This window comes from Luteimonas sp. A277 (assembly GCF_054052045.1).
The window spans coordinates 1-56,929 of record NZ_JBSVRG010000014.1; the positions used below are offsets into that span (position 1 = coordinate 1).

Consider the following 56,929-nt stretch of genomic DNA (forward strand, 5'->3'; position numbering starts at 1 on the left):
CGCTCCTACCGGGTGAAGAAGGGAGGTGGTGGTCCAGTCCCCCGAATCGGACGTCTCGCGTCGGCCACGTAGGGCCGACCTACGGCATTGGGTCGCGTGGGTCGATGTCGCGATCCAGGGTCCAGACGGGATCGCTGGCAGCCGCGTCGCGGCTGAGGTGGAAACGGGCGGCTGAACCGACAGCGATGGTGGCGCTGGTCTTCGCGTCGCTGTCGTCTGCCATCGGCACGATGTACAGCCCGCTGGCGTCCACGGTGTGGCGGGCCCCGGTTTCGGCCAGGTCTCCGATGTCGGTGATGCGTCCGCCGCGCCCGGCCAGCGGGTGCTGGAAGTTGACCAGCACGTCGGCCCGCAGCGGCGGCAGGCCGGGGACGGCGATGGTGGCGCCCTGGATCAGCAGGTCGGGGTAGACGCGGCCGTTTTCCGGCAGATCGGTGTAAAGCGCGTGCGGCGCATCGGCGTAGCTGCCGGAGGCGATCGAATCCAGGGCCGCGGCCAGGGCGATGAAGTTCAGCCGGCGCACGGCCTGCTTTTCAGGGTCGCCTTCGATGCCTCCCGATTCCACCAGCACCGTGCTGGTCCCCCAGGCGGTCATGAGATCGCCGAAGGCGCGTGGATTGAAGGTGTCATCCCAGCGCCCCATATGGCCGGCGATGTGCGGCTCCAGCGCAATGCGCATCGCCGCGGCCACGTGCATGGCGCGGCTGCGGACGTCGTTCACGCCGCGGGCTTCATCGAACGGCGGTGCGAGCAGGGCGATGGCCACGCCGCGGTCGCTGTCGCCGGCGCGGTAGCCCGGTCGCTGGTCGTGCAGGTTGAAGCCGAACTCGGGTTCGATCCGGTCACGCAATGCCTTCAGCGCCCGTGCTTCCGGTGTGGCCAAGGCGCGGGCGTCGCGGTTGATGTCCACTCCCTGCGCGTTGCGGCGCTGGAAGCGGGCGGCGCCATCCGGGTTCACCAGCGGGAAGAAGTGCAGGCTGGTGTGCTCGCGCAGCTTCGCCACCAGCGGGTGGTCGGGGTGGGCGCCGAGGAAGTGGAACAGGTCGGCCAGCGCCATCGAGGCGGTGCTTTCATCGCCGTGCATCTGCGACCACAGCAGCACCCGGGTATCGCCTTCGCCCCACTGCGCGTGGCGCAGCGGACGGCCTTCGGCGCTGCTGCCGATCTCCTCGACGGCGAAGCCGCGGCCTTCGGCCAGCAGCGGCGTGGCCACCTGCCACCACTGCTCCGGCGAGAAACTGCGTGACTCAAGCCCGTCCACCCGCAGTGAACGGTCGTACAGCTGTTCCAGCTCACCGAGCCATCCGGGGGCTGCCGGAACGGCTGTTTCAGCGGTTGCGACCGGAGGTGTCCGCGCGGGCGCATCCGCGGCGCAGGCAGCGATGATGGCGAGCGCGCAAAGCAGCAGCGGCAGCGGCAGTCTGGCAAGCATGTGTTGTTTCCTTTGGATAGCGGAAGCGTGGCCGTCCCGTTCGGACCAGGCTGTGGTGATGGCTGTCCCAACATACCTCGCCGGGGCCGGATCAGGTGGCGGGCGGCTGCTACCCTGACGCGCGTGCGCCGGCGTCGGGAGCGGCGTCGGTTGAAGTATTCCGCCGCTGGCGTGTAAAAGCATTGGAGCGGCCCACTGGTTGGCCGGAGCAAGGGGAGATCAAGGGATGCGGGTAGTGAAAGCGTGGAGCATGGCGGGGACGGCGATGGCGGCATGCCTGCTTGCCGGCGGGGCGGGATTTCCGGCGGCAGCAATGGCCGGGGACGGTACGGACGCCGCAAGCGGTTACATGCAGCCGCCCGAGCCCCTGCTCGGGGTGATGCGCGCGCCGCTCAATCCTTCACCGTCGATCGACCCCACCGGCAGCCGCGCGCTGCTTGTGCAGCAGTCGCCGCATCCTTCGATCGGGCGCGTGGCCGAGCCGCACCTGCGGCTGGCCGGCGTGCGGATCACGCCGGCAAACCACAGCCGCCACGACCGCTCCAGCGGCTACGGCATCCGCACCTGCCTGGACGGCTTCAGCCTGTTCGACCTGGCCACGGGCGCCGAGACCCCGGTGACCCTGCCCGAGGGTGCGTGCCCCGGGTTCGCCTCGTGGTCACCCGACGGCCAGCGCTTCGCGTTCGACAACACCACCGCCAGCGGCGTCGAGCTGTGGGTGGGCGAGGCCGCCACCGGCCAGGTGCGGCGCATCGAGGGCGTGCAGCTCAATCCGATCCTGGACAGCAGCCTGCAGTGGCTGGGGGGCAGTGAACGCCTGCTGGTGAAGCTGGTGCCCGCGGACCTGGGGCCGGCACCGGAAAGGGCCGGAATCCCGCCCGGTCCCGAGATCACCGACGCCACCGACGGCGGTGGGGAAAGCAGCACCTACGAGGCGCGCGACACGCTGTCCAGCCCCGAGGACGAGAGGCTGTTCGATCACTACGCCACCGCGCGCCTGGCCACCGTGGACGTCGCCAGCGGCGGGGTCACGCCGGTGCACGGGCCTGCGGTCATCGGCCGGGTGAGCGCTGCGCCTGACGGGCGCCACGTGCTGATGCACGAGCTCAGGCGCCCGTATTCCTACGTCACCGCGTGGAACCGCTTTGCCCACGACGTGGTGGTGCTGGACCTGGAAAGCGGCCGCACCCACACGCTGGTGCAGCTGCCGGTGGCCGACCGGGTGCCGGTGCGCGGGGTGGCCACCGGCCCGCGCAGCCACTCCTGGCGGGCGAACCAGCCCGCGACCCTGGTCTGGGCCGAGGCGCTGGACGGCGGCGACTGGAAGAACGACGTGCCCGAGCGCGACCGGCTGTTGACGCTGGAGGCGCCGTTCACCGGCCAGCCGCGCGAAATCGCGCGGCTGGCGCAGCGCCATGCCGGCACCGCCTGGTTCGCCGACGGTGGCCGTGCGCTGGTCTACGAGCACGACGCCAACCGCAGCTGGCTGACCACCCACCTGCAGGACCTCGACGATCCGGCGGCGCCGGGTCGGGTGCTGTGGGACCGTTCAATCAACGAACGCTACGCCGACCCGGGCAACCCCAGGTACCGGCGCCTGGCCAACGGGGCCGCGGTCCTGCACAAGGAAGACGGCGCGCTGTTCCTTTCCGGCGCCGGCGCAACCCCGCAGGGCAACCGGCCGTTCATGGACCGCTACGACCTGGCCACCGGCGAGACCACGCGGCTGTTCCGCAGCGCACCGGACGCCTACGAAAGTTTCGTCGGCTTCATCGACGGCGACAGCTCGCGCCTGCTGACCTGGCACCAGTCGCCTGTGGACCCGCCCAACCTGTTCCTGCGCCAGTTCGGCGATGCCCTGCCGGATGCGGCCGAAGGCGAGGCGGCGTTCGCTTCCACCCCGCGCCAGCTGACCCGCTTCCCGGATCCGGCGCCGCTGGTGCGTGATGTGCGCAAGCGCCTGGTGACCTACGCCCGCGAGGACGGCGTGGAGCTGTCGTTCACCCTGTACACCCCGCCCGGCTACCAGGAAGGCACCCGGGTTCCGGCCATCCTCTACGCCTATCCGATGGACTATGCCGACCCGTCCACGGCCGGCCAGGTGAGCGGCTCGGAACAGACCTTCACCCGCCTGTCCGACTACCGCCTGCTGCTGCTGGCCGGCTACGCGATCATCGACAACGCCGCCTTCCCGATCGTCGGCGACCCGCGCAACGCCTACGACACCTACCTCGAACAGCTGGTGGCCAATGCCGAGGCCGCGGTGGGCAAAGCGGTGGAACTGGGCGTGGTGGATCCGGACCGGATCGGCGTCACCGGCCACAGCCACGGTGCGCTGATGGCGGCCAACCTGCTGGCGCACAGCGACCTGTTCCGGGCCGGAGTGGCCTCCAGCGGCGGCTACAACAAGACGCTGACGCCGTTCGGCTTCCAGAACGAGCGCCGTTCGTTCTGGGCCGCCCCGGAGGTCTACGACCAGGCTTCGACCTTCTTCCACGCCGACAAGATCGACGAGCCGCTGCTGATCGTGCACGGCGCCGACGATGCCAACCCCGGCACCGAGGCCCTGCAGTCGCCGCGCCTGTTCCAGGCTATCCGCGGCAACGGCGGGACCACGCGCTTGGTGATGCTGCCCTTCGAGCCGCACTGGTATACGGCCCAGGAATCAAACGAGCATTTCGTGGCCGAGATGCTGGCCTGGTTTGACCGCTACGTGCGCGATGCCGGGCCGCGCGGCGGGGACGCGGCGCGCGCGGAGGCGGACTGACCGCCCGGGCGAAGCAGACCTGCCGCGTGCGTCAGTCGACCGCCGCCGGGCCGTGGGCATCCGCCCCGGCCGGCGCGGCAGCCGGCTGGTCGCCAACATAGCGCGCCCGCGGGCGGATCAGGTGGCCGGAGGCCTGCTGCTCCAGCGCATGCGCCAGCCAGCCGGCCAGGCGGCCGGCGGCGAACATGACCAGGGCCGGCGCGGCGGGCAGGGCGTGGGCGTGGCACAGCGCGGCCAGCATGAAGTCGATGTTGGGGCGCTGGCCGCTGGCTTCTTCCGCGCCGGTGATGATCTGTTCCATGCGCTGCATCGCGTCGCAGTCGCCGCGGGCCTGGCGGAGCATGGCGAGCAGTTCGGTCGCCCTCGGGTCACCTTGCGGATACAGCGCGTGGCCGAAGCCCGGCAGGTCGTCGCCACGCTGCCAGCGCGAGGTGACGTGCGCGGCCGGGGAGGAGGCCGCCAGGGCCTCGCCGATCAGGGCGTGGGCGCGCTCGGTGGCGCCGCCGTGGCGCGGTCCGGACAGCGCGGCCAGCCCGGTACACACGGTGGCGTGCAGGTGCGCGCCGGTGGAAGCGACCACGCGCGCGGCGAACGCGGACACGTTGAGCTCGTGTTCTGCGCACAGCACCAGGGCCGCCCGCACCAGCTCTTCCAAGCGGGCATCGCCCGGCTTCCAGTGCTGCGCCAGCAGCCGATGCACCGGCATGCTGCCAGGTGGGGTTCCCACCAGCAGGGCGGCGTTCTGGCGGAGCAGGGTGGCGGCGATCGCCCTTCGCGCGGCGGCGGAGGAGCTGAACGAATGGCGCACGTCCTGGGCCAGCAGCGGGATCGCGGCCATGGCGCGATCGAGCGGCCGCAACCGGGTGTCTCCGGCAACGGCGTGCACCGTGTCCGGCCAGGCCAGGTCCTGCGGATGGGCGAACGGATCCTCGTCGCCGCAGTCCCAGAGCAGGCGCGCGGTTTCCTCCAGGCTGGCGCCGCAGCGGGCCAGTTCCACGGCGGAGCGTCCGCGGTACCAGGGGCCGTCCGTGCGGATCTGCGAGATCCGGGTTTCCATCACCGGCAGCCCCCGGTCCAGGCTCTGCGCCGCCCCGCGCGCTGCGCCGCGGCCCGCCCGCTTGCGCGCAAGCAGCTTGTCGATGTCGCTGCGGCGGTACGCACGGCTGCGGTGGTCGGCGCCGGGGCGCGACTGCACCAGCCCGCGGCTGACGTAGGCGTAGAGGGTGGCCGGGGTGATGCCCAGCAGCTCGCAGGCCCGGGCGGCGGGAACGAATTCGTCTTCCATGGCGACATATTGATTCAATTGGTCAAGATTGATCAACAGGTTGTTTGGTGCGAGCCTGTCACCAGTCGCAGACAGGGGCCGGCCCGGGCCGGTGCCGCGATCCCCATCCGCAGGAGTATCCGATGACCAATGCCTCCCCCGGGGCGCGCTTCCGCGCCGCCCTCGCCGAAGAATCCCCGCTGCAGGTGATCGGCGCCATCAACGCCAATCACGCCCTGCTGGCCAAGCGCGCCGGCTTCCGTGCCGTGTACCTGTCCGGCGGCGGCGTGGCGGCCGGTTCGCTGGGCATGCCGGACCTGGGCATCAACACCCTTGAAGACGTGCTGATCGACGTCCGCCGCATTACCGATGTGTGTGACCTGCCGCTGCTGGTGGATATCGACACCGGCTTCGGGCCCAGCGCCTTCAACATAGAGCGCACGATCAAGAGCCTGATCAAGGCCGGCGCCGCCGCGTGCCACATCGAGGACCAGGTGGGCGCCAAGCGCTGCGGCCACCGGCCGGGCAAGGAAATCGTGTCCCGGGGCGAGATGGTCGACCGGATCAAGGCCGCTGCCGATGCGAAGACCGACCCGGAGTTCTTCCTGATCGCCCGCACCGATGCGATCCAGGTGGAAGGCGTGGACGCCGCAATCGAGCGCGCGCTGGCCTGCGTGGAAGCCGGCGCCGACGGCATCTTTGCCGAGGCGGCGAATGACCTGGAGACCTACCGCAAGTTCGTGGACGCGGTGCAGGTGCCGGTGCTGGCCAACATCACCGAGTTCGGCGCCACCCCGCTGTTCTCGCGCGAGGAACTGGCATCGGCCGGCGTCGCCATCCAGCTGTTCCCGCTGTCCGCCTTCCGCGCCGCCAACAAGGCTGCCGAAACGGTCTACACCGCGGTGCGCCGCGACGGCCATCAGAAGTCCGTGGTCGATGCCATGCAGACCCGCGAGGAGCTGTACGAGCGCATCGGCTACCACGCCTTCGAGCAGCGCCTGGACGCCATCTTCAAGTAGGTCGGGGCACGCCCCGACGCACGCCCTGAGCCATCCGCGCCGGCCACCAATGGCCGTGATGCCACACCGCGAAACCCCGGAGACACCCATGACCGAATCAACCCCAGCCCCCGGCTTCAAGCCGAAGAAGTCCGTCGCCCTGTCCGGCACCGCCGCCGGCAATACCGCGCTGTGCACGGTCGGCCGTACCGGCAACGACCTGCACTACCGCGGCTACGACATCCTCGACCTGGCCCGGACCAGCGAGTTCGAAGAGATCGCCCACCTGCTGGTGCACGGCAAGCTGCCGAACGCCGCCGAGCTGCGTGCCTACAAGGCCAAGCTGAAGTCGCTGCGCGGCATCCCGGCCGCAGTGAAGGTCGTGCTGGAGGAACTGCCGGCTTCCGCCCATCCGATGGACGTCATGCGCACCGCCGTGTCCGCGCTGGGCTGCGTGCAGCCGGAGAAGGACGATCACAACCACCCGGGCGCGCGCGACATCGCCGACAAGCTGATGGCCAGCCTGGGATCGATGCTGCTGTACTGGTACCACTTCAGCCACAACGGCCGGGTCATCGACGTGGAAACCGACGATGACTCGATCGGCGGCCACTTCCTGCACCTGCTGCACGGCGAGTCGGCGCCGGAGTCCTGGGTCAAGGCGATGCACACTTCGCTGATCCTGTACGCCGAGCACGAGTTCAACGCCAGCACGTTCACTTCCCGGGTCATTGCAGGCACTGGCAGTGACATGCATTCGTGCATCGCCGGCGGCATCGGCGCGCTGCGCGGGCCCAAGCACGGCGGTGCCAACGAGGTCGCCTTCGAGGTGCAGAAGCGCTACGAAACCCCGGACGAGGCCGAGGCCGACATCCGCGAGCGGGTGGGGCGCAAGGAAGTGATCATCGGCTTCGGCCACCCGGTCTACACGGTCAGCGATCCGCGCAACGAGGTGATCAAGGCCGTTGCCCGCGAGCTGTCGGAAGAACAGGGCAGCATGAAGATGTATGCCATCGCCGAGCGCCTGGAATCGACCATGTGGGACGCCAAGAAGATGTTCCCGAACCTGGATTGGTTCAGCGCGGTCAGCTACCACATGATGGGCGTGCCCACGGCGATGTTCACCCCGCTGTTCGTGATTGCCCGCACCGCCGGCTGGAGCGCGCACGTGATCGAGCAGCGCATCGACGGCAAGATCATCCGCCCCAGCGCCAACTACACCGGGCCGGAAGACCTGCAGTTCGTGCCGATCGACCAGCGTTCCTGATCCCTGTGCAGTCCCCAGCCTTTGCTTTCAGCGAGACACGATGAATACCCGATACCGCAAGCCCCTTCCCGGAACCGAACTCGAGTGGTACGACGCCAGCGAGGCGGTTGAGGCCGTCCGCTCCGGCGCCTGGGCCACGCTGCCGTACACGGCCCGCGTGCACGCCGAGAACATCGTGCGGCGCGCCGATCCGGACATGCGCGATGCGTATCTGGAGCAGCTGATCGAACGCCGCCGTGACCTGGATTTCCCCTGGTTCCCGGCGCGCGTGGTCTGTCACGACATTCTCGGCCAGACCGCGCTGGTGGACCTGGCGGGGCTGCGCGATGCGATCGCCGAAGGCGGCGGAGACCCGGCGCAGGTCAACCCGGTGGTGCCGGTGCAGCTGATCGTCGACCACTCGCTGGCAGTTGAATGCGGCGGTTTTGACCCGAACGCGTTCACCACCAACCGTGAGATCGAAGACCGGCGCAACGCCGACCGCTTCCACTTCATCGACTGGACCAAGCTGGCGTTCAAGAACGTCGATGTGATCCCGCCGGGCAACGGGATCATGCACCAGATCAACCTGGAGAAGATGTCGCCGGTGATCTACGTGGAGCGTACTGATGACGGCGGGGGCGTCGCGTTCCCCGATACCTGCGTGGGCACCGACAGCCACACCCCGCATGTGGACGCGCTGGGCGTGGTGGCGATCGGCGTGGGCGGGCTGGAAGCCGAGAGCGTGATGCTGGGGCGTGCCTCGTGGATGCGTACGCCGGAGATGATTGCCGTCGAGCTGGGCGGCAAGCCGCAGCCTGGCATCACCGCCACCGACATCGTGCTGGCGCTGACCGAGTTCCTGCGCCAGCAGCGGGTGGTGGGCGCGTACCTGGAGTTCCGTGGTGAAGGCGCCGCGGCGCTGACCATTGGCGACCGCGCCACCATTTCCAACATGGCGCCCGAATACGGCGCCACCGCGGCGATGTTCTTCATCGACGACAACACGTTGGACTACCTGCGCCTGACCGGCCGCACCGAGGAACAGATCGCCCTGGTGGAGAACTACGCCAGGACCGCCGGCCTGTGGGCCCCGGACCTGGCAGATGCACAGTACGAGCGCACGCTGCACTTTGATCTGTCCAGCGTAGTGCGCAACATGGCCGGACCGTCCAATCCACACCGCCGCCTGCCGGTCAGTGACCTGGCCGAACGCGGCATCGCCGGAAACCTCGCCGGCGCACGCGCGCAGGAAGCCGAAGGCCTGCTGCCCGATGGCGCGGTGATCATCGCCGCCATCACCAGCTGCACCAACACTTCCAATCCGCGCAACGTGATTGCCGCCGCGCTGCTGGCGCGCAACGCCAACGCACGCGGGCTCACCCGCAAGCCCTGGGTGAAGACCTCGCTGGCGCCGGGCTCGCGCGCGGTGCAGCTGTACCTGGAAGAAGCCAAGCTGCTGCCGGAGCTGGAGCAACTCGGCTTCGGCATCGTCGGCTTCGCCTGCACCACCTGCAACGGCATGTCGGGTGCGCTGGATCCCGCCATCCAGCAGGAAGTCATCGACCGCGACCTGTATTCGGTGGCCGTGCTGTCTGGCAACCGCAACTTCGACGGCCGCATCCATCCCTACGCCAAGCAGGCATTCCTGGCCTCGCCGCCGCTGGTGATCGCCTATGCCATCGCCGGCACGGTGCGCTTTGACATCGAGAAGGACGTGCTGGGCGTGGACGCGGACGGCAACGAGGTGCGCCTGAAGGACCTCTGGCCGAGCGACGAGGAGATCGACGCGGTGGTCAAGGCAAGCGTGAAGCCGGAGCAGTTCCGCCGCGTGTACGAGCCCATGTTCCGCCTGGCGGTGGACGATGGCACCCGCGTGGAGCCGCTCTACGACTGGCGCCCGATGAGTACCTACATCCGCCGTCCGCCCTACTGGGAGGGCGCGCTGGCCGGCGAACGCACCATGAAGGGCATGCGCCCGCTGGCCGTGCTGGGTGACAACATCACCACCGACCACCTCTCGCCGTCCAACGCGATCATGGCCAGCAGCGCTGCCGGGGAATACCTGGCGAAGATGGGCCTGCCCGAGGAAGACTTCAATTCCTACGCGACCCACCGCGGCGACCACCTGACCGCGCAGCGGGCCACCTTCGCCAACCCCAAGCTGCTCAACGAGATGGTGCGCGATGAAAACGGCGCGGTCCGCCAGGGCTCGCTGGCCCGGATCGAGCCGGAAGGCGAGGTCACGCGCATGTGGGAGGCTATTGAAACCTACATGGAGCGCAAGCAGCCGCTGATCATCATTGCCGGCGCCGACTACGGCCAGGGTTCCAGCCGCGACTGGGCTGCCAAAGGCGTGCGCCTGGCCGGCGTAGAAGCGATCGCGGCGGAAGGCTTCGAGCGCATCCACCGCACCAACCTGGTGGGCATGGGCGTGCTGCCGCTGGAGTTCCAGCCGGGCACTACGCGGCTGACCCTGGGCATCGATGGTACGGAAACCTTTGACGTGCTCGGCGAGCCTGCCCCGGGCGCCACATTGACGCTGGTGATCAACCGCCGCAATGGCGAGCGGGTGGAAGTGCCGGTCACCTGCCGCCTGGATTCCGACGAGGACGCGCAGGTCTATTCGGCCGGCGGCGTGCTGCAGCGCTTCGCCCAGGACTTCCTGGCGTCGAACGCAGCCTGATGTTCGAACGGTTGCCAGGCGGGGCCGAAGCCCACGTTGCGATCCACGATGCCTGGTGGCCGGGGCGCGGCCCCCGGCTGCTGTTCCTGCTGAGGATGGCGCCGCGCGCGGCGACGGCTTTGGACAGCGCCATTGAATCTGCCGGGTTCAAGGTGGTGCTGGGTGCGGAACTGTTCCCAACCGCGCTGTGGCACCAGTCGGTCTCGGACCGCTATGCCGACCGGCCGGAGCTCAGGCAGCGGCTGCTGGCTGCAGGTGCGCAGGTGCGCGTGCCCGGTTTCACCATCGAGCTGGACCAGCTGAGGTCGGGCAGGAACCAGCGCGGCAGCTTCAATGTCGAGGCCCGCCAGCGTGGGGCCTGCACCGGGCTCGCCACGCTGGTGGATGCAATCAACGACGCCGCGGCGGCGCAGGGGCTGCCGAAAGGCGGCGGACATTCCCCGCATGTCACCTTGAGCTACACGTTCCAGGGCGAACTGCCCCGGACCCGATCGATGCCTTCCATCGAGTGGCCCGTGGACGCGTTTGAATTGGTCCTCGGCGGCGGACGGCCCTACGGCTACACCACGCTGGGCCGCTGGATGCTGGGCCCTCCCGCTGCCAGGGTGTCGCAGGCCAGCCTGTTCTGATCCTTCTTTCACATGGCCTGCCGGTTACCGGGCAGGCAAGTCTTCGCAGGACCGCGCCATGACCGATCGCAAGCCCCTTCATGCTCCCCAGCTGAGGATCCCAGCCACCTATCTGCGTGGCGGTACCTCCAAGGGCGTGTTCTTCCGCCTCGAAGACCTGCCCGAGGCGGCGCGCGTGCCGGGCCCGGTACGCGATGGCCTGCTGATGCGGGTGATCGGCTCGCCCGATCCCTATGGCAAGCACACCGATGGCATGGGCGGGGCGACATCCTCGACCAGCAAGTGCGTGATCATTTCGAAGTCCAACCGCCCGGATCACGACGTCAACTATCTATATGGTCAGGTGTCGATCGATACCGCCTTCGTCGACTGGTCGGGCAACTGCGGCAACCTCAGCACCGCCGTGGGTCCGTTCGCAATTGCCAACGGCTTCATCGACCCGGCGCGGCTGCCGGAGAGCGGCAGCTTCGCGGTGCGGGTGTGGCAGGCCAATATCGGCAGGACCATCATCTGCCACGTGCCCATCGTGAACGGGCAGGTGCAGGAAATCGGCGATTTCGAGCTGGACGGGGTGACCTTTCCGGCGGCGGAGATCGTGCTCGAGTTCATGGATCCATCCGATGATGACGGCGAGGGCGGCTCCATGTTCCCGACCGGCAGCCTGGTGGACACGCTGGACGTGCCGGGCGTGGGCCTGCTGCAGACCACCATGATCAGCGCCGGCATCCCCACGGTGTTCGTCAACGCCGCCGACATCGGCTACACCGGCACCGAGCTGCAGCCCGTCATCAACGAGGATCCGGCTGCATTGGCGAAGCTGGAGGCCATCCGCGTGGCCGGGGCACTGCGCATGGGGCTGATCAACGCGCCCGAAGAGGCCGCCACCCGCCAGCACACGCCGAAGGTGGCCTTCGTGGCGCCGCCGGCCGATTACCTGGCCAGCAGTGGCAAGGCCATCGCTGCCGCCGATATCGACCTCAACGTGCGGGCGATGTCGATGGGCAAACTGCACCACGCCATGATGGGTACCTGCGCGGTGGCCATTGCCACTGCGGCAGCGGTGCCGGGCACGCTGGTGAACCTGGCGGCGGGAGGCGGGGAGCGCACCGCGGTCCGGTTCGGACATCCCTCGGGCACGCTGGGGGTCGGTGCTGAAGTGAGCCGGCAGGGCGGCCAGTGGTCGGTGACCAAGGCGGTGATGAGCCGCAGCGCACGGGTGCTGATGGAAGGCGCGGTGCGGGTGCCGGCGGATACGTTGGACGCGGGGCGCTGAACGCAACGGCCCCGGTGGATACCGGGGCCGTGAATGCAGACGCGAGGTGCCAGCAGGGAGGAGCGACTGCCAGCGGCCGCGCTTCTCCCGTACCTGGATCAGGTGCGCGGAGTGAGGTTCTGCACCTTCAGGAAGGTGTGATCGTCGATCACCGCCACCTGCGGCGCATTGCGCCAGTTGGGTGAGGCGATGTCGTGGGCGAGGAAGTGGCTGGCGCCGGGCACCAGTTCTTCGCGCCTGCCCGGGGGCAGGGCCCAGTTGCGTTCGGATTCGATGGCCAGGTTCAGCGAGTGCGCCCACGCCTGGGAATTGGTCAGGCGCATACGCGGTGAAACGATGCCCGGCGCAAACTGTTTGCGCGCGGTGACCACTTCACACATGGAATCGCCCCACAGGCCGCTGTCCTGGCGGCGCAGCGCCACCTCGGCGACGGCCTGCTGGCCGAGCACGGACTGGTTGCGGGCTTCCAGGTACACGGTGGTGCCAAGACAGAGCGAGTCGGCCGCCGGCTGCGGAAGCAGCGTGGCGAACCAGAGGATCCAGCCCAGTGTCATTTGTTGTATCTCCTTGCTTCGTTGCGCTGGGGGTCGCGATTGCTGCCCTTGATGGGCGTAGCAACCGGTGACCGGATCCGGCATGGCGAATGGGCGCACCCGGATAGACCGGACGCTCGCGAACGATTCGCGACAAGGGCAGCGACTCTGTGGCGCTTTGTAGCCCTGATCCAGCGCATCCCTATTCAGGATTGCGGTGGATCGACCGTGGCGGCATGGGCCTCCTACGGACTGCGCGCACCTTAATGCGCGTTTGCACAACTCAACCTGAATAGGAAAACTTGACTTGGCGGCCGGTTCCGGCGGGTCGAGCCAGCTGTTTCCCGGCTCATTCCGCGGGTTAGGGTGCCCGCGAAGCCGCGTTTACAGCCTTGCAGCGAGCCGGCAACCCTGGTCGATCGCCCGCTTGGCATCCAGCTCGGCGGCCACATCCGCGCCGCCGATCAGATGCGGCTCGATGCCGGCGGAGCGGAGCGCACCCAGCAGGTCGCGGCGTGGCTCCTGACCGGCGCAGATCACCACGTGATCCACCTCCAGCACCTGTGTCCTGCCGTCCACGCGGATGTGCAGGCCATCAACATCAACGCGCAGGTATTCCACCCCGCCCAGCATCTCGACCTGCTTGTTGCGCAATGTGGCGCGGTGAATCCAGCCGGTGGTCTTGCCCAGCCGGGCGCCAAGGCGTCCGGGACTGCGCTGCAGCAGCCACACCTGACGCGCCGGCGGCTCGGGCTGCGGTTCAACCAGTGCACCTGTGCTGGCGAAATCCGGGTCCACACCCCATTCGCGCATCCACAGGGCCGGGTCCAGGGCGGGCGAGGGACCTGAGTGGACGAGATATTCGGCCACGTCGAATCCGATCCCTCCGGCGCCGATGATGGCCACCTTCGGGCCGGGGACGACCCGCTGATTCAATACGTCGGGGTAGCTGAGAACCCTGGCATGCCCGCTGCCTGGAAAGTCCACCTGTCGCGGCTCGACGCCCGCGGCCAGCACGACTTCGTCGAATCCGGCGAGCGCGACGGCATCCGCGCGTGTGGACAGTCGCACCTGTACGCCGGTGTCTTCAAGGCGATGACGGAACCAGCGCAGCGTCTCGGCAAACTCCTCCTTGCCGGGGATCCGCATGGCCAGCTTGAACTGCCCCCCGATGTCGGCAGCCGCTTCAAACAGCGTGACCTGATGACCGCGCTCCGCCGCCACCGTGGCGCAGGCCAGTCCAGCCGGCCCGGCGCCGACCACCGCGATCCGCCGCGGCGCAGTGGTCGGTACGTACACCAGCTCGGTTTCGGCGCAGGCGCGCGGATTGACCAGGCAGCTGGCGGTGCGGTTCTGGAAGATATGGTCCAGGCAGGCCTGGTTGCAGGCAATGCAGGTATTGATGGCCTGGGGCTTTCCCGCGCGGGCCTTGTTGACCCATTCCGGATCGGCCAGCAGCGGCCGGGCCATGGACACCAGGTCGGCGCCACCGGAGGCGAGCACGGCTTCGGCCACGTCGGGCATGTTGATGCGGTTGCTGGCCACCAGCGGCAGGCGCACATGGGCGCGCATCTTTGCCGTGGCCGCGACGAAGGCGGCGCGCGGTACCGAGGTGGCGATGGTGGGCACCCGCGATTCGTGCCAGCCGATGCCGGTATTGAGGATGGTCGCCCCGGCGGCCTCAACTGCCTGGGCCTGGGTCACGATCTCGTCCCAACTCGAGCCATCGGGCACCAGCTCGGCCATCGACTGGCGGTAGATGAGGATGAAGTCGTCACCACAGGCTTCGCGCACCCTGGCTACGATCTCGGTGGCGAACCGCATCCGGTTTTCAAGGGGTCCGCCCCAGCGGTCATCGCGCCGATTGGTGCGCGCGCTGGCGAATTCGTTGATCAGATACCCTTCCGAGCCCATGACTTCCACGCCGTCGTAGCCGGCATCGCGGGCCAGCGTCGCGGCGGTGACGTAGGCGCTGATGGTGCGCTCCACGCCGCGGCCGGAGAGGGCGCGCGGGGTGAAAGGGGTGATCGGTGATTTGATCCGGGAGGGTGCGACCGACAGCGGGTGGTATGCGTAGCGGCCGGCGTGCAGCAACTGCAGGCAGATTTTTGCGCCATTGTCATGGACCGCACGGGTGACCTGTTGGTGCTTGCCGGTTTGCCAAGGGCGGGACAGGCGGCTGGCGAATGGCTTCAACCAGCCGGTCACGTTGGGCGAAAAGCCGCCGGTGACGATCAGTCCCACCCCGCCCGCGGCGCGCTCGGCAAAATACGCGGCCAACTTCGGGAAATCGCCGCGGCGGTCTTCCAGCCCGGTGTGCATCGAGCCCATCAGCACCCGGTTGCGCAGGGTGGTGAACCCCAGGTCCAGCGGTTCGAACATACGCGGGTAGGGCGGTGCGGCCGTGGCGGGCAAGGCAGGAGCAGGCGGCATGGACGGGATACGCTGGGGTATGGAACCCGCAGGGTGCCGGGGATGCACGCCGCAGGCAAGCGATCGACAGCCTAGTCTGCCGGCGGCGAAGCGCTACCCGCGCAGGCGGTGCGCACCGGCGGCGCCTGCGCGAACATCGGCAGGAAGATGCCGCACAGCGGTCCCACCAGGCAGGCGAAGGCCAGGGTTCCCCAGCCCACGGTGCCACCCAACCACCAGCCGGTCACCAGCACCGCGGCTTCAATCAGGCTGCGCACCATCCAGATCGGGCGACCGGTGCGGCGGTGCAGGCCAGTCATCAGGCCATCGCGTGGACCCGCGCCAAAGCCGGCGCCGATATACAGCCCGGTCGCGGCGGCCAGCAGCACCAGCCCCGCGGCAAACAGTCCGGTCTGCGCCACCAGCCCCTGCGCCTCGGGGATGGCCCACAGACCCAATTGCGCGCTGGGACCAATCAGCAGGGCATTGAGCACAGTGCCGATCCCGAACTTCTCCCGCAGCGGTAGCCACAGGGCCAGCACCCCGATCCCGATCACCACCGTTGCCAGCCCGAATGGGATGCCGACACGTATCGAAACGCCCTGGCTCAATACGTCCCACGGGGCCAGGCCGATGCCCGCGCGCACCATCATGCTGGTGCCGATGCCATACAGGAACAGGCCCAGCAGCAGCCGGGCCATGCGTTCGGGGAAGAGGGAATGCATGTGGGCGATTTTAGCCCGTGAGCATGACGGTGACGCCACGTATGCCAGCATCGCCCTGAATCCCTCCTGGAGTCAGCAATGGCTTCGCCCGACACCCGTTCCGCAGCGCGCCCCGCCCCCGATCGTTCGCTGGTCGAGGTGGCGGACTATGTCATCGATGCCCGGATCGATTCCGACCTGGCGTATGACACCGCCCGCTGGATGCTGCTTGATTCCCTGGCCTGCGCGATGCTGGCGCTTGATTTCGAACAGTGCAGGCGGCACCTGGGACCGCTGGTGCCGGGAGGCGAAATCCCGGGCGGTGCCCGCGTGCCCGGCACCGGGTTCGAGCTGGATCCGGCCCAGGCCGCGTTCAACATCGGCACCCTGGTGCGCTGGCTGGACTTCAATGACACCTGGCTGGCAGCAGAGTGGGGGCACCCCTCCGACAACCTCGGCACGATCCTCGCCGTGGCCGACTGGCTGGCGCGCAAGGAAGGCCAGCTCATTACGGTACGTGATGTGCTGGGCTGGGCGATCAAGGCCCATGAAATCCAGGGCGTGTATGCCTTGCGCAACTCCTTCAACCGCGTTGGCCTGGACCATGTGATCCTGGTGCGGATGGCGTCGACGGCGATCGCCACTGCAATGCTGGGCGGGGGCAGGGAGGAAGTGATCAATGCGCTCTCGCACGCCTGGATCGACGGCGGCGCGCTGCGGACCTATCGCCACGCCCCCAACACTGGTCCGCGCAAAAGCTGGGCGGCGGGTGATGCCTGCCGTCGCGCCGTGGTCCATGCCCTCAATGCGGTGCGAAAAACAACGGAGGGCTACCCCTCGGCGCTGTCGGCCCCGACCTGGGGCTTCTATGACGTGCTGTTTGAGGGGCAGGAATTTGAATTCGAAAGGCCGTTCGGCAGCTACGTGATGGAAAACGTGCTGTTCAAGATCAGCTGGCCGGCCGAGTTCCACGCCCAGACCGCGGTCGAGTGCGCGATGCAGCTGCACGGCCAGGTGCGCGAGCGCCTGGACGGGATCGAGCGGGTGGAGATCCGCACCCAGGAGGCGGCGGTGCGGATCATCGACAAGACCGGGCCGCTGGACAACTACGCCGATCGCGACCACTGCCTGCAATATATGGTGGCGGTGCCGTTGATCTTCGGGCGGCTGGAAGCGAAAGACTATGGTGATGAAGTGGCGGCGGATCCGCGGATCGATGCCTTGCGCGCTCGGATGCAGGTGAAGGAAGAGCCGCGCTTCACCCGCGATTACTTCGATACCGACAAGCGCGCCATCGGCAACTCGGTGCAGGTGTTTTTCAGGGACGGATCGTTCACGGAGAAGGTCGTGATCGACTACCCTGTCGGCCATCGCAGGAGGCGGGAGGAGGGGATTCCGCTGTTGGTGGCGAAGTGCGAACAGGCGTTCCGCGCCCGTCTGCCCGCTGACAGCGTCGATAGACTCATGGCACTGGCAAAGGACCCAAGGCTCATGGACGAGATGCCGCTGGCCCGTTTCATGGACCTCTACGCAAGCTGAACGAGAGGAGGCTGGAATAGGTGAGATGGGCTCAACTGTTATGTTACTGTTAACGTCGTCTTCACGCGGCTGTCCCTAGCCTGTGTCACGAAGGTTTTGGGCCTGCGCGGCCTGAAAGCTGGTCCAAGTTCCAAAACATTTTTTAAGCAAAGCTTTATCCCCCTTGATCAAGGAGCATTACGGATGAAAATGAAACTCCTCTGTGCCGCGCTCGCCGGCGGCCTGGGCCTGGCCTCAGTGGCTAACGCCCAGGAGTTCGACGATCGCTGGTACCTGACCGCAGGCGCCGGCTACAACTTCCAGGATGGTGACCGCCGTACCAACGACGTTGGCGCCGTGTCCCTGGGCCTGGGCAAGTTCGTCAGCCCGGTGTGGTCGGTTGACGCGGAGCTGAACTATCAGAACCCGCAGTTCGACAGCAGCGTCGACGGTGCCAACCGTGATCTGCGCTGGTCGCAGTACGGCATCTCGTTCGACTTCCGCCGCCACTTCGTGGTCGACGAGCGCAGCTGGAACCCGTACCTGCTGTTCGGCGTTGGCTACCAGCGTGCCGAAGAGGAGTTTGATAACTTCCCGAACCCGGATTCGCCGGGCAAGCGGAAGGACGGCAACCTCGCTGCCAAGGTTGGTGGCGGTCTGCAGAGCACCTTCAGCAACCGCGTTGCAGTCCGCGCCGAAGTCTTCGCGCGTGGTGACTTCGACGACGACAGCTACGCAGCCAACGGCGGTCAGGATTGGGGCGGTTACCCGCACAATCAGGAAGAGAGCCAGTTCATCGATATCGTGGCCCAGGTTGGCCTGGTGATTCCGCTGGGTCCGGAGCCGACCGCTCCGATCGCCCCGCCGCCGCCGCCGCCGCCGCCGCCGGCACCGGCACCGGTTGAGCCGCCGCCGCCTGCTCCGATCACCATCGATCTGACCGGCGTGAACTTCGACTTCGACCGTTCGACCCTGCGTCCGGATGCTGTGCAGATCCTGAACGAGGCGACCGAGATCCTGCGTCGTTACCCCGACCTGGGTGTAGAAGTGGCTGGTCACACCGACTCCGTTGGTGCCGAGCAGTACAACCAGGGCCTGTCCGAGCGTCGCGCCCAGGCTGTGTACGACTACCTGACCAGCAACGGCATTGATTCCAGCCGTCTGCAGGGTCCGATCGGTTACGGCGAGAGCCGCCCGATTGCGCCGAACACCAACCCGGATGGTTCCGACAATCCGGAAGGTCGCGCGCGCAACCGTCGTACCGAGCTGAACGTCCAGAACTGATCGGACGCAAGCTCCAGTAACACCAGAAAGCCCGGCCCAGTGCCGGGCTTTCTGTTTTTCGACGGGTGATGCAAGATGGGAGCGGCCATGCTGCGGTCGGTTGCGGCCAGGAAGAGGCCAAACGACGCCAGGATTCGGATGAATGCGCCCCTTGTGGAACAAGGGTTTGCGGCATCTTCTTCAAGGGATTACACTCTTTCCGCCTCCATCGGGACCAATGCCATGTTCAAGCCTGTTGTTGCCGTTGTGCTGCTTGCCGCGGCCCCCTTCCTGGTCAATGCGTCGGAGTGTTCGCGCGCTGCGCCGGCGGTTGCGGCAGCGATCGCTGCGCCGGCCATGCTGGCGCCGGTGGCACCGGAACTGGTTGCCCCCAGTTACCGTCTTGGCGGTCACGGTGGTGTGCTTGCGCGAGCCTATGGCGAAGAGCAATCGCTCGATCAGGTACTTCAGCGGTTGCGTGTGGAAGCATGCAGCGGCCTGGCCATGGCAGCCCCGCAGGCGGGCGTCGCCGCTGTGGCCGATCCGGCTGCTTACATCAAGCAGACGGAATTCGACAACACGCCGTACCGGTTCAACATGACCCAGGGCGGCCAGCGCATGACCGCCGATGACTTCGATGCCTGGTTGCAGGCCAATGGTTACAGTGCCGGTCGCCGCGTTGATCCCAATGCGCCCGTGACTCCGGCACTGACCGATGTCCTGCCGGTGACCGAGGTCACCAGCGAGGAATGATTCCGTCGGCGCCGCTCAGGCGCCGATGACTTCCAGTTCGCGACCGACGCGGGTGAATGCGTCGATGGCCTGGTCCAGCTGTTCCCGTGTATGCGAGGCACTGATCTGGGTGCGGATGCGGGCTTCGCCCTGGGGGACCACCGGGAAGAAGAAGCCGATCACGTAGATCCCTTCCTCCAGCAGGCGTTCCGCGAAACGCTGGGCCAGCGGGGCGTCGTATAGCATCACCGGCACGATGGGATGGTCGCCGGGCTTGAGGTCGAAACCAGCTGCGGTCATGCGCTCACGGAAATGCGCTGTGTTGTCGGCCAGCTGCCCGCGCAGGTCGGCGGCGGCATCCAGCATCTGGAACGCCTTTGTGCCCGCGGCCACCACGTGCGGCGGCAGCGAGTTGGAGAACAGGTAAGGGCGCGAGCGCTGGCGCAGCATCTCGATCACCTCGGCGCTGGCGGTGGTGAAGCCGCCGATCGCGCCGCCCATGGCCTTGCCCAGGGTGCCGGTGATGATGTCGATCTTCTCCAGCACGCCCTTGACCTCGGCCGAGCCGCGGCCGGTGGCGCCGATGAAGCCGGTGGCGTGGCACTCGTCGATGTGGACCAGTGCGTCGTACTTTTCGGCCAGCGCGGTGATTTCATCGAGCGGGGCCACGAAGCCGTCCATCGAGAACACGCCGTCAGTGGTGATCATGATGGTGCGCGCACCGTCGGCCCGGGCCTGCTTGAGCTGGGCTTCCAGATCGGCCATGTCGCAGTTGGCGTAGCGATAGCGCTTGGCCTTGCACAGGCGCACTCCGTCGATGATCGAAGCGTGGTTGAGCGAGTCGGAAACAATCGCGTCCTCCGGCCCCAGCAGCGGCTCGAACAGGCCGCCGTTGGCATCGAAGCAGGCGGCATAGAGGATGGTGTCGTCCTTGCCGAAGAAGTCCGAGATGGTCTTCTCCAGCTCCTTGTGCACGTCCTGGGTGCCGCAGATGAAGCGCACCGAGGCCAGCCCAAAGCCGTGCGTGTCCAGTGCGTCCTTGGCCGCCTGGATGAGATCGGGGTGATCGGCCAGGCCGAGGTAGTTGTTGGCGCAGAAGTTCAGCACCTTGCGCCCGTCCTCGAGCGTGATCTCGGCCGATTGCGGCCCGGTGATGATGCGCTCGGCCTTGAACAGGCCTGCCTCGCGGATTTCTTCCAGGGTGTCCTGGTAACGTTTTGTAGCAGACATGGTTGTCTCCGATGCTGATTTTAGTTGGCGTCTTTGGCCCGTTCGGGCAGCGCCCGGCTCCATGCTTCCCAAGTTTCTTGCAGGGACGCCAATGCCGGTGGCAGCCCGTGAGACGAGCCATTGTCCGCGAGCCAGTCAGGGAATGGCACGCTATCGGCAATAGCCGCACTGATCCTCGCCAGGATCAGAGGGTCGCCGCTTGTTTCAATGAGGAACATGCCCACGAGCAGCGATTGCCCGTAGAAAGTAACGAGTCCCGAAGAGTCCATATCGCCGGAGACCATCATCTGAATCCCTGATTTCGACTTGGTTCCGCGCTCAAGCTGTCGCATAAGACTGGGCGCGAGAACCGGGTGTTCCATTTCCAGGAATTCAATCAGTGGCGGGATGCTGTCGGGTGATACCTGGACCGCGGCAAGAAATTCTCCCGCACGTGCCCCTTGGGACTCCGGGGACTCCATGAAAATCGCGGCAGCCTCATCCAGCCAATCAGGGGCGGGGCTGCCGTAGCGTTGCCCGGAGTCAGCCACTGCATCCGGCCAGAAGGCGGCGGCATACATGGCATGTCCAATCTCGTGCCGCAGTGAGTTCTGATCCCGATCCATCATTCCTGTAGTGGCGCGACGGATCCGGGCTCGATCCAATCCCGCGCGTCGCATCGCTCGGGACATCATCTGCCGTTTGGCGGAGGCGGGCAGCCATACCTGTGAATAGCCCAGACCGTGGGCCTGGGCGAGCTGCCTCGCTGCAATCGGGTCGTAGGTCGTGCTGAGGACTACGAGCCCGGAAGACGCAGGGCCGAAATGGGCTTCGAACCGCTGGGTCGCCTCTCTCTGGGCAAGGGCTGCGGCGTCCGCTTCTTCCCGGGTGTCGGCGTAGGCCAGGCCGTGGGGCGAGGCGGTACAGACCGGAGCAGGCGGATTCTCAATGTCCGGGCAGAGGGGGGTGCCGGCGTGTGCCTGCACCCCTACCAACAGAAGGCCGCAGAGCACCAATACCAGTGGACGGAAGATTTTCATCGCTCGTCGCTGACTCCCTGTCGATTGCTGCATCTGGTCTGGCGTGACGATCAACCCCAGCCCAGTACGACCTTGCCGCACTTGCCGGATTCCATCAGATCGAAACCTTGCTGGAATTCGTCGGCGGGGAGCTCGTGGCTCAGGATTTTGTCCAGCGGGAAACCGCCCAGCACCAGTTGGGTCATCTTGTACCAGGTCTCGTACATGCGCCGGCCGTAGATGCCCTGCACGGTGAGGCCCTTGAAGATGATGCGGTCCCAGTCGATGCCGGCGCCCTTGGGCAGGATGCCGAGCAGGGCGACCTTGCCGCCGTGGTACATGGTGTCGAGCATGTCGTTGAAGGCGTGCGGGTTGCCGCTCATCTCCAGGCCCACGTCGAAGCCTTCCAGGCCCATGCCGGCCATCACATCCTGCAGCGACTCATTGGCCACGTTGACCACGCGGGTGGCGCCCATGTCGGTGGCCAGCTGCAGGCGGTAGTCGTTGACGTCGGTGACCACCACGTTGCGCGCGCCGATGTGCTTGCAGATGCCGGCGGCCATGACCCCGATCGGGCCGGCGCCGGTGATCAGCACGTCTTCGCCAACCACATCGAACTCCAGCGCACAGTGCGCGGCATTGCCGTAGGGGTCGAAGAAGGCCGCAAGCGCGCTTGGGATCTGCTCCGGGATTGGCCACAGGTTGCTGGCCGGCATCACGATGTACTCGGCGAACGCGCCGTTGCGGTTCACGCCGATGCCCACCGTATTGGGGCACAGGTGCTGTTTGCCGGCGCGGCAGTTGCGGCAGTTGCCACAGACGATGTGGCCTTCGGCGGAGACCCGCTGGCCGATGTCGTAGCCGCTCACGCCCGGGCCGATCTGGGCAATATGGCCGACGAATTCATGGCCTACCACCAGCCCTGGTTTGATCGTGCGCTGGCTCCACTCGTCCCACAGGTAGATGTGCAGGTCGGTGCCGCAGATCGCGGTTTTCTCCACCCGGATCAGTACTTCGTTCGGACCCGGCGTGGGAACGGGAACCTGTTCCATCCACATGCCCTTGGCGGCTTCGCGCTTGACCAGCGCACGCATGGTGGTTGGGATCTGGCTGGGTTGAGCCATTGGGCGGATTTCCATCTGTGATCGGGCCGGTGATTATACGCTGCGGTCCCGATTGGCCCCGGCGTGGGGCGCTCCGGGGCGCCCTCGCGGCGGTAGACTTGAGCGCTGTGCCCATTCGAGACCGCCGCATGCGCCTTGCACCGATCGCTTTCCTTGCCGCCCTGTCACTGGCCTCCGGTTCCGCCTCCGCGGGCGAGGGCATGTGGGTTCCGCAACAGCTTCCCGAGATCGCCGGGCCGTTGCAGCAGGCCGGGCTGCGCCTGGCACCGGAGCAGCTGGCCGACCTGACCGCCGACCCGATGGGTGCAGTGGTCTCCCTTGGCGGCTGCACCGCGAGCTTTGTTTCCCCGGGCGGGCTGGTGGCCACCAACCACCACTGTGCCTACGGCGCGATCCAGCTCAACTCGACGCCCGAGAACAATCTGATGGATGCCGGCTTCTATGCGCCGGCACCGGAGGAGGAACTCAGCGCCGGGCCCAATGCGCGGATCTTCGTGCTCGACTCAATCCGTGACGTCACCGGCCAGGTGCACGGCGCCATCAATGCCGCCCCGGACGACATCGGCCGCGCACGCGCGCTGGAATTCATTGAAAAGCGCCTGATCGCCGACTGTGAACACGAGGACGGGTACCGCTGCCGCCTGTACGCCTTCCACGGCGGCAACGAATATCGCCTGTTCCGCAACGTGGAAATCCGTGACGTGCGCCTGGTGTACGCGCCGCCGGGCGGGATCGGCAATTTTGGTGGCGAGGTCGACAACTGGATGTGGCCGCGCCATACCGGTGATTTCGCCTTCTACCGCGCCTACGTCGGCCCGGATGGCAAGCCGGCCGATCATGCCGAAGATAACGTCCCCTACGAGCCGCAGCACTGGCTGCGCTTCTCCGACCGGCCGCTGCGCGACGGCGACTTCGTGATGGCCGCCGGCTATCCGGGCAGCACCAACCGCTATGCGCTGGTGGCCGAGTTCGAGCAGACCGAACAGTGGACCTATCCGATCATCAGCCGTCACTACAAGGCGCTGATCGACTTGGTGGAGGCGGAAGGGCGTGACAACCCGGAGATCGGGGTCCGCTACGCCGCCACTATGGGCGGTTGGCGGAACACCTCCAAGAACTACGACGGCCAGCTCGAAGGCTTTGCCCGCGTGGATGCGGCGGCGCGCAAGCGTGCCGAGGAAGCCGCGGTGCTGGAATGGCTGCAGGCCCAGGGGCCGGCGGGTGAGCCGGCGCTTGCCGCTTACTCCGAACTGGTGGAACTGGCCGGGGAAGCCGGCACCACCCGCGAGCGTGACCTGATCCTGGGGCAGTTGCACCGCATGGGCACGGTGGGCCTGGCGATGCGCCTGTACCGCAATTCCATTGAACGCACCCGCCCTGACGGCGACCGCGAGCCGGGCTACCAGCAGCGCGACCAGCCGCAGATTGAAGGTGCAGTGGCGCAGATGGACCGGCGCTACCACACTGACATGGACCGGATCCTGCAGCGCTACTGGCTGCAGCAATATGCGGCGCTGCCGGAGGACCAGCGGGTCGCCGCGGTGGACGAATGGCTGGGCGGCACCGACGAGGCGGCGATTGACGCGGCACTGGACCGCCTGGCTGCCACCGGTCTCGGCGATCCGGCCCAGCGCATGACCTGGTTCCATTCCGATCGCAGCGCGTTCGAGCGCAGCGACGATCCGGTGATCAGCTACGCGGTCGCGGTGACAGGGGTGATGATCGAGCAGGAGCTGGAGCGCAAAGCGCGCGCAGGGCGGATCCTGCAGGCACGGCCGGTCTACATGCAGGCGGTGGTGGATTACCGCCGCAGCCAGGGCGAGCACGTGTACCCGGATGCCAACTCTTCGCTGCGCATCACCTTTGGCAACGTGATGGGCTACCGCAAACTGGATGGCAGCCGCCAGCGCCCGTTTACCCGGCTGCAGGAAGTGGCGGAAAAGGCGACCGGCGAGGAGCCGTTCAACGCACCGCAGCCGCTGCTGGACGCGATTGCGGAAAAGCGCGATGGCGGCCTGGCCGACCGGCGCCTGCGTTCGGTGCCGGTGAACTTCCTTTCCAACCTGGACGTGACCGGCGGCAACTCCGGCTCGCCGGTGCTGGACGCTGACGGCCGGCTGGTGGGCCTGCTGTTTGACATGAACTGGGAGTCGGTCAGCTCCAACTGGGTGTTTGATGCCGACATGACCCGCACCATCTCGGTTGACCAGCGCTACATGCGCTGGGTGATGCAGGAAGCGTTCCCGGCACCTGAGCTGCTTGAGGAACTGGACCTGCCGCAGATGCGGCGCTGAGTGAGAAGGACGAAAACCCGATGAGGATCCTGCTTGCCCGCCACGGGGAAACCCCGTGGAATGCCGAAGGCCGCTACCAGGGCCAGGAAGACATCGCGCTGTCGCCGGTGGGCGAGGCCCAGGCGATCTCCCTGGGCCGGCGCCTGGAAGGCCTGGTGATCGATCGCGCGGTCGCTTCGCCGCTGCAACGCGCCCGGCGCACGGCGGAGCTGGTCCTGGGGCCTGGCCGGGCTTCACTGCTGCAGCTCGACGAAGGGCTGCAGGAAATCGCCCACGGGAGCTGGGAAGGCCTGTTGGCGACCGAGATCCATGCGCAGGATCCGGAGCGGCTGCAAGCATGGCGCGATGCGCCGGACACGGTGCTGATGCCCGGGGGCGGCGAATCGCTGCAACAGGTGTTCGATCGCGCCTGGCCTGCGTTCGTGCGGGCCGCGGAGAACCTGGGCCAGGGCGAAACCCTGCTGGTGGTGGCCCACGACGCCGTCAACCGGGTGATCCTGTGCCACGTGCTGGGCATCCCGTTCTCGCGCCTGTGGACCTTCCGCCAGGCGCCCACCACCCTCAACCTGCTGGAAGGTGACAGCGTGGATGCGCTGGAAGTGGTGCGCCTGAATGACTGCGCCCATCACACCCCGCTGTTTGGCGAGGCGGTACACCGCGCGCTGTGAAACAGAATGCTGTGAAACGGAATCTCGAGCAGTGGCTGGCCTGGATTGAAGGCCAGCATCCCAGGGCCATCGACATGGGCCTGGAACGGGTGCGCGAAGTAGCCGCGCGCATGGGCCTTCCGCATCCAGCCAGGCACGTGATTACGGTGGCCGGCACCAACGGGAAAGGCTCCACCGTGGCCTTCCTCGAAGCCATCGGCAGCGAGCAGGGTTGGCGGGTTGGCGCCTACACCTCGCCCCACCTGTTCGCCTATAACGAGCGGGTGCGCATTGACGGGCGCGCGGCCGATGACGCGGCGTTGGTGGAGGCCTTCGAGGCGGTAGAGCTGGCAAGGACGGCCGACACTCCGGTGTCGCTGACCTATTTCGAATTTGGCACCCTGGCTGCGTTGTGGCTTTTCGCACGCGAGGGCCTGGATCTCGTGGTCCTGGAGGTCGGTCTGGGCGGGCGCCTGGATGCCACCAACATCGTTGACCCGGACGTGGCGGTGATTACGGCGGTGGATCTGGATCACGCCGACTGGCTGGGCCATGACCGCGAGACCATCGGGCTGGAGAAAGCCGGCATCGCACGTGGCTGGAAGCCGCTGGTGCTGGGTGAGGATGACCCGCCGGCCAGTGTGCTCCGACATGCATATCTGATCGGCGCGGCGGCAATCCGCGCAGGCTGCGACTTCCTGTTCGGGCCGGTCGACGCGACCCACTGGCGCTGGCGCGAGGTGGGCTACGAAATCGATCTGCCGTATCCGGCGTTGCGTGCCCCGTTACAGATGCGCAACGCGGCCAGCGCCATCGCGGCGCTGCGGGCGCTGGACGCGGACGTCTCGGATGGGGCGATCGTGCGGGGCATTGCTGCCGCACGGGTAGCCGGGCGGCTGCAGGCGTTCAATGTTGATGGCGTCGAGGTCGTGGTCGACGTTGCCCACAACCCGCACGCCGCTGCCGGCTTGGCCGACTGGCTGCGCGCTGAGCCGGCTGCTGGCCGTGTGCATGCCGTTTACGCGGCGCTGGAAGACAAGGATGTGGCCGGTGTGGTCTCAACCCTGGCGACGGAGGTGTCCAGCTGGCAGCTGGCCGGTCTGGCAGGTATACCGCGAGGGCTGGAGGCGCAGGCACTCGCCGCACGCTTGGCGGGCACCGCGGCGGCGTCGGCTCCCACCCATGACAGCGTGGCTGCTGCCATCGCTGCAGCCAGTGCCACGGCCGTGCCGGGCGATCGCATCCTCGTGCTGGGCTCGTTCCACACCGCCGCCGCAGCGCTGGAACTGCTCCAGGGCGGACATTAAGGCTGCCATGCCGGGACGGTGCGTATAATCAGCGCGCCCCCGCCGCTGACGACGCCGATGGATTCCGGATTGAAACAACGCCTGATTGGCGCGGCCGTGCTGGTCGCGCTGGCGGTGATTTTCCTGCCCATGCTGGTCAAGGGACCCGCGCCGGACAGCGGCGTGTCGGACCTGTCGCTCGACATGCCGGATCGCCCGCAGTCGAACATGGTGACCCGCGAGTTGCCGCTGGTCGCGCCCCGCCCGCAGCCGGATGACGGCGCGCTGGGTCTCGGCGCCCGCGAGCGCGAGGGCATGAGCGCCGACGGTACCTTGCCCACCGTGGATACGGCCCAGGAGCCGCATCCCGATGCCGCGCTGCCGGCGGACGGGCCGGCATTGCTGGAGCCGGACAACGTTGCCGGCTCGGGCGAGCCGGACGAGGCCCCCGCCGGTGAGCCGGCGCGTGAGGCCGCACCTGAACCGGCGCTGCCCGCCGCGGTTGCGGGCGGCGACTATGCAGTGCGGTTTGGCAGCTATGGCAACAGCGCCAATGCGGAGACGGTGGTCAACCGTCTGAAGCTGGCCGATCTGCCGGCCAGCAGCGTCCGGGTGGAAGTGGCGGGACAGACAGTGTGGCGGGTCCACATCGGTCCGTACGCCAGCCGTGCCCAGGCCGAGGCGGTGCGCGTGCGCGCCGCGACCATCGGCACCAATGACGCGCGTGTGGTCAGCCTGGATGCTGCCCCGGCCCAGCCGCGACAGCAGGCTCCTGCCAGCACGACCACCGCCGCGACGCCTGTACCGGTACCCGCGCCGCCGCCAGCTACGCCTGCCGCGGCGCCCGACGTCGGCTTCGTGGTGCAGCTGGGAGCATTTTCCAGCGCTGCCGATGCCAATGCGCTGCGCGATCGCGTGCGCGGGCAGGGCTTCAATGCCTTCACCGAGTCTGTGCAGACCGCCGATCGCGGCGTGCTGACCCGGGTCAACGCCGGGCCGGTGGTCAGCCGCGCCGAAGCCGAACGGCTCAAGGCGCAGGTCCAGGACAAGGTGCGGGTCGAAGGCATGGTGCGTTCGCACCCCTGAGCATCCACCACGCCGCAGGGATGCGGAGCAATCCCACTCTCCCGAAGTCAATCTGGATACACGCGCATGTGCGGCATCATCGGCATTGTTGCGACCTCTGAAGTCGCCCCGGCCCTCTACGACGGCCTCACCGTGCTCCAGCACCGGGGGCAGGATGCCGCCGGCATCGCCACGGCGGTAGGCACCAGTCTGCGGGTGCACAAGGGCAGCGGCCTGGTCAGCGACGTGTTCGACGAGCGCAGCATGCAACTGCTGCAGGGGCAGGTGGGCATCGGCCATTGCCGCTACCCCACCGCGGGCAGCGAAGGCAGCGACGAAGCCCAGCCGTTCTACGTCAACTCGCCGTTCGGGATTGCCCTGGCCCACAACGGCAACCTGATCAATACCGAGGCGCTGCGGCGCGAGGTGTTCGAGCAGGACCGGCGCAACATCAACACCCAGTCCGATTCGGAAGTGCTGCTCAACGTGTTCGCGCACGAGCTGGACCGGGAACGCGCGCTGGAGCCGGAATCCGCGTTCCGGGCCATTGAAAGCGTGCACCGCCGGGCCAAGGGTGGTTACGCCGCCGTGGCGGTGGTGCTGGGCCTGGGACTGGTGGCTTTCCGCGACCCCAACGGCATCCGTCCGCTGGTGCTGGGCCGCAAGGTGACCGAGGCCGGTACCGAATACGCGATTGCGTCCGAGTCGGTGGCGTTGGATATCCTCGGCTTCGAGCGGCTGCGCGATGTCGCCCCGGGCGAGGGCATCGTGGTCACCGCCGACGGCACGCTGCATCATCGCCAATGCGTCGAGCCGGGAACCCTGGCGCCGTGCATCTTCGAGTTCGTGTACTTCGCCCGCCCGGATTCGATGATCGACAACATCTCGGTGCACAAGGCGCGCATGCGCATGGGCGTGGCGCTGGGCGAGAAGATCCTGCGCGAGCGGCCCGAGCACGACATCGACGTGGTGATCCCGATCCCGGATACCTCGCGTGACTCGGCGCTGGAACTGGCCCACGTGCTGGACGTGAAGTACCGCGAGGGCTTCATCAAGAACCGCTATATCGGCCGCACCTTCATCATGCCCGGCCAGGGGCAGCGGTCGAAGTCGGTGAAGCGCAAGCTCAACGCAATGCCGCTGGAGTTCCGTAACCGGGTGGTGCTGCTGGTGGACGATTCGATCGTGCGCGGCACGACTTCCCGGCAGATTGTGCAGATGGCCCGCGATGCGGGCGCGCGCAAGGTGTATCTGGCCTCGGCCGCGCCGCCGGTGCGCTATCCCAACATCTACGGCATTGACATGCCAACGCCGGAAGAACTGATCGCGCACGAGCGCACCGAGGCAGAAATTGAACGCATGATCGGCTGCGACTGGCTGGTGTATCAGGACCTGGCCGATCTGGAAGCGGCGGTGGCCAGCCCCAAGTCGCCGGAGATGCGCTTTGATTCCTCGTGCTTCAGCGGCGAGTACATCACCGGCGTGGAGCCTGGCTATTTCGATGAGATCAAGCGGCTGCGATCGGACGAGGCCAAGCGCCAGCGACGCCTCGCACTGTGAGCGGCATGGGTGCGACCCTGTTCGAAGCCGCGCGCGCCTGCCTGGATGCCGCCGACCTTGATGAAAAGATCCGCCTGACCCGGCATTGCGCCGCGGAGTTCGCGGCCGGCCGGCTGCCGCTGCCAGAAGAGGCGCCGCCGCCGGAGCCGATCCGCATGCCGGGCCGTCCGCCGCGACCACGGCTGGTGCACCCGCGTGATTTGCCGCGACGGGGATTCGGCAGCGACGAGGGCAGGGCGGCCTTCATCCACGCCATTGCCCATATCGAGCTCAACGCCGTGGACCTGGCCTGGGATGCCGCCTACCGGTATCGCGGCATGCCGGCCGATTACTACGCCGACTGGGTGCGGATTGCCGACGACGAGGCCCGCCACTTCCTGATGCTGCGCGAGCGGCTGCAGGCCCTGGGCCACGACTACGGTGATTTTGATGCGCACAACGGCCTGTGGGAAATGTGCGAGAAGACCGCGCATGACGGCATGGCGCGGATGGCGCTCGTGCCGCGGGTACTGGAGGCGCGTGGCCTGGACGTGACGCCGGGCATGATCGTGAAGCTGCGCGCGGTGGGCGATGTGGACACGGTGGCGGTGCTGGAAGTGATCCTTGATGAAGAGATCAGCCACGTGGCGGCCGGCAGCCGCTGGTTCCGCTGGCACTGCGAGCGAGCGGGCATCGTGCCGGAACCGAAGTTCCGCGAACTGCTGGCCGAATATGCACGGGCTGTGCTGCACGGCCCGTTCAACGTCGATGCGCGGGCCGCGGCAGGCTTCAGCGAAGAGGAACTCGCCGCCCTGCAGGAACTCTCCCGGTAGGAGCGCGCCATGCGCGTGAAGCCGCGTGAATCATTTGTGCCTGTGCGGGCGGGCCGGCGAGACGCTCCCAAGCGGGACACGCCGTGAATACGTCCATGTAGGCTTGGCCGCGCCGTCCATGGCGCCGACAGTCCCGCCTGGGCGCGTCCCGCCGGCCTCTCAACCAGTGCTGCAGCAGAAGGGGCGCGGGATCGCGGACGTCACGCGGTTTCGCGCGCATGGCGCGCTCCTACCGAAGAGCCGCTACCGGGGGAGGGTGGCCAGGTCGTAGCGGCCGTCGGCATGGGCGCGCAGCGCGGAGCCCTGTTCGTACCAGTCGCCGAGCACTATGCGTCGGCATGCGCGGTCGCCGATGGCCAGGTCGTGGATGGCCGGACGATGGGTGTGGCCGTGGATCAGGGTGTCGATGCCGTAGCGGCGCATGGTTTCTTCGACGGCGACCGGTGAGGCATCGGTGATCGATTCCATGGTGCCTGCCTGCTTCATCTCGCCCTGGCGCGCCTGGCTGCTCGCCCTGGCCTGCTGGGCGAAGGCCAGGCGGGCCTGCAGCGGCTGCGACAGCATGTGCGCACGCCAGTCGGGGTTGCGCACCTGGGCGCGGACCTTCTGGTACTCCACGTCATCGGTGCACAGCAGGTCGCCGTGCATGAGCAGCACCGGCTTTCCGTACAGCTCGATCACTGAGGGGTCGGGCAGCAGACGCATGCCCGCGCGGGCGGCGTAGTCGCGGCCGAGCATGAAGTCGCGGTTGCCGTGCATGAAGAACACCGGCAGGCCGCTGTCCGCAAGCGCCCGGAGCTTTGCGGCAACGAAGGCGCCGGCTTCGGACGGGTCGTCATCGCCCACCCAGGATTCGAACAGGTCGCCCAGGATATAGAGGGCGTCGGCCTGGCGCGCTTCGGCATCGAGGAAGTCGCCAAACAGGCGGGTGATGTCCGGGCGTTCCGGATCCAGATGCAGGTCGGCGATGAACAGCGTGGTCATCGCGACATGATAGCGGGATCAGGGCCGGTGATTGCCTCAATCCGGAGCGTTGTGGGCCGTGGGCGCATGGCTGTGCGGCGGTGACGCCGGACGGTTGCCGGCGCCGATCGTACAGACGGGAACGCGGACGGTGATGCGGCGGCGATACGGGCCCCGTCCTACAATGGAGAGCCTTGCCCATCATTGCCCTGCCATGACCGTCCGTACCCGCTTCGCCCCCAGTCCCACCGGCTACCTGCACATCGGAGGCGCCCGCACCGCGCTGTACTGCTGGCTGGCCGCGCGCCGCGCCGGCGGGCAGTTCGTGCTGCGGATCGAGGATACCGACCGCGAGCGCAGCACCCAGGCAGCGATCGACGCGATCCTGGAGGCGATGGACTGGCTGGGCCTGGATTACGACGAAGGCCCCATCTTCCAGACCTCGCGCCTGGAGCGTTACCGCGAGATGGCCGAGCGCCTGGTGGTCGAGGGCAAGGCCTACTACGCCTACGAGACGCGGGACGAACTGGACGCGATGCGCGCGGCGGCGATGGAGAAGGGCGACAAGCCCCGCTACAGCGGTGCATGGCGCGAGCGCGGTGGTGAAACCGAGCTGCACGAGGCGCGCCGCGATGACCCGAACCGGGTGATCCGGCTGAAGAATCCGCAGGACGGCACGGTGGTGTGGGAGGACAAGGTCAAGGGCCGGATCGAAATCGCCAACAGCGAGCTCGACGACCTGGTGATCTTCCGCCCGGACGGCTATGCCACCTACAACTTCGCGGTGGTGGTGGACGACATCGACATGCGCATCACCGACGTGGTGCGCGGCGATGACCACGTCAACAACACCCCGCGGCAGATCAACATCTACCAGGCGCTGGGTGCGCCGGTACCGGCGTTCTCGCACCTGCCGATGATCCTCGACGAGCAGGGTGCCAAGCTCAGCAAGCGCACCGGTGCGGCGGACGTGATGCAGTACCGCGATGCCGGCTACCTGCCGCATGCGCTGCTCAATTACCTGGTGCGGCTGGGCTGGTCCCACGGCGACCAGGAGGTGTTCTCGATCGACGAGATGCAGCGCCTGTTCGACCTCAAGGACGTGAACGCGAAGGCCGCCCGGCTGGATCCGGCCAAACTGGGCTGGCTCAACCAGCAGTACCTGAAGAGCGACGCCCCTGAAGCGGTGGCGGCCCATCTGCAGTGGCACTTGGAGCAGGCCGGGCTGGATCTGGCTCGGGGTCCGGCGCCGGCCGACGTGGTGGTGGCCCTGTGTGACCGGGTGCAGACCCTGGCCGAAATGGCCGAGCGCGCGGCGGTCTGGTATCGCCCGCTGACGGACTATGACGACAAGGCCGTGGCCAAGCATCTCAAGCCGGAGACCGGGGCCGTTCTGGCCGATGTGCGCGGTCGTCTGGCCGCACTCGGTGACTGGAACGCCGAAGCCATCAGCGCCGAGCTCAAGCAGGTGTCCGAGGCGCAGGGCGTGGGCATGGGCAAGGTGGCCCAGCCGATGCGGGTGGCGATCACCGGCACCCAGGTCAGCCCGGATATCGGCCATACGGTGTACCTGACGGGACGTGAAGAAGCGCTGGCGCGGATCGACGCAGCGATCGCGAAGATTCCGGCAGCTTGAGACGGCGGTGGTTCGCCACCATCATCAAGTCATGGTCAACGCCTGCACCGATCCCAAACACCACGTCCACGATGCCGCCGGCTTCGTGGCGGCGGTCAAGACTGCGTGCAAGGAGCGTGGGCTGCGGCTGACGCCGATCCGCGCCTACGTGCTGGGATTGATTGCAGAGGCCGACCGCCCGCTCAAGGCCTACGACCTGCTGGACCGGGTGCGTGAAGGTGGCGGGCCGGGCGCCGCGGCGCCGCCCACCGTGTACCGGGCGCTGGATTTCCTGCTCGGCAACGGGTTCATCCACCGGCTGGCCTCGATCAACGCGTTCGTCGCCTGCCACCATCCCAGCAGCCGCCCGCACTCGGTGCCGTTCCTGATCTGCGACCAGTGCCACGAGGCGGTCGAGCTGGAGGACGAGCGCGTGGTCGAGTTGCTGGAGTCCCGCGCCCGCGCGCTGGGCTTCACCCCGCTGGCCCAGACCCTCGAGGTCCACGGCCTCTGCGCCGCCTGCGCCGAAAAAGTCCCGGCGTAGCCAAAGCCCCGGCGTAGGAGCGCGCCNCGCTGGGCTTCACCCCGCTGGCCCAGACCCTCGAGGTCCACGGCCTCTGCGCCGCCTGCGCCGAAAAAGTCCCGGCGTAGCCAAAGCCCCGGCGTAGGAGCGCAGCCAGTGATCAGAAAAACACGCGCACGCCGGCGTTGACGTTGCGACCCGGAAGCGGCGCCAGGTCACTGAGGAACGAGGTGTGCGGGCGTGCCTCCTCATCCAGCAGGTTGTTGCCGTCCACGAACACTTCCCAGGCCCGGCCGCTGGCCGTATCCACGTGCCAGGTCAGGCCCGCGTGGACCATGGTGTAGCCGGCCGAGGGATCCTCGTGCTCGGCGGTCCGGTCCTGCGAGTCATAGCGCACGGCGCCCAGGGTGGCGCGCAATCCGTTGCCCGGCGAACGCCAGCGCAGCTCGGCACCGAGGCGGGCTGGTGCAATGCGCGGCAGGTTGCCGTCCAAGGCGATCTGCGCGGTGTAATCGTGGCTGTGACTGCCGTGGGGGATGGAGAACGACACCTCGCGGGTGCCGGAACCGTCCAGCCGCGCGCGGACCACGTCGCCAAACGAGCGCATGGTCCACTGTCCGCGCTCGTCGTCGATGAAGGTCCACTCCACTTCAAGCTCGCCGCCGGTGAACCGGGTATCGGCCTGGTTCCACACCCGCACGGGCGCGCCAGCATCGATCACGCCGGTATCGGCCTGGTAGACGAAGTCGTCGTAGCGCACGTGGTACAGCGAGCCGCTGATGAGCAGGCCGTTGTGGTGCCAGTGCATGCCGAGTTCGGCGCGGTTGGCGGTTTCCTTGTCCAGGTCCGCGTTGCCGAACTCGTGGCTGCGGGTGGCCACGTGCAGGCCGTTGGAATACAGCTCTTCGGCCGTGGGCGCGCGCTGGGCGCGGTCCAGGCCGAAGGAGAGGTGGAGCCGGTCGGTGAGATGCCAACGCGCCGCGATCGAAGCACTCAGGGCGTCGAAATCGCGCGAGGGGCCGGACACCAGGTCAAGCCGGTTCTGGTCGTAGCGGGCACCCAGTTCGACATCGAGCCCGTCAAAACTGCGCTCGCCGATCCAGAACACGCCTGCGTCCCGGGTGCGGGAATCGGGCACGAAGGCTTCCGCACCCAGCGCCTCGAACTTGCGCCGCGACGCCTGCAGGCCGAAGGCGCCGTTCCAGCCGGCAAGGGGGCGGTGCACCAGCTCCAGCCGGCCTTCGACTGACTCGTTGTCGAAGATCGTGCCTGCGATGTTGTCTTCGTACTCGGTGTGGGTATAGACGTTGTGGGCGATCTTGACGCGCAGGCTTTCAAAGCCGTCCAGATCGTCCAGTCCACCGCGCAGTTCGCTGCGGCGCTGGTCCATCACGATGTGCACGCCGGGGTCTTCGTGATCGTCGTGGCCGTGGCCGTGGTCGTGGCCGCCGTGACCGTGATCATCGTGCTCCGGGTGCACGTGGCCAGGCACGCCGTAGCGCGAGTTGAACAGGCTGTGGCCAACGCCCAGGAAGCCGCGGTCGCCCACCCAGGACATGCCCAGCGCAGCGCTGTCGGTCCTGAGGAAGCTGTCGGGCAGGCGGCCGTGTGCGGCGTCCTCCTCGTCGGGCTCGAGTTCGGCGTAGCCCGGGATGCGGTAATCGCCGGTTTCGCGATGCAGGGCGTCGAAGTGGAATACCAGGTTGCCCGAAGCCGAGGTGCCGTCCAGCCGCATCATGCCGCTGCGTTCGTCGGCCACGCTTCCTGCGCGCAGTTCGGCGCGGCCTTCCAGCGGTTCGAAGGTGGCATGTTCCGGAATCCGGCCGTCGATGACGTTGACCGCGCCACCGATCGCGCCGCTGCCGTAAAGCAGGGTGGCGGGGCCCTTGAGCACCTCGATCTGGTTGGCCATGAACGGCTCGATGCTGACCGCATGGTCGACGCTCACCGTGGACACGTCTCCAGATGCGAGGCCGTCACTGAGCACCTGCACCCGGGCGCCGTCCATGCCGCGGATGATCGGGCGACCCACGCCGGGCCCGTGATAGGACGACTGGATGCCGGGCAGGCGGTTGACGGTTTCGCCCAGCGAGGAGGCCTTCATTTCGTCCAGGCGCTCGCCGGCCAATACTTCGATTGGCTGGGTCAGGTCTTCGGCCGATTTGGCCAGCGGGCTGGCGCGCACGATCACGGCGTCCAGGTCGGCAGGCTCGGAATGGCGGGGATCCTGCGCCCAGGCGGCCAGGGGGGTGGCGAGGGCGGCGGCGAGCAGGGCAATGCGGGGGGCGGGGAGGCGTTTGGGTGACATTCCAAAAATGGGTATCGTGGGGGAACCTAATGTTATAATATTTCATCACTGGGCATCAGCGGCCGAAAGTCATGGGCGTCACCGATTCCAATTTGCGCAAGGCCGATCGCGTTGGGCTCGCGGCGTCGTTCCTGTGCGCCATACACTGCGCGCTGCTGCCGCTGGCACTTGCGGTACTGCCGGCGCTGGGGCTGAACGTGGGCGGCTGGATCGACTTCGACCAGGCCTTCGTGGTGTTCGCCACCGCGCTTGGGCTGACCACGATGACGATGGGCTACCGCCGCCACCGCGCCTTCCGGGCCTGGGCCCTGCTGGTGCCGGGGCTGGCGCTGGTGTGGGTGGGCTCGTTCACCTGGCTGCATGACCATGGCCCGGCCCACGTGGGAATCATGGTGACCGGGGGGCTGCTGCTGGCGGCGGCACATTTGCTGAACCTGCGGCTCACCCACGCCCGTCCAGGCTGATTGCGGGGCCGCCGCATGCTAGCATTTGCGGGTTACGCGCCGGAAACCCGGCGTGCTGGCCTCATCTGCATATTCAGGAGCACTCAATGGGCAAGGGCGATCGCAAGACCCTCAAGGGCAAACGCTACAACTCCAGCTACGGCAACACCCGTCCGCACCGCGTCAAGCAGGCCGCAGCCGTGGCCGAATCCGCGTCCGCCGCGGGCAAGCGCGTGGTCAAGCCGACCAAGAAGGTCGTGTCGAAGAAGACCGTTGTAAAGGAATAATCGTCCCTGCGACGATCGAAAAAGCCCGCTTCGCAGCGGGCTTTTTGGTTTCCAGAGCCCCGCCAGGGTGCCATTTTCCCCGCTGACCTCTGCCCTATTGCACGGCTCCGACCGCTGGCGGAATCTGCGATGGCAACCAAAAGGGAGCAAAGACGTGAAAATCAATGGAAACCGTTTTCTCGTGATCTATTCCGGCCTGCTGACCGCGGTCCTGTGCACGGTGGTGCTGACCGGGGCCGCCTCTACGGGCAAGGCGTCGTTCCAGGAGATCGACGTGCAGCGGCTCAACCTGCGCGAGCCCGATGGAACCCTGCGCTATGTGCTGTCCAGTTCAGCGCATTTTCCCGGGGCGATCATCCGCGGCGAGGAGTATCCGCACCCGCGGCCGCAGGCAGGCATGCTGTTCTACAACGACGAGGGCAGCGAGGTCGGGGGACTGATCTTTGCCGGCGCCCGTGATGAGGAAGGCAACGTGTCGTCCGGAGGCAGCCTGACCTTCGACCGTTACGAACAGGACCAGATCGTCCAGATCATGGGTCTGGACAGTCGCGGCCGGCAGCTGGCCGGGATGCAGGTGTCGGATCGCCCGGACCGCTCGATCGTCGACGACCTGCAGGAAAGCACGCGCCTTGAAGCGATGCCGACCGATGAACGCAAGGAGTTGATGCGCCAGCGCCATGCGGAAAGTTACTACGGTGCCAACCGCCTGTTCGTCGGCCGCAACGGCGGTGGTGACGCGACCCTGCTGCTCAACGATGCCGATGGCAATCCGCGCATGGTCCTGAAGGTGGCACCGGAGGGAGAGGCTTCGATCGAGTTCCTCGACGATGCCGGCGAAGTGGTCCATCGCCTGGCACCTGGCGGCTCAGCCCAGTAGGTCGGGCAACCACGGCATCGGCGCCTGCTTGCAGGCGCCGATGCATTTCGGCCACACCCTGCAGCGATCAGCGCCGGGCGGCGGCCTCGATCGCTGTCCAGGCCCGCAGCATGTTTCCGCCCAGGATCTTGCGGATGTCGTCGTCGCTGTAGCCGCGCTGCTGCAGGCCGGCAACCAGGTGCGGGAAGTCGGCGACGGTGCGCAGGTTTTCTGGCAGATCGCCACCCACGCCGTCGAAGTCCGAGCCCAGGCCGATGTGGTCGATGCCGACCAGATTCACGCCGTGGTCGATCTGGTCCAGCACCGGATCGATGGTGATCTCCGGCACCGGGTGGGCTTCTTCCCAGGTGCGCTCGAACGCGCTGCGGTCCTCGGTGGGGTCGCCGGCGGCCCGCAGCTCGGCGTTGCGGCGCTCGAACTCGTCGGCGGCAACGAAGTAGGCCTGAATATCGGCGGCTGCCTGCCCGTCAAGGAACATGGTGCCGAACGGGATCTGGATGACCCCGCCGGTTTCAGCGATCGCCTTGGCCAGTTCGTCATCCAGGTTGCGTTCGAAGCCGGGCGTGAAGTGGCGGAAGCCGGAGTGGCTGGCGATCACCGGGGCGGTGCTGGCCTCGATCACGTCGCGGGCGGTCTCGTCGGACACGTGCGAGACGTCAACGATCATGCCCAGGCGGTTCATCTCGGCCACCACTTCGCGGCCGAACGGGCTCAGCCCGTTCCACTTGCGCTCGAGGGTGTAGGACGAATCACCAATGCGGTTGTTGCCGCTGTGGGTCAGGCCGATATAGCGCACGCCGCGGTCGAAGAAAGCCTCCACCTGGGAGACGTCGTCGCCCAGCGGCCCGGCGTTCTCCATGCCCATGGCCAGCAGCACGCGGCCACCTTCGCGCAGCGTGTCCACATCACCGGGGGAGGTGAGGATGGCGAACTTGTCCGGGTGCCGGCCGGCCAGGGCCTCCACCGCATCGATCTGGTTGTGGGCGTGCTGGCGCGCGGTACCGGCCTCGTCACGCCCGTGGGAGGTGTAGATCGCCATGAAGCCCACGTCCAGGCCGCCGGCGCGTGCGCGCGGGTAATCGAACTCGCGATCCGGGGCGTCCACGCCCAGATCGGCCCAGCGGCTGAGCAGCAGCCCGGGCGCGTCGATGTGGGTGTCAACAATGATCGCGTCCTGTGCGAGCCGGCGTGCGGCTTCGGGCGCATCCTGCGCGGCGACAGGTGAAGCGGCAATCATGATGATCGCGGCGGCAAGCAGGGAGCGGTAGGGCATATCGTTTCCTGGAAATGGGAATGGTTGACCGCTCAGGAAGATACGTCATTCCCGCAGGAGCGCGCCATGCGCGCTCCTGCAACGGGGCACCTATGCGACCCGGTGTCCGCTGGCGTGCACGCCAGCGGCAAGCTGGCCGCCCAGCCAGTAGCACAGCTCTGCCGGCTGGCCCACGTTCCAGTGCACGAAGTCCGCACGCATGCCCGGGCGCAGCACGCCGCGGTCATCCATGCCCAGCGCCCGCGCCGCATTGACCGTGGCCCCGCGCAGCGCCTCTTCCGGGGTCAGCCGGAACAGGGTGCAGGCCAGCTGCATGCCCTGGCGCAGGGAGAGCAGGGGCGCGGTGCCGGGGTTGCAGTCGGTGGCGACCGCCATTGGCACGCCATGGGCGCGGAACTCATCCAGCGGCGGCAGCCGGGTTTCGCGCAGCACGTGGAAGGCGCCGGGCAGCAGCACGGCCACGGTGCCGGCCCGCGCCATTGCTTCCACGCCGGCCGCCGAGGTGTATTCCACGTGGTCTGCCGACAGGCCGTCGAACCCGGCCACCAGTCCGGCACCGCCGCCATCGCTGAGCTGGTCGGCGTGCAGCTTCACCGGCAGGCCAAGCGCCCGGGCGGCGTCAAAGACGCGCCGGGTCTGTTCAATGCTGAAACCGATGCTTTCGGCGAACGCATCCACCGCGTCCACCAGCCCTTCTTCATGCAGGCGCGGCAGCCAGTCGATGACGGCACTGATGTAGTCGTCGGCGCGATCGGAGAATTCGGGGGGCAGGGCGTGCGCGGCCAGATAGGTGGTGCGCACTTCCACGCCCAGCTCGGTGCCGATGCGCCTGGCCGTTCGCAGCATGCGCCGCTCGCTGTCGAAATCCAGGCCGTAGCCCGACTTGATCTCCAGGGTGGTCACGCCATCGGCCACCAGCGCCTGCGCGCGCGGCAGCGATTCGGCCAGCAGCTGGTCCTCGCTGGCCGCCCGCACGGCGCGCACCGAGGACACGATGCCGCCGCCGGCACAAGCGATCTCCTCGTAGCTGGCGCCCTGCAGGCGCTGCTCGAACTCGCCGGCGCGGTTGCCGGCAAACACCAGATGGGTGTGGCAATCAACCAGCCCCGGGGTGATCAGGCCACCGCCAAGATCGATCACGTTGCCTGACAGGGTGTTGGGGTCGGCCGGCAGTGCAGTGCGCGGCCCGGCATGGACGATCACGCCATTGCGCCAGCCCAGCGCGCCATCTTCCACCAGGCCATAGCCGCTGTCACCGTCCAGCGTGGCCAGCGTGGCGCCGAGGACCAGTCCGTCCCAGGGAGTACGTTCGGATTCGCTCATGCGCCTGATTCTACGGGAGCGCCACGTAGGGATCTGTGCAAGGCGCGGCTGCGCAGGACCACCGTCCGGGCCACAATGCGGCCATGGACAATCCCGTGACCCGAGCCGCCACCGGCTGGCGCCTGCCCGCCATTCCCAACCTGCATTCGCATGCGTTCCAGCGCGCCATGGCCGGCATGGCTGAGCGCCGCACCGACCCGGCCGATTCGTTCTGGACCTGGCGCGAGACCATGTACCGCTTCGCCGGGCGGATGACGCCCGACACCATGCGCGCGGTGGCCGCGCAGCTGTACGTGGAGATGCTGGAAGCCGGCTACGGATCCGTGTGCGAGTTCCAGTACGTGCACCACCAGCCCGACGGCCGGCCTTACGCCGATGCGGCGGAGATGTCACTGGCGCTGGTGGAGGCGGCACGGGAAGCCGGCATCCGCATGACCCTGCTGCCGGTGCTGTACATGACCGGCGGATTCGATGGCCGGCCGCTGACCGAACGGCAGGCGCGCTTTGGTCACGATGTGGACGCCTACCTGAGCCTGCTGGACCGCCTGCAGGAGCTTGAGGGTGCGCAGCTGAAGGTCGGCGCCTGTTTCCACAGCCTGCGCGCGGTGCCCGAAGAGGCCATGCGCCGTACGCTCGCGGCGCTGCCGCCGGACATGCCGGTGCACATCCACATCGCGGAACAGACTGCCGAGGTGGAGGACAGCGTGGCCTTGCGCGGTGCGCGCCCTGTGGAATGGCTCTGTGACCACTTCGACGTGGACGCGCGCTGGGCGCTGGTGCATGCCACCCACCTGACGCCGGACGAGACCCGCCGCATCGCCGCCAGCGGCGCCACCGTGGTGCTGTGTCCCACCACCGAAGCGAACCTCGGTGACGGACTGTTCCCGCTGCGTGCCTATCTCGACGCCGGCGGTCGCTGGGGGATCGGTTCCGACTCCCACATCTCGGTCTCGCCAGTGGAGGAGCTGCGCTGGCTGGAGTACGGCCAGCGGCTGGTCGCCCGGCGCCGCAACATTGCGGTCGGCCATTCGGAGAGCGTGGGCGAAAACCTGCTGCACGGCGCGCTGGAGGGCGCTGCACACGTGACCGGCTTCGGACCGTTGGATGACTGGATCGAACTTGATGCCCAGGCCCCGGAGCTCGTGGGCGCAACCGCCAGCGACGTAGCGGACCGCTGGGTATTCAGCGGCAACCGGCCCCTGGTGGAGACCGTGTGCATTGGCGGAACCACACTGGTCAGCGGCGGCCGGCATCGTGATCGCGACGCCACCGCCGCGCGGTATCGCGGGGCAATCGGCGAGCTTTCCTGATCCTGACACGGCGCGTCGTTTCCGGCATGACATTCTCGCGACGGAGCCCATAGCGACCCGCAAGCCGAGCCCCGCCGTGGCCGGGAGGCCTTCGCAGCGAAGTAAAGGAGGAGGCCTCCGCCGTCAGGCGGAGGCCGGGGGACATGAGCAGCGAAGGCCTCCCGGCCGCGGCGGGGCCCTTCCGCCACCAGCGACACGAAGCGAAGAAAAAGTCCTTCCTCCCCCACCTCTCCGCACCCGGATAAAACCTTTTTCCCAGGACCATGAAAATTTCCGCGCCTCGCCGCGACCAATCTTCATGAGTCCCACGAAAAGGAATTGATGCACCAGATGGATACCCAAGCGGCGTTCACCGCCATGCTGGAGGAAAACCAGCCCGCGCTGGCGCGCCTGGCACGGCGCTACGCCGGTCCGGATGAATGGCACGACCTGCTTCAGGACATGCACCTGCAGCTGTGGCGCAGCTTTGACAGCTTCGACGGCCGCGCGCAGCGCTCCACCTGGGTGTACCGGGTGGCGCTGAATACCGCGCTCAGCCGCATACGCAAGCCGCGGCGCGAACACGTGTCGCTGGACCAGGTGCCCGAGCGCGGCGACACCGGTCATCCGCTTGATCCGCTGGACGTGCTGGACGCCTTCCTTGCCACGCTCGATCCGGTCCCGCGCAGCCTGCTGCTGCTGGATCTGGAAGGGCTGCCGCGCGAGCAGGTGGCCGAAGTGCTGGGACTCACCCCCAACGCCGTGGCCGTGCGTATGACGCGCCTGCGCCAGGCCTTCGAGCGCTTCGTGGAGGAATGAATATGGACTGGGACAGGATGAAGCAGCAGTGGAGCGAAGATGCGCCGGCGGTGCCCGACGTCTCCATCGTCAAGCTGCGCCGGCAGGATGAAAAGCTGCGCCGCCGGGTGAAGTGGCGCGACCGGGTCGAGACTGTCGCTGCGGTGCTGGTGGCACTGTGGTTTACGGTCACGGCGGTGGGCCTGGCCGTGGGCGGGAAGTGGGTGGGAGCTGGATTCGCCCTGCTGCTGGTGACGTGGGCGGTGCTGATGCCGCTGTGGCTGCGGCGCACACGGCGCCAGGTGCCGGAGCCGGAACCGCACCTGCCGCTGATGGAAAACCTGGCGCGCCAGCGTGACGCGGCGTTGGCCCAGGCGCGCATGCTGGAACAGGTGTGGTTGTGGTACCTCGGCCCACCGCTGGTGGGTCTGGTGGGACTGACGCTGGCCACGCGCGGCCTGTCCACCTTCGCGCTGGTGTACCTGCCCGGGGTGCTGGTGCTCTATGTCGCCATTGGCTGGGTCAACCGACGCACGGCGAGGCTGCAGTTCCGCGCCCACGCCGAACGCCTGCAGCGCCAGATTGATGCAGTATCCGAGGAGGGAGAGCCATGAATCACAATCATTGGGAGAAGCCGATGTTCCGTTCCAGCCGCCTGTTTACCGGCCTGCTTGCCGGTACCCTGATCGCAGTTTCCGGAGCCGTGAGTGCCACGGACGACGCAGCACTGGGCGACATCCTCGACAGGCGCGTGCTGGGAGACAGCAGCGGCGCCTGTATTGCCGCTGCGGTGATCGAAGGCGACCGCGTTGCCCGTGCATGGCGCTGCGCCGACCCGGCCGATGCCGGGCGGATCGGTCCGGACGTGGCCTTCGAGATCGGTTCGGTCACCAAGTCCATGGCCGGCATCCTGTTGGCGGATCTGGTGCTGAGCGGCGGGGCCTCGCTTGATGATCCGCTGGCCGACCACCTGCCTGACGGCACGGTCGTGCCCGAGTACGAAGGCCAGAAGATCCTGCTCCGGCAGGTGGTCACCCACACCTCGGGGCTGCCGCGGCTTCCTTCCCGGCTGGAGTTCACCGATCCGGGTGATCCCTACGCCAGCTTCGAGCCCGAAGCCCTGCTGGCCTCGCTGCAGGACGTGATCCTGGAGCAGGCCCCGGGCGAAACGTTCGAGTACTCCAATTTCGGCACGATGCTGCTCTCGCTGGTGCTGTCCCGTACGGCGGGAATGGATTTCGAACAGCTGCTGGACGACAAGCTGTTTACGCCGCTGCGCATGCAGCACGCCTACGTGGCCGACCGCCCGGAAGGTCTGCAGGTTGCCGCCGGACACATGCCCAACGGTCAGGAAACCCCGCTGTGGACGTTCGCGGCCGAGCTGGCCGGCGTCGGCGGCGTTCGCGCCACGCTGGATGACATGGTGCGCTACGCCCGCGCCCAGCTCGGCGGCGCGCCGGGGTCGCTTGGCGAAGCGATCCGGCTGGCCCAGCAGCCGATCGAAACCGGGGCCGACCAGGCCATGGCGATGAACTGGCTGCTGATGCCCATCGGCGAGCGGCTGGTCCACGCGCATGATGGTGGGACCGGCGGGTTCTCCTCGATGGTGGCTTTCGACCTTGAGCGTGACCGGGCGGTGGTGGTGCTGGCCGACACCGGGCTCGCCGCCATGGGCGGCGTGAACGATGTGGCCGGCCATCTTCTGGACGAGAGCATTCCGTTGAGCCAGCCGCGACGCCCGGTGGAGCGGCCGGCCGTGGCGCCCTCGCTTTCACCGGAGCAGCTGCGCGACTACGCCGGGACTTATGCGCTGATGCCGGGCTTTGACCTGATGGTGCGCGAGCATGAAGGTGTGCTCCACGCACAGGCGACGGGGCAGGGCGAGTTCCCGCTGGATGCGGTCGACGATGACGTGTTCGGGGCCACGGCATACGACATCGAGATCCGGTTTTCGCGGAACGCATCGGGAGAGGTTGTGAAGCTGGACCTGCATCAGGGCGGCCACGTGCTCAGCGGACAGAAGCAGTAGCGTCGCTGTGGTATCCCGGTCGCCTCGATGAACGGTTGACCGGCGACGGGGGCATCCGGATGGCGGATCAGGGAAAATGACCTGGATCAAGGCGCCGACCGCCTTGGGCGGCCACGCTGGCCGGATCCGGATCAGGAGTTGCAGGCATGAAGTTCGACGTGGTGGTGGTGGGTGCGGGACCGGCGGGACTGTGTTTCGCCCGCTCGCTGCGGGGCAGCGGCCTGTCGGTGGCGGTGGTGGAAAAGCAGCCGCTGGAGGCGATTGCCGCCCCGGCCTTCGACGGCCGTGAAATCGCACTCACCCATGCGTCGCGACGGATCCTGGAAGGGCTGGGCCTGTGGCCGGCGTTTGATCCGGCCGATATCTCCGATCTGCGCGATGCCAGGATCAGCAACGGGGATTCCGCTCACGCGCTGCGGATCAGCGCCAGCGACGGTCGCAGCGAGCGACTGGGCTGGCTGGTGCCCAACCACGTGATCCGGCGGATCGCCTACCAGGCGGTCAGCGCGCAGGGAGATGTGGAACTGGTGGCCGGCTGCGGCGTGCAGGCGGTTGCCGAGGCCGACAATGGCGTTGCCGTGACCCTTGAGGACGGCCGCATGATCCGCGCGCGATTGCTGGTGGCGGCCGACAGCCGGTTCTCTCAGTTGCGGCGGATGCTGGGGGTCGGCGCCCGGTCCCGCGATCACGGGGTGCGGATGATGGTGTGCCGGTTCAGGCATACCCGGCCGCACCACCACGTGGCCTGGGAGTGGTTCGATTACGGCCACACGCTGGCCCTGCTGCCGCTGAACGGAAACGTTTCCTCCGCCGTGTTGACGCTCAGCCCGGCGCGGATGGATGCGGTCCAGGTCATGGACGATGCGGAGCTGGCGGCCGACCTGCAGCGGCGCATGCGTGACCGCCTGGGCGAAGTCACCATGACCGGCACCCGCCATGTCTACCCGCTGGTGTCGGTCTATGCCGACAGTTTCGTTGCCCGGCGTGCGGCGCTGATCGGCGATGCCGCAGTAGGCATGCACCCGGTGACCGCACATGGGTTCAACCTGGGGCTGCAGGGCCAGGCGCGGCTGGCAGAGGCTGTGCTGGCAGCCCACCGGGCTGGGACGGATATCGGCTCCGATGCGGTGCTGGCGCGTTACCAGCGCCGCCATCACGCAGCGGCGTTCCCGATCTACGCCGCCACCCGCACGGTCCTGCGGCTGTACAACGATGAGCGGCCGGTTGCCCGGCTGTTGCGCAGTGCCACCCTGCGGGTGGCCAACCGGGTTGCGCCGTTCCGCCGCGCGATCGCGGCGCATCTCACCCAGGCGTAGGCGCGGTTACGGCCAGCTGGCGGGGGAGGACGCCCTCGAGTTCCAGCAGGAACTGCTTGGTGGGCAGGCCGCCCCCGAATCCGATGAGCGCGCCGCTTGCGCCGATCACGCGGTGGCAGGGCACCACGATCGGCAGGGGATTGCGGCCGTTGGCGGCGCCTACCGCACGCGAGGCCGATGGGCTGCCGAGGCGGGCGGCCAGCTGGCCGTAACTGAGGGTTTCGCCGTAGCCGATCGTTTCCAGCGTCTGCCACACCTTGCGCTGGAACGGCGTGCCCTGTGGTGCCAATGGCAGGTCGAAACTGCGCCGCGCTCCGGCAAAGTATTCCCGCAGCTGCTGTTGCGCGCGCTGCAGCAACGGATGGTCGCCTTCGTGCCAGCTGGCGTCCCGTTTCACCGGGTGCCTGGCATCGCGGAATTCGATGGTGTGCATGCCGGCGTCCGATGCGGCCAGCAGCAGAGGGCCGATGGGGCTTTCGATGCGGGTGTAGTGGATGGTCATGGTCAAGTTCCTCCTGGGCGCGTGGGCCCGGGCTCATGCGGCGTGGAGTTCCGCGCTTTTGTGCGCGGCCGCTTCGGTCCACAGGTGGATGGCGGCATATGCGCGCCATGGGCGCCAGGTCTCCGCGTGACTGCGCAGCGCCCGGGCACTGGCCATTGGGCCAGTGCTGCCAGTCCGAGTTGGAGTGACGCCGCCCGCCATGGCCTTCTGCAGTACCAGGTCCTCAGCGGGGAACGCGTCAGGGTGGCCAAGCGCACGCAGCGCGATGTAGTGCGCGGTCCACGGCCCGATGCCGGGCAGCGCGGTCCAGCGGGAAACGAAATCGTCCAGCGTGGCCTCCGGCCGGAAATCCACCTGTCCGTCGATCAGTGCCCGGGCCATCGCGCGCAGCGTGCGTGCGCGGCCGGCAGTCAGTCCGATTCCGGACAGGTCGGCCTCTGCCAGGACTGCGGGCGTGGGGAACAGCCGTTCCAAACCCTGCGCGGCGAATGTTGCCGGCAGCGGCGCGCCAAAGCGCTGCGCCAGTCGCGTGGTCATGGTACGTGCGGCGGCCACGCTGACCTGTTGGCCGATGACTGCACGCACCGCGATCTCGAACCCGTCCCAGCCGCCGGGAATGCGTAACCCGGGGCGTTCGCGGAGCAGCGGCCCCAACGTTGAATCCGGCCCCAGCACCGAGGCGATGGCACCGGGATCGGCATCCAGATCGAACATCCGTCGCAGGTGGTTCACTGTGTCCAGCAGCGCGGCTGGCTGGCAGCCGTGCAGATCCAGCCGCAATCCATGCTCCCGGCCGCGGCGCGTGCCTGTCCATGGACCTACCCGCAGCCAACCGGGAGCTTCCGGCGGGCCGAATGCGCGCGTGTAACCGTCACCATCGACGATTTCGACCCCCGGCAGCGCCCGCGCGCGGAGGAGTCCCAGCATCGCTGCGAAATCAAAGGGCGGCCGGTAGCCCAGGTGCAGTGTCAGCGTATCGCCACCAACATCCACGGCCTTGTTTTGTTTGCGCAGAGCCCGCGGCGCCATGCCGTACGCCGCGCGGAAGGTGTCGTTGAAGCGGCGCAGGCTGCCGAACCCGGCTGCGAGGGCAACCTCGGTCACCGGCAACGCGGTTTCGGTCAGCAGCTGCTTGGCGAACAGCAGCCTGCGCGTGGCATGCACGCCGGTCGGCGGTGCGCCCAGCCGCTGCACGAACAGGCGCCGCAGCTGCCGCTCGCCCACGTGCACGCGCTCGGCCAGGGTCGCCACCGGCTGCTCTGCCAGCAGTCCCTGGTCGATCAGCTTCAGCGCCCGGGCTACCACCTCGTCACCGCGACGCCAGGTGCCCTGGCCCGGAGACAGCTCCGGACGGCAGCGCAGGCATGGCCGAAACCCGGCGGCCTCGGCGGCGGCGGCGCTCGGGTAGTAGGTCACGTTGGTCGCTTTGGGCACCGGTGCCGGGCACACCGGCCGGCAGTAGATGCCGGTGCTGCCGACCGCAGTGAAGAACAGACCGTCGAAACGCGCATCGCGGCTGAGGCGGGCGCGTTCGCACACCTGCGTCGGGGGAAGGGCGGATGGAGTCGCCATGGAGGCAGACTAGCACCCGCCCGCTACGCGGACTGGCCGCTTTCGGACATCAATGATGCGGCCCCGGGGTCACGCGATTTCCGGCCGGGGAGGTGCGAAAGCGGGTGGGCTCCTATCGTGTGACCGGGGCGGCCGCCGATGGCTCAGCTTGGCGCAGGGCCGGCAGCAAGGCCGCGGGATCGCCGTCATGGTTCCTCGGCTGCACCCCGATCAGGCGGGCAAGCAGCGGGTAGACATCCACGTTGTCGATCGCGGGAATGCGCTTGCCGCTGGCGAATGAAGGCCCGTTGGCGATGAAGATCGCCCGCATCGAAGGCAGGGTGGGGTCATAGCCGTGCGAGCCACGGGTGCCAGGCGGACGCCGTTCGATGAACCGGGCGGGCAGGGCATCCCAGCCTTCGTGCATCTGGCAGATGATGGCGGGGATGCGGCTGTGGCTGCCGTAGTGCCAGTGCGATGGCAGCTCTTCCTTGCGCCAGCAGTCGTAATGTTCGTGTGTGCCAAGCAGGGCCGAAGCGGCCGCAGTCTCACGGCCGGGGTTGGGCTGGAAGCCGACCACCTGGCCGAAGCTGACCGGTTCCACGTCCTCCGGATCCACCATGTCCTCGAAGGCCACCACGTTGCCTTCCGGCACTTCGGCCATGCCGTGGTCGGAGACGATCACCAGGTCCACGCTGTCCTCCAGCCCGGCGGCGCGGACGCCTTCCACCAGCCTGCCGATCTGCGCGTCCACCGCGCGCATGGCTTCGCGCATCTCGTCGGAGGCAGGACCATTGGCGTGCGCGGCGCTGTCGGGGTGCTCGAAGTACAGCGTGGCCAGGCGAGGCCGGCTGTCTGCCGGTGCGTTCAGCCACTCCAGCACCGTACCCACGCGATCAGCCTTGGACAGCTCCGCATCAAACAAATTCCAGTGGGTGGGGCGCACACCGCGGACCGCGGCTTCGCTGCCGGGCCAGAACATGGTGGCGGTCACCAGGCCGGCATTCTCGGCAGTGACCCACAGCGGCTCGCCGTCATTCCACCAGCGGGCGTCCCCAACGGCCTCGCGGTTGCTGAGCATGAAACGGCCGAGTTCCGGACTGGACATGGAGTTGTGCACGATGCCGTGGCGGTCGGGCCGCAGGCCGGTTACGAGGGTGTAGTGATTGGGGAACGTCAGCGTGGGGTATGAAGGGGTCATCCACTCCGCCTGTACGCCGGTCTCGGCCAGGCGGGACAGGTGGGGAGTGTCGCCTCGGGTCAGCGCATCGGGATGCACGCCGTCCAGCGAGATCAGCAGCAGGGTGTAGGGGCTGGTTTGCGCACGACTGTGTGGTGCGGTGGAGGGGGCTGAAGCACAGGCGGCGAGCAGCAGCGTCAGCAGCAACGCGAGGGTGCGGTGTGGAAGGAAAATGTTCATGGGTTGGAATGATAAGCGGCAAAGATGACTGCGGCTGGTGCCTGACGCGGCGATGAACACCGGCGCATGAATGACGCCACCTCTACGCCGTCTTTGGGCGCCGGGCGTATTCTCGCCGTATCCCACCGTGACGCCTGTGAGGTACTCCATGAACAAGCTGCTCACCACCATGGCTGCGTCCGCAGTCCTTGCGTTGGCCGGTGCCGGGTCCGGCGCTCTCGCCCAGGAAGTCGAGCCTGAGGAGCAGGGCCGCGAAGAGTCCAGGGACGATCGGACGGAGCGCGACCGGACCTCCGATCGCTTCTGTATCCAGCAGACCGGTTCGCGCATCATTGCCAACCGCAACGCGCGTTCGCAGGCCGAGCGCAAGGAATGCGTCGCCTCTGGCGGTCGTGTCTATACGCGCGAAGACATTGAAAGAACCGGCTCCACGGATCTGATGGATGCGCTGCGACGCCTGGACCCGGCCATTCGCTGATTGCCCACCGTCCACAGTTGCTCCGGCGCCCGGCACTGCCGGGCGCTTGCATTTGCCGGGTGCGATAATCGCCGCGCCCGCCAGCGCGTGGGCATCGACCCGCCAGCATTACGGAGCCTTCCATGCCCGACTCCCAGTCCGATCCCCGCCTTGATCCTTCCCGCACCATCCGCGCACCGCGTGGAAGCGAGCTGTCCTGCCGCTCCTGGCTGACCGAGGCGGCATACCGGATGATCCAGAACAACCTGGACCCGGAGGTGGCCGAGCGGCCGCAGGAACTGGTGGTGTATGGCGGCATCGGCCGGGCCGCGCGGGACTGGAAGAGCTACGACGCGATCCTTGAATCGCTGCGGCAGCTGGGAGATGACGAGACCCTGCTGGTCCAGTCCGGCAAGCCGGTGGGCATCTTCCGCACCCATCCCGACGCACCGCGGGTGCTGATCGCCAATTCGAACCTGGTGCCGGCCTGGGCCAACTGGGAGCACTTCAACGAGCTCGATCGCAAGGGCCTGATGATGTATGGCCAGATGACGGCGGGCTCATGGATCTACATCGGCTCGCAGGGGATCGTGCAGGGCACTTATGAGACCTTCGTGGAAATGGGCCGCCAGCATTTCGGTGGCAGCCTGAAGGGCAAGTGGATCCTGACCGCCGGCCTCGGCGGCATGGGGGGCGCACAGCCGCTGGCGGCCAGCCTGGCCGGTGCCTCGTCGCTGACCATCGAGTGCCGGCAGAGCTGCATCGATTTCCGCCTGCGCACGCGCTACGTGGATGAGCAGGCCACTGATCTGGACGACGCGCTGGCGCGGATCGAAAAATACACGTCAGCTGGCGAAGCGAAGTCCATCGCCCTGCTCGGCAACGCCGCCGACATCCTGCCCGAGCTGGTCAAGCGCGGCGTGCGCCCGGACTGCGTCACCGACCAGACCAGCGCCCATGATCCGGTGCACGGCTACCTGCCCATCGGCTGGACGGTGGAGCAGTGGCTGGCGCGGCAGAAGTCGGACCCGGTCATGGTCCGCGACGAGGCGATGAAGTCGATGCGGGTGCACGTGGAGGCCATGCTGGCCTTCCACTCCCAGGGCATTCCCACCGTTGATTACGGCAACAACATCCGCCAGATGGCCTTCGACGAGGGCTGTGCGAAGGCATTTGATTTCCCGGGCTTTGTGCCGGCCTACGTGCGGCCGCTGTTCTGTCGCGGCATCGGCCCGTTCCGCTGGGTGGCGCTGAGCGGTGATCCCGAGGACATCTACAAAACCGATGCCAAGGTGAAGGAACTGATCCCGGATGATCCGCACCTGCACACCTGGCTGGATATGGCTCGCGAGCGCATCGCCTTCCAGGGTCTGCCGGCGCGAATCTGCTGGGTGGGGCTGGGCCAGCGCCACCGTCTGGGCCTGGCGTTTAACGAAATGGTCCGCAACGGCGAGCTGAAGGCGCCGGTGGTGATCGGCCGCGATCATCTGGATTCGGGCAGCGTGGCCAGTCCCAACCGCGAAACCGAATCGATGCTCGACGGCAGCGATGCGGTCAGCGACTGGCCGCTGCTCAACGCCATGCTCAACGTGGCCGGCGGCGCCACCTGGGTCAGCCTGCACCATGGCGGCGGCGTGGGCATGGGCTACAGCCAGCACAGCGGCGTGGTGATCGTGTGCGATGGCACTGAAGCGGCTGATCGCCGTCTCGAACGGGTGCTGTGGAACGACCCGGGCACCGGCGTGATGCGCCATGCCGACGCCGGCTATGAGATCGCGCAGCAGTGCGCGAAGGAACAGGGGCTCAAGCTGCCGATGCTCTGAAAGCCGCGCATGGCGCGCTCCTACCGCCGGGGGTCAGCCGGCGGTAGGATCGTCGAACAGGGCCTCGTAGTTGGATACGGCACCCTGCATGTCCTGGACGGGAGCGGTGTCCGAGGGGTCGGCCTGCAGCGCCTGGCTGCCGGCCATCAGGCGGGCCAGTATCGCGTGCAGAGCCACGTCGGGCTCGGTGGGCAGGCTGCAGTTTTCAAACATGTAGTCGATCGCGGAGTCGACCTGGCCAGCCTGTGACTGCACGGTGGCGGCGTCCGGAGCGCCGGCAAGACTGTCGACGGCCGCGCGCACCTGTGACATGCCTTCGATCAGCGGCGCATCCGGCTGCCAAGGCGTGTGGTTGTCAGGCACCGGGAAGTCCACCCCCGCCGCGTGGGAAACATCGTGGTCATCGTGCGCTGCGTGGGAATCATGATCCCCAATCGGGTGGACTTCGCTGCCAGCCGCTGTCACCTGGGCGGAAGCGGCGGTGTCCTGATCAGCGGGAGCCGGAGCTTCCTGCGCGCAGCCGGCGGCGAGCGTGCCGAGTGCCAGGCCCAGTGCGAGCACGAGGGGAATCTGCTTCGGTTTCATGGAATCTCCTTCGGAGTGCGTGAGTTGCATCCCGGGATGCTCGCACGCGGCGGCAGATGTGGCCGTGACCTGGATCAGGTGGGAGGCATGTACGCGCTTTTGCGGTGTGTTCCGCAAACCGGGGGCCGGGTATTGCTACAGCGCCGCGACCCTGAACCTGCGGCCTTTGATTTTGCCGTCGCGCAGACGCGCCAGAGCCTGCGGCGCTTGGGCCCGGGCGATGGCCACGTAGGAGCGCGTGGCCTGCACGACGATTTTTCCGATCGCTTTCGCGGGCAGGCCGGCATCGCCGGTGAGTGCGCCGAGGATGTCGCCCGGGCGCAGCCTGTCGGACTTGCCGGCATCGATGCGCAGGGTCGCCATCGCCGCCTGCGGCACGCCCTTGGGCTTGCCGGCCACCGGCTGCGCGCGCTCGCGCGGCAGGGGGCGGGACTGGTGCTCCTCAATCGCTTCCATCCGCCGCAGCTCCTGCGGCGTGCACAGCGTCAGCGCGAGGCCCTCGCGGCCGGCGCGCCCGGTGCGGCCGATGCGGTGCATGTAGGTGTCCGGGTCCGAGGGCACGTCGTAGTTCACCACCGCCGACAGGTCGTCGATGTCCAGGCCGCGCGCGGCGACGTCGCTGGCCACCAGCACGTTGCAGCTGCGGTTGGCGAAACGCAGGAGGGTTTCGGCGCGGTCGCGCTGCTCCATGTCGCCGTGCAGGGCGAGGGCATCGAAACCGTAGTGGCCGAGCGAGGCGGCAACCTCGTCGACGTCGCGGCGCATGTTGCAGAACACCAGGCACGATTCGGGACGGTGCTCGAGCAGCAGCGCGGCCAGCAGCGGCGCCTTGCGCGCCGGATCGGCGTCGATGACCACCTGCCTGATGGCCGGGGCGTTGGTGGCGCCCTGGACGCTGACTTCGGCTGGATTGCGCAGCATCGCCTTGGCCAGCGCGCGGATCGCGTCCGGGAAGGTGGCGGAAAACAGCAGGCGCTGGCACTTGGCTGGAACGTGGCGGGCCACATCGCGGATCTGGTCTTCAAAGCCCATGTCGAGCATGCGGTCGGCCTCATCCAGCACAAAGGTCTGCACGCCGTCCAGCTGCAGTGCAGCCTGCCCCAGCAGCTCGAGAATCCGCCCGGGCGTGCCAACGACGATGTGCGGCGGATGGGTGAGCGATGCCAGCTGCGGGGCCAGCGGAATGCCGCCGCACAGCACGGTCAGCTTCACGTTCGGCACGCCGGTGGCCAGCCTGCGCAGCTGGTCGCCGACCTGTTCGGCCAGTTCGCGGGTCGGGCACAGCACCAGGGCCTGGGTGCGCACCGCGGTCGCGTCCAGCCGCTGCAGCAGGCCCAGGCCGAAGGCGGCGGTCTTGCCGCTGCCGGTCGGCGCCTGGGCGATGAGGTCGCGGCCTTCCAGGATCGGGGGCAAGGCCTGCGCCTGGACCGGGGTCATGGCGACATAGCCGAGCGCTTCGACCCCGCGCAGCAGCGCGGGCGGGAGAGGGAGGGTGGTGAAGGGGGGTGAGGTATCCATGCCCCATGATCGCACCAGGCCGGCCTTCCATGGTTTCCGCGACCTGGATCGAGGGTCGTGCACGCGGCCTTACGCTGGCATCGGCCACGATTTGCCGGAGTCGTGACACAGGAAAGGGTTGCATGGGCGTAATGGACGAGGTGGGAGCGGCATTGGCAGCCGAGTTCGCGCTGCCGGACGCCGGCACCGCCACGGTGATCGTGGCGCGGGTGCTGTGCGCCGCCGTGCTGGGCGGGATCATCGGCTGGGAGCGCGAGGCCAAGGGGCGCGCCGCCGGGCTGAAAACCCACATGCTGGTGTCGATCGGTGCGGCATTGTTCGTCCTTGCGCCGCTGCTGTCCGGGATCGAACTGGCTGACATCACCCGGATAATGCAGGGCATCGTGTCGGGCATCGGATTCCTCGGTGCCGGGGCGATCCTGCGCCATGAACGCGGAGAACGGATCGAAGGCCTCACCACTGCCGCTGGAATCTGGATGACGGCAGCGATCGGAATGGCCGCCGGCATCGGCCAGGAAATGGTGGCCGCGGTAGTCACCGTGATGGCGCTGGTGGTGATGGCCGTGCTGCCCAAGCTGGAGAAGCGGAGGGCGCAGGCGCAGGCGGAATGAAGCGCTTGATCGAGCCGGCAGCCGGGTATGCTGCGCCTTCACGCATCGATGAATGCGCGCTGCGCATCATCTGCCATCCTTTTCCTCGCGGAGCAACATGCAATGGGTAATGGACAGGGTTCCACCGGCAACGTGATTGCCGCCATCTGCAGCTTCTTCATCCCGGGCCTCGGCCAGCTGGTGCAGGGGCGTGTGCTGTCGGCGATCCTCTGGTTCATCGCTGCGTGCATCGCTTTCGTCATCACCTGGCTGGTGACCCTGTCGCTGCTCCCGTTCGGGTGGTTCCTGGTCAGCGTGCTGTCCTGTATCAACGCGGCGGTCTACCGGCGCTGATACCTTTTTACGGAGTGCCGGAGATGCCCGTCGAGATCCAGATGCTGGCCTGGTCAATCCTGTTGGGAGTGGCGCAGCTGTTCCTCGGCGCGGGGCTGATAACCCGGCAACGCGGTTTGAAATGGAACGCGAGCGCGCGGGATGGTGAACCCGAGCCGCTGACCGGCGTGGCCGCCCGTGCCGACCGTGCAATGCGCAACTTCCTGGAAACCTTCCCTTTCTTCGCCGCCGCTGCCTTGGCAGTGGTGGTCACCGGCAGCGGTGACGCGACCACGGCGTTTGGGGCGCTGCTCTGGTTCTGGGCCCGGGTGGTCTACGTACCGCTATACCTGGCAGGAGTCCCCTATGTGCGCTCCCTGGTCTGGGGTTTGGCGTTGCTGGGCATGCTGATGGTGCTGTCCGGCCTGCTCTGACCGGCCTGTTCTGAGCCGGCACCACCTGCCCGGCCGGCGGCGCTGCCGTCCCGTGATTCACCCGGCATTACAACGTGCCCGCACGCGACCCCTAGACTGGACGCCTGATGCCGCGCGTGGGCGCCCGGCACTCGCTTTCCGGAGAGTCCATGCTGTTCCAATCGCTGAAAGTCTGCCTGTTGTTGTCAGTGCTGTTGCTGGCCGCCTGTGGCCCATCAACGCCGGGACAGGACGCACTAATGGTGGAAACAGAGGAAGTGGACAGCGCCACCGACGGCGGCGCGGTGAGCATGGCGCCGGTGGATCCGGCCGCTGATTCGGACCAGGACATCCCGCCATCCTTGCCGGATCCGGCTCCCGTCGAAGCGGAGCTCGACTGGACGCCGATCCCGATGGAAGAGGGCAGCGTATCGATCAGCTGCGAGCTCGATTACGCGGCCGCCGGTGACGGTGAGCAGGTTGCCGTGCTGGATCATGAATCGCTAACGTCAGCGATGAGCCCCTGTGCCGAGCGCGGCGTGATGCGCGTGCGCTATGAAGGCCGGTTGACGGGCGAATTCATGGACCTGATCGAGCGGGTCATCGCGGTTGCTGACGAGCTGCACATCGACAAGCGCGTGCTGGACCTGGATTCAGCCGGTGGGCAGGTGGAGGATTCGATGGAGGCCGGCGACCTGATCGCCGAGTCGGGCTGGGCCATCTGGGTGCGTGAAGGTTCGGTCTGCCACAGCTCCTGCGTGTTCATCCTGAGCGCCGGCGACAGCCGCCTGATCACCGGCCGGGTGGGTATCCACCGGATCATCCGCATGAGCTCCACCGCCACCACGCGGCACGAACTCAACGCCGAACTGCGCACGGTCTACGACCGGGTCCGGGCCTATCTGGAACGCAATGGAGCGGCGGTGGCCGTGGCCGACATGATGATGGTGGTGCCCAACCGCAGCCTGCGCCTGCTGACCGCCGACGAGCTGCAGCGCTACGGTCTGGATGGGGTCAACCCGGCCCAGGATGACCTGGACCGGCTGCGGTTGATGCGCAAGTGTGGCGAGGATTTCGTGCGTCGTCGTGATTCGTTCGTGCGCGCCTTCGATACCCGCTGCAAGGTGGCTGGCACCGACCTGGAAGCGCTGAGCGCCTGCGGCCTGGACCTGCGCGCCAGCTATGGATTCCCGGACGAAACCTGCCCGGCCGAAAGCCCGCTGTCGGAATTCGACCTGGCTGCGGACTTCGTGTTTGCCCCCGGCACCGATACCGCTCAGGACGCGGTGGAAGGCGCGACCGGGGCAGAGGACGGATCGCTTGCAGAGCCCACCTCGGGCGACGCGTCCGGCTCGCAGTCGATGAACCCACCGGACTGACGCTGCCACAGCCGGGCGTACAGACCGCCCGCCTTGACCAGTTCCTCGTGCGGGCCGTCTTCCACGATCCGGCCCTGGTCCATCACGATCAGGCGGTCCATGGCGGCGATGGTGGACAGCCGATGCGCGATCGCGATCACCGTCTTGCCCTCCATCAGCCGCGACAGGTTGTCCTGGATGGCCGCTTCGATCTCCGAATCCAGGGCCGAAGTGGCCTCGTCCAACACCAGGATCGGCGCGTTTTTCAGCAGCACCCGGGCGATGGCCACGCGCTGGCGCTGGCCGCCCGAGAGGGTCACGCCGCGCTCGCCGACGTGGGCGTCGTAGCCACGCCGGCCCTTGTTGTCGCTCAGTGCGAGGATGAAATCGTGCGCGCGCGCCTGCCGGGCGGCTTCCACCATTTCTTCTTCGCTGGCATCCGGGCGTCCGTACAGCAGGTTCTCGCGCACCGAGCGGTGCAGCAGGGAGGTGTCCTGGGAGACCACGCCGATGTGGGCGCGCAGGGTGTCCTGCTGGACGCCTGCGATATCGGTGCCGTCGATGAGGATCTGGCCGGATTCGCGGTCGTGGAAACGCAGCAGCAGGTTCACCAGGGTTGATTTGCCTGCGCCTGAGCGCCCGACCACCCCGATCTTCTCGCCCGGGCGGATATGCAGCGACAGGTCTTCGATCACGCCGCTGCCCTTGCCGTAATGGAAGCTCACCCGGTCGAAGCGGATGTCGCCGCCCGCCACCGTCAGGGGTGGAGAGCCGGGCGCGTCGTCCACGGTGGGCGGCAGCGAGATCGAGTTGATCCCGTCATGCACGGTGCCGATGTTCTCGAACAGCTGTGAGATCTCCC

General features: G+C 67.7%; 49 protein-coding genes (1 of these 49 cut by a window edge). 31 read left to right on the forward strand and 18 right to left on the reverse strand.

Translation table 11 applies throughout. From position 1 onward, the window contains the following. Positions 1-79: 79 nt before the first annotated feature. Positions 80-1,432, reverse strand: a complete 1,353-nt coding sequence (locus tag ACW7G2_RS12945; protein WP_456976446.1) for a M14 family zinc carboxypeptidase — start codon at positions 1,430-1,432, stop codon at positions 80-82. A gap of 250 nt (positions 1,433-1,682) precedes the next feature. Here ACW7G2_RS12945 and ACW7G2_RS12950 point away from each other — a divergent pair, with 250 nt between their 5' ends. After that, positions 1,683-4,199: a S9 family peptidase gene (locus tag ACW7G2_RS12950; protein WP_456976540.1), complete on the forward strand. Its 2,517-nt coding sequence runs from the start codon at positions 1,683-1,685 to the stop codon at positions 4,197-4,199. Between the two features lie 31 nt (positions 4,200-4,230). Here the strand turns inward: ACW7G2_RS12950 and ACW7G2_RS12955 are convergent, their stop codons facing one another. After that, positions 4,231-5,484: a citrate/2-methylcitrate synthase gene (locus ACW7G2_RS12955; protein WP_456976448.1), complete on the reverse strand. Its 1,254-nt coding sequence runs from the start codon at positions 5,482-5,484 to the stop codon at positions 4,231-4,233. Between the two features lie 122 nt (positions 5,485-5,606). Here ACW7G2_RS12955 and prpB point away from each other — a divergent pair, with 122 nt between their 5' ends. The 5 genes from prpB to prpF all read left to right on the forward strand — a co-directional run bounded on the left by prpB (position 5,607) and on the right by prpF (position 12,295). Further along, the gene (prpB, locus tag ACW7G2_RS12960) at positions 5,607-6,482 is read left to right on the forward strand and encodes a methylisocitrate lyase (protein ID WP_456976450.1); all 876 of its coding nucleotides are present in this window, start codon (positions 5,607-5,609) and stop codon (positions 6,480-6,482) included. A gap of 88 nt (positions 6,483-6,570) precedes the next feature. Next, positions 6,571-7,728, forward strand: a complete 1,158-nt coding sequence (prpC, locus tag ACW7G2_RS12965) for a bifunctional 2-methylcitrate synthase/citrate synthase (protein ID WP_456976452.1) — start codon at positions 6,571-6,573, stop codon at positions 7,726-7,728. A gap of 40 nt (positions 7,729-7,768) precedes the next feature. Then, positions 7,769-10,393, forward strand: coding sequence for a Fe/S-dependent 2-methylisocitrate dehydratase AcnD (acnD, locus tag ACW7G2_RS12970; RefSeq protein WP_456976454.1), 2,625 nt, complete (start codon positions 7,769-7,771; stop codon positions 10,391-10,393). Next, positions 10,393-11,022, forward strand: coding sequence for a 2'-5' RNA ligase family protein (locus tag ACW7G2_RS12975; protein WP_456976456.1), 630 nt, complete (start codon positions 10,393-10,395; stop codon positions 11,020-11,022). The genes acnD and ACW7G2_RS12975 overlap by 1 nt, the downstream gene beginning before the upstream one ends. A 58-nt stretch (positions 11,023-11,080) precedes the next feature. Next, a complete protein-coding gene (prpF, locus tag ACW7G2_RS12980; protein WP_456976458.1) occupies positions 11,081-12,295 on the forward strand; it encodes a 2-methylaconitate cis-trans isomerase PrpF in 1,215 nt (404 codons plus the stop codon). A gap of 98 nt (positions 12,296-12,393) precedes the next feature. On the opposite strand, the gene ACW7G2_RS12985 is transcribed toward prpF, so the two are convergent. From ACW7G2_RS12985 to yczE, 3 genes are all read right to left on the reverse strand, one after another. Further along, positions 12,394-12,849 carry a cell wall hydrolase gene (locus ACW7G2_RS12985; protein ID WP_456976460.1) on the reverse strand — a complete coding sequence of 152 codons (456 nt, stop codon included), beginning with the start codon at positions 12,847-12,849 and terminating at the stop codon, positions 12,394-12,396. Positions 12,850-13,212: 363 nt separating this feature from the next. Then, on the reverse strand, positions 13,213-15,261 hold the full coding sequence (locus ACW7G2_RS12990) for an oxidoreductase (protein ID WP_456976462.1): 2,049 nt from the start codon (positions 15,259-15,261) through the stop codon (positions 13,213-13,215). A 71-nt stretch (positions 15,262-15,332) separates the two neighbouring features. Beyond that, on the reverse strand, positions 15,333-15,965 hold the full coding sequence (gene yczE, locus ACW7G2_RS12995; RefSeq protein WP_456976464.1) for a membrane protein YczE: 633 nt from the start codon (positions 15,963-15,965) through the stop codon (positions 15,333-15,335). Positions 15,966-16,043: 78 nt separating this feature from the next. Between yczE and ACW7G2_RS13000 the strand changes: the two genes are divergently transcribed. The 3 genes from ACW7G2_RS13000 (at position 16,044) to ACW7G2_RS13010 (ending at position 19,478) form a co-directional block, all read left to right on the forward strand. Next, positions 16,044-17,483, forward strand: coding sequence for a bifunctional 2-methylcitrate dehydratase/aconitate hydratase (locus ACW7G2_RS13000; protein ID WP_456976466.1), 1,440 nt, complete (start codon positions 16,044-16,046; stop codon positions 17,481-17,483). Between the two features lie 183 nt (positions 17,484-17,666). Then, complete coding sequence (locus tag ACW7G2_RS13005) at positions 17,667-18,746, forward strand: OmpA family protein (RefSeq protein WP_456976468.1); 1,080 nt, start codon at positions 17,667-17,669, stop codon at positions 18,744-18,746. An 87-nt stretch (positions 18,747-18,833) separates the two neighbouring features. Beyond that, positions 18,834-19,478 carry a hypothetical protein gene (locus ACW7G2_RS13010; protein ID WP_456976470.1) on the forward strand — a complete coding sequence of 215 codons (645 nt, stop codon included), beginning with the start codon at positions 18,834-18,836 and terminating at the stop codon, positions 19,476-19,478. A 15-nt stretch (positions 19,479-19,493) separates the two neighbouring features. Here ACW7G2_RS13010 and kbl read toward each other — a convergent pair whose 3' ends face one another. Genes kbl through tdh form a run of 3 tightly spaced genes read right to left on the reverse strand, consistent with a single transcriptional unit; the run spans position 19,494 to position 22,791 of the window. Continuing rightward, complete coding sequence (gene kbl / locus ACW7G2_RS13015; RefSeq protein ID WP_456976472.1) at positions 19,494-20,687, reverse strand: glycine C-acetyltransferase; 1,194 nt, start codon at positions 20,685-20,687, stop codon at positions 19,494-19,496. 20 nt (positions 20,688-20,707) lie between these two features. Next, the gene (locus tag ACW7G2_RS13020; protein ID WP_456976474.1) at positions 20,708-21,706 is read right to left on the reverse strand and encodes a hypothetical protein; all 999 of its coding nucleotides are present in this window, start codon (positions 21,704-21,706) and stop codon (positions 20,708-20,710) included. Positions 21,707-21,756: 50 nt separating this feature from the next. Continuing rightward, positions 21,757-22,791, reverse strand: coding sequence for an L-threonine 3-dehydrogenase (gene tdh / locus ACW7G2_RS13025; RefSeq protein WP_456976542.1), 1,035 nt, complete (start codon positions 22,789-22,791; stop codon positions 21,757-21,759). A 146-nt stretch (positions 22,792-22,937) separates the two neighbouring features. On the opposite strand from tdh, the gene ACW7G2_RS13030 reads away from it, so the two are divergent. The 6 genes from ACW7G2_RS13030 (at position 22,938) to ACW7G2_RS13055 (ending at position 30,473) form a co-directional block, all read left to right on the forward strand. Beyond that, entirely contained in the window at positions 22,938-25,103 is a 2,166-nt protein-coding gene (locus ACW7G2_RS13030) for a S46 family peptidase (protein ID WP_456976476.1), read from the forward strand. A 20-nt stretch (positions 25,104-25,123) separates the two neighbouring features. Continuing rightward, complete coding sequence (locus ACW7G2_RS13035; protein ID WP_456976478.1) at positions 25,124-25,771, forward strand: histidine phosphatase family protein; 648 nt, start codon at positions 25,124-25,126, stop codon at positions 25,769-25,771. An 11-nt stretch (positions 25,772-25,782) separates the two neighbouring features. Then, on the forward strand, positions 25,783-27,057 hold the full coding sequence (gene folC, locus ACW7G2_RS13040) for a bifunctional tetrahydrofolate synthase/dihydrofolate synthase (RefSeq protein ID WP_456976480.1): 1,275 nt from the start codon (positions 25,783-25,785) through the stop codon (positions 27,055-27,057). 57 nt (positions 27,058-27,114) lie between these two features. Beyond that, on the forward strand, positions 27,115-28,122 hold the full coding sequence (locus ACW7G2_RS13045) for an SPOR domain-containing protein (RefSeq protein WP_456976482.1): 1,008 nt from the start codon (positions 27,115-27,117) through the stop codon (positions 28,120-28,122). A 66-nt stretch (positions 28,123-28,188) separates the two neighbouring features. Continuing rightward, positions 28,189-29,661 (forward strand): amidophosphoribosyltransferase, encoded by a 1,473-nt coding sequence (purF, locus tag ACW7G2_RS13050; RefSeq protein ID WP_456976484.1) that lies wholly within the window; start codon positions 28,189-28,191, stop codon positions 29,659-29,661. A gap of 5 nt (positions 29,662-29,666) precedes the next feature. Next, positions 29,667-30,473: a ferritin-like domain-containing protein gene (locus ACW7G2_RS13055; RefSeq protein WP_456976486.1), complete on the forward strand. Its 807-nt coding sequence runs from the start codon at positions 29,667-29,669 to the stop codon at positions 30,471-30,473. 243 nt (positions 30,474-30,716) lie between these two features. On the opposite strand, the gene lpxH is transcribed toward ACW7G2_RS13055, so the two are convergent. Next, positions 30,717-31,457, reverse strand: coding sequence for a UDP-2,3-diacylglucosamine diphosphatase (lpxH, locus tag ACW7G2_RS13060; protein ID WP_456976488.1), 741 nt, complete (start codon positions 31,455-31,457; stop codon positions 30,717-30,719). Between the two features lie 193 nt (positions 31,458-31,650). Between lpxH and gltX the strand changes: the two genes are divergently transcribed. Then, entirely contained in the window at positions 31,651-33,072 is a 1,422-nt protein-coding gene (gene gltX / locus ACW7G2_RS13065; RefSeq protein WP_456976490.1) for a glutamate--tRNA ligase, read from the forward strand. 31 nt (positions 33,073-33,103) lie between these two features. After that, positions 33,104-33,595: a transcriptional repressor gene (locus ACW7G2_RS13070; RefSeq protein WP_456976492.1), complete on the forward strand. Its 492-nt coding sequence runs from the start codon at positions 33,104-33,106 to the stop codon at positions 33,593-33,595. A gap of 139 nt (positions 33,596-33,734) precedes the next feature. Here ACW7G2_RS13070 and ACW7G2_RS13075 read toward each other — a convergent pair whose 3' ends face one another. Beyond that, entirely contained in the window at positions 33,735-35,882 is a 2,148-nt protein-coding gene (locus ACW7G2_RS13075; protein ID WP_456976494.1) for a TonB-dependent receptor, read from the reverse strand. 71 nt (positions 35,883-35,953) lie between these two features. On the opposite strand from ACW7G2_RS13075, the gene ACW7G2_RS13080 reads away from it, so the two are divergent. The 3 genes from ACW7G2_RS13080 to ACW7G2_RS13090 all read left to right on the forward strand — a co-directional run bounded on the left by ACW7G2_RS13080 (position 35,954) and on the right by ACW7G2_RS13090 (position 37,489). After that, positions 35,954-36,346 carry a MerC domain-containing protein gene (locus ACW7G2_RS13080; protein WP_456976496.1) on the forward strand — a complete coding sequence of 131 codons (393 nt, stop codon included), beginning with the start codon at positions 35,954-35,956 and terminating at the stop codon, positions 36,344-36,346. An 86-nt stretch (positions 36,347-36,432) separates the two neighbouring features. Continuing rightward, the gene (locus ACW7G2_RS13085) at positions 36,433-36,612 is read left to right on the forward strand and encodes a 30S ribosomal protein THX (protein WP_456976498.1); all 180 of its coding nucleotides are present in this window, start codon (positions 36,433-36,435) and stop codon (positions 36,610-36,612) included. A gap of 154 nt (positions 36,613-36,766) precedes the next feature. Next, positions 36,767-37,489 (forward strand): hypothetical protein, encoded by a 723-nt coding sequence (locus ACW7G2_RS13090; protein WP_456976500.1) that lies wholly within the window; start codon positions 36,767-36,769, stop codon positions 37,487-37,489. 67 nt (positions 37,490-37,556) lie between these two features. Here the strand turns inward: ACW7G2_RS13090 and ACW7G2_RS13095 are convergent, their stop codons facing one another. Both ACW7G2_RS13095 and hutI read right to left on the reverse strand, forming a co-directional pair. Then, positions 37,557-38,762: a dipeptidase gene (locus tag ACW7G2_RS13095; RefSeq protein ID WP_456976502.1), complete on the reverse strand. Its 1,206-nt coding sequence runs from the start codon at positions 38,760-38,762 to the stop codon at positions 37,557-37,559. A 90-nt stretch (positions 38,763-38,852) separates the two neighbouring features. After that, on the reverse strand, positions 38,853-40,085 hold the full coding sequence (gene hutI / locus ACW7G2_RS13100; RefSeq protein ID WP_456976504.1) for an imidazolonepropionase: 1,233 nt from the start codon (positions 40,083-40,085) through the stop codon (positions 38,853-38,855). 83 nt (positions 40,086-40,168) lie between these two features. Here hutI and ACW7G2_RS13105 point away from each other — a divergent pair, with 83 nt between their 5' ends. The 5 genes from ACW7G2_RS13105 to ubiM all read left to right on the forward strand — a co-directional run bounded on the left by ACW7G2_RS13105 (position 40,169) and on the right by ubiM (position 45,517). Continuing rightward, positions 40,169-41,395: a formimidoylglutamate deiminase gene (locus ACW7G2_RS13105; protein WP_456976506.1), complete on the forward strand. Its 1,227-nt coding sequence runs from the start codon at positions 40,169-40,171 to the stop codon at positions 41,393-41,395. 330 nt (positions 41,396-41,725) lie between these two features. Then, positions 41,726-42,193 carry an RNA polymerase sigma factor gene (locus ACW7G2_RS13110; RefSeq protein WP_456976508.1) on the forward strand — a complete coding sequence of 156 codons (468 nt, stop codon included), beginning with the start codon at positions 41,726-41,728 and terminating at the stop codon, positions 42,191-42,193. Between the two features lie 2 nt (positions 42,194-42,195). Next, the gene (locus tag ACW7G2_RS13115) at positions 42,196-42,786 is read left to right on the forward strand and encodes a hypothetical protein (RefSeq protein ID WP_456976510.1); all 591 of its coding nucleotides are present in this window, start codon (positions 42,196-42,198) and stop codon (positions 42,784-42,786) included. Beyond that, the gene (locus tag ACW7G2_RS13120) at positions 42,783-44,201 is read left to right on the forward strand and encodes a serine hydrolase (RefSeq protein ID WP_456976512.1); all 1,419 of its coding nucleotides are present in this window, start codon (positions 42,783-42,785) and stop codon (positions 44,199-44,201) included. Before ACW7G2_RS13115 ends, ACW7G2_RS13120 begins: the two co-directional genes overlap by 4 nt. A gap of 146 nt (positions 44,202-44,347) precedes the next feature. Further along, complete coding sequence (gene ubiM, locus ACW7G2_RS13125) at positions 44,348-45,517, forward strand: 5-demethoxyubiquinol-8 5-hydroxylase UbiM (RefSeq protein WP_456976514.1); 1,170 nt, start codon at positions 44,348-44,350, stop codon at positions 45,515-45,517. Here the strand turns inward: ubiM and ACW7G2_RS13130 are convergent. The 3 genes from ACW7G2_RS13130 to ACW7G2_RS13140 all read right to left on the reverse strand — a co-directional run bounded on the left by ACW7G2_RS13130 (position 45,504) and on the right by ACW7G2_RS13140 (position 48,990). Then, complete coding sequence (locus ACW7G2_RS13130; protein ID WP_456976516.1) at positions 45,504-46,019, reverse strand: methylated-DNA--[protein]-cysteine S-methyltransferase; 516 nt, start codon at positions 46,017-46,019, stop codon at positions 45,504-45,506. The two genes, ubiM and ACW7G2_RS13130, sit on opposite strands and share 14 nt — an antisense overlap. Positions 46,020-46,052: 33 nt before the next feature. Beyond that, positions 46,053-47,591, reverse strand: a complete 1,539-nt coding sequence (locus ACW7G2_RS13135) for an AlkA N-terminal domain-containing protein (protein WP_456976518.1) — start codon at positions 47,589-47,591, stop codon at positions 46,053-46,055. A gap of 112 nt (positions 47,592-47,703) precedes the next feature. Continuing rightward, positions 47,704-48,990, reverse strand: a complete 1,287-nt coding sequence (locus ACW7G2_RS13140; RefSeq protein WP_456976520.1) for an alkaline phosphatase family protein — start codon at positions 48,988-48,990, stop codon at positions 47,704-47,706. Between the two features lie 148 nt (positions 48,991-49,138). On the opposite strand from ACW7G2_RS13140, the gene ACW7G2_RS13145 reads away from it, so the two are divergent. Both ACW7G2_RS13145 and hutU read left to right on the forward strand, forming a co-directional pair. After that, positions 49,139-49,468, forward strand: a complete 330-nt coding sequence (locus ACW7G2_RS13145; RefSeq protein ID WP_456976522.1) for a hypothetical protein — start codon at positions 49,139-49,141, stop codon at positions 49,466-49,468. A 122-nt stretch (positions 49,469-49,590) separates the two neighbouring features. Further along, positions 49,591-51,270, forward strand: coding sequence for a urocanate hydratase (gene hutU, locus ACW7G2_RS13150; RefSeq protein WP_456976524.1), 1,680 nt, complete (start codon positions 49,591-49,593; stop codon positions 51,268-51,270). A 33-nt stretch (positions 51,271-51,303) separates the two neighbouring features. Here hutU and ACW7G2_RS13155 read toward each other — a convergent pair whose 3' ends face one another. Then, complete coding sequence (locus ACW7G2_RS13155; protein ID WP_456976526.1) at positions 51,304-51,855, reverse strand: hypothetical protein; 552 nt, start codon at positions 51,853-51,855, stop codon at positions 51,304-51,306. 135 nt (positions 51,856-51,990) lie between these two features. Next, positions 51,991-53,373, reverse strand: a complete 1,383-nt coding sequence (dbpA, locus tag ACW7G2_RS13160) for an ATP-dependent RNA helicase DbpA (RefSeq protein WP_456976528.1) — start codon at positions 53,371-53,373, stop codon at positions 51,991-51,993. A gap of 122 nt (positions 53,374-53,495) precedes the next feature. Here dbpA and ACW7G2_RS13165 point away from each other — a divergent pair, with 122 nt between their 5' ends. The 4 genes from ACW7G2_RS13165 to ACW7G2_RS13180 all read left to right on the forward strand — a co-directional run bounded on the left by ACW7G2_RS13165 (position 53,496) and on the right by ACW7G2_RS13180 (position 56,088). Next, positions 53,496-53,984: an MgtC/SapB family protein gene (locus ACW7G2_RS13165; protein WP_456976530.1), complete on the forward strand. Its 489-nt coding sequence runs from the start codon at positions 53,496-53,498 to the stop codon at positions 53,982-53,984. A 102-nt stretch (positions 53,985-54,086) separates the two neighbouring features. After that, positions 54,087-54,317 carry a hypothetical protein gene (locus ACW7G2_RS13170; RefSeq protein ID WP_456976532.1) on the forward strand — a complete coding sequence of 77 codons (231 nt, stop codon included), beginning with the start codon at positions 54,087-54,089 and terminating at the stop codon, positions 54,315-54,317. A 23-nt stretch (positions 54,318-54,340) separates the two neighbouring features. Next, positions 54,341-54,730: an MAPEG family protein gene (locus ACW7G2_RS13175; protein ID WP_456976534.1), complete on the forward strand. Its 390-nt coding sequence runs from the start codon at positions 54,341-54,343 to the stop codon at positions 54,728-54,730. A gap of 149 nt (positions 54,731-54,879) precedes the next feature. Further along, positions 54,880-56,088, forward strand: coding sequence for a hypothetical protein (locus tag ACW7G2_RS13180; protein WP_456976536.1), 1,209 nt, complete (start codon positions 54,880-54,882; stop codon positions 56,086-56,088). On the opposite strand, the gene ACW7G2_RS13185 is transcribed toward ACW7G2_RS13180, so the two are convergent. Then, on the reverse strand, positions 55,986-56,929 hold the 3' end of the coding sequence (locus tag ACW7G2_RS13185) for an ABC transporter ATP-binding protein (RefSeq protein WP_456976538.1). Its footprint extends 958 nt past the window's final position; 944 of the gene's 1,902 nt are visible here — the last part of the coding sequence; its start codon lies beyond the right edge, outside the window; its stop codon occupies positions 55,986-55,988. The genes ACW7G2_RS13180 and ACW7G2_RS13185 overlap by 103 nt on opposite strands.

Coding starts and splice junctions, on each gene's coding strand:
- ACW7G2_RS13130 (WP_456976516.1), bottom strand. CDS start 46,019: ATGACCATCCACTACACCCGCATCGAAAGCCCCATCGGCCCTCTGCTG.
- ACW7G2_RS12950 (WP_456976540.1), top strand. CDS start 1,683: ATGGCGGGGACGGCGATGGCGGCATGCCTGCTTGCCGGCGGGGCGGGA.
- ACW7G2_RS12945 (WP_456976446.1), bottom strand. CDS start 1,432: ATGCTTGCCAGACTGCCGCTGCCGCTGCTGCTTTGCGCGCTCGCCATC.
- ACW7G2_RS13085 (WP_456976498.1), top strand. CDS start 36,433: ATGGGCAAGGGCGATCGCAAGACCCTCAAGGGCAAACGCTACAACTCC.
- ACW7G2_RS13055 (WP_456976486.1), top strand. CDS start 29,667: ATGGGTGCGACCCTGTTCGAAGCCGCGCGCGCCTGCCTGGATGCCGCC.
- ACW7G2_RS13180 (WP_456976536.1), top strand. CDS start 54,880: ATGCTGTTCCAATCGCTGAAAGTCTGCCTGTTGTTGTCAGTGCTGTTG.
- hutU (WP_456976524.1), top strand. CDS start 49,591: ATGCCCGACTCCCAGTCCGATCCCCGCCTTGATCCTTCCCGCACCATC.
- ACW7G2_RS13010 (WP_456976470.1), top strand. CDS start 18,834: ATGCTGCGGTCGGTTGCGGCCAGGAAGAGGCCAAACGACGCCAGGATT.
- ACW7G2_RS12955 (WP_456976448.1), bottom strand. CDS start 5,484: ATGGAAGACGAATTCGTTCCCGCCGCCCGGGCCTGCGAGCTGCTGGGC.
- ACW7G2_RS13175 (WP_456976534.1), top strand. CDS start 54,341: ATGCCCGTCGAGATCCAGATGCTGGCCTGGTCAATCCTGTTGGGAGTG.
- ACW7G2_RS13145 (WP_456976522.1), top strand. CDS start 49,139: ATGAACAAGCTGCTCACCACCATGGCTGCGTCCGCAGTCCTTGCGTTG.
- ACW7G2_RS12985 (WP_456976460.1), bottom strand. CDS start 12,849: ATGACACTGGGCTGGATCCTCTGGTTCGCCACGCTGCTTCCGCAGCCG.
- ACW7G2_RS13110 (WP_456976508.1), top strand. CDS start 41,726: ATGGATACCCAAGCGGCGTTCACCGCCATGCTGGAGGAAAACCAGCCC.
- ACW7G2_RS12975 (WP_456976456.1), top strand. CDS start 10,393: ATGTTCGAACGGTTGCCAGGCGGGGCCGAAGCCCACGTTGCGATCCAC.
- prpC (WP_456976452.1), top strand. CDS start 6,571: ATGACCGAATCAACCCCAGCCCCCGGCTTCAAGCCGAAGAAGTCCGTC.
- ACW7G2_RS13120 (WP_456976512.1), top strand. CDS start 42,783: ATGAATCACAATCATTGGGAGAAGCCGATGTTCCGTTCCAGCCGCCTG.
- ACW7G2_RS13070 (WP_456976492.1), top strand. CDS start 33,104: ATGGTCAACGCCTGCACCGATCCCAAACACCACGTCCACGATGCCGCC.
- lpxH (WP_456976488.1), bottom strand. CDS start 31,457: ATGACCACGCTGTTCATCGCCGACCTGCATCTGGATCCGGAACGCCCG.
- purF (WP_456976484.1), top strand. CDS start 28,189: ATGTGCGGCATCATCGGCATTGTTGCGACCTCTGAAGTCGCCCCGGCC.
- ACW7G2_RS13005 (WP_456976468.1), top strand. CDS start 17,667: ATGAAAATGAAACTCCTCTGTGCCGCGCTCGCCGGCGGCCTGGGCCTG.
- dbpA (WP_456976528.1), bottom strand. CDS start 53,373: ATGGATACCTCACCCCCCTTCACCACCCTCCCTCTCCCGCCCGCGCTG.
- ACW7G2_RS13115 (WP_456976510.1), top strand. CDS start 42,196: ATGGACTGGGACAGGATGAAGCAGCAGTGGAGCGAAGATGCGCCGGCG.
- ACW7G2_RS13035 (WP_456976478.1), top strand. CDS start 25,124: ATGAGGATCCTGCTTGCCCGCCACGGGGAAACCCCGTGGAATGCCGAA.
- yczE (WP_456976464.1), bottom strand. CDS start 15,965: ATGCATTCCCTCTTCCCCGAACGCATGGCCCGGCTGCTGCTGGGCCTG.
- ACW7G2_RS13165 (WP_456976530.1), top strand. CDS start 53,496: ATGGGCGTAATGGACGAGGTGGGAGCGGCATTGGCAGCCGAGTTCGCG.
- ACW7G2_RS13045 (WP_456976482.1), top strand. CDS start 27,115: ATGGATTCCGGATTGAAACAACGCCTGATTGGCGCGGCCGTGCTGGTC.
- ACW7G2_RS12990 (WP_456976462.1), bottom strand. CDS start 15,261: ATGCCGCCTGCTCCTGCCTTGCCCGCCACGGCCGCACCGCCCTACCCG.
- kbl (WP_456976472.1), bottom strand. CDS start 20,687: ATGTCTGCTACAAAACGTTACCAGGACACCCTGGAAGAAATCCGCGAG.
- ACW7G2_RS13095 (WP_456976502.1), bottom strand. CDS start 38,762: ATGCCCTACCGCTCCCTGCTTGCCGCCGCGATCATCATGATTGCCGCT.
- ubiM (WP_456976514.1), top strand. CDS start 44,348: ATGAAGTTCGACGTGGTGGTGGTGGGTGCGGGACCGGCGGGACTGTGT.
- ACW7G2_RS13075 (WP_456976494.1), bottom strand. CDS start 35,882: ATGTCACCCAAACGCCTCCCCGCCCCCCGCATTGCCCTGCTCGCCGCC.
- ACW7G2_RS13105 (WP_456976506.1), top strand. CDS start 40,169: ATGGACAATCCCGTGACCCGAGCCGCCACCGGCTGGCGCCTGCCCGCC.
- ACW7G2_RS13170 (WP_456976532.1), top strand. CDS start 54,087: ATGGGTAATGGACAGGGTTCCACCGGCAACGTGATTGCCGCCATCTGC.
- acnD (WP_456976454.1), top strand. CDS start 7,769: ATGAATACCCGATACCGCAAGCCCCTTCCCGGAACCGAACTCGAGTGG.
- ACW7G2_RS13020 (WP_456976474.1), bottom strand. CDS start 21,706: ATGAAAATCTTCCGTCCACTGGTATTGGTGCTCTGCGGCCTTCTGTTG.
- ACW7G2_RS13000 (WP_456976466.1), top strand. CDS start 16,044: ATGGCTTCGCCCGACACCCGTTCCGCAGCGCGCCCCGCCCCCGATCGT.
- hutI (WP_456976504.1), bottom strand. CDS start 40,085: ATGAGCGAATCCGAACGTACTCCCTGGGACGGACTGGTCCTCGGCGCC.
- gltX (WP_456976490.1), top strand. CDS start 31,651: ATGACCGTCCGTACCCGCTTCGCCCCCAGTCCCACCGGCTACCTGCAC.
- ACW7G2_RS13080 (WP_456976496.1), top strand. CDS start 35,954: ATGGGCGTCACCGATTCCAATTTGCGCAAGGCCGATCGCGTTGGGCTC.
- ACW7G2_RS13155 (WP_456976526.1), bottom strand. CDS start 51,855: ATGAAACCGAAGCAGATTCCCCTCGTGCTCGCACTGGGCCTGGCACTC.
- ACW7G2_RS13030 (WP_456976476.1), top strand. CDS start 22,938: ATGCGCCTTGCACCGATCGCTTTCCTTGCCGCCCTGTCACTGGCCTCC.
- ACW7G2_RS13140 (WP_456976520.1), bottom strand. CDS start 48,990: ATGAACATTTTCCTTCCACACCGCACCCTCGCGTTGCTGCTGACGCTG.
- prpB (WP_456976450.1), top strand. CDS start 5,607: ATGACCAATGCCTCCCCCGGGGCGCGCTTCCGCGCCGCCCTCGCCGAA.
- prpF (WP_456976458.1), top strand. CDS start 11,081: ATGACCGATCGCAAGCCCCTTCATGCTCCCCAGCTGAGGATCCCAGCC.
- ACW7G2_RS13135 (WP_456976518.1), bottom strand. CDS start 47,591: ATGGCGACTCCATCCGCCCTTCCCCCGACGCAGGTGTGCGAACGCGCC.